The sequence below is a fragment of the Pseudomonas sp. LJDD11 genome, assembly GCF_024584215.1.
Classification (GTDB): Bacteria; Pseudomonadota; Gammaproteobacteria; order Pseudomonadales; family Pseudomonadaceae; genus Aquipseudomonas.
Genome location: NZ_JANJFL010000015.1, coordinates 1 through 56680, shown reverse-complemented (window position 1 = coordinate 56680; position 56680 = coordinate 1). Strand labels below are relative to the sequence as shown.

Genomic DNA, 56680 nt, shown 5'->3' with positions numbered 1-56680 from the left:
GGCTTCTGGGCACCCAGCGGATGGGCGTGGGTCAGTTGATGAACCTTGCCCCATTGCCACTGCTGCGAGTCATTGCCGTACAGGCTGCGCAGGTGATCGAGGCTGGCGCGCCAAGCGGCCTGGACGATCTCGCTGCGGCTTTCGCGGGCCAGCGTCTGACGGTCGTCCCACCACGGCGAATCGGCGTCGGCGGCCAGGCGCGGCATGGCCGAGTCGAACACCCGGGTTGAGAGCAGGGTGTCGAACAGGGCATCGCCCAGCTCGTCCTTGAAGGCTTTGTCTGCCAGGTTGAACAGCAACTGATTGAACAGCGTGGCAGCCACTGAGTTCAGCGGGTAGTCGCCTTGCCAGGTTGCAAGCTGGCCGAGCAGCGCCCGTTCGGTCGGGTCTTGAGTGGCTCGCAACAGCTCTGGCAACAGGGGCTTGAGGATGCTCGGCGCATAGTCAGTGGTGGTGCCCAGTTGCAGGGCCTTGCTCGACTTCAGGTCCCATTTCACTGAGGCATCACGCAGTTGCCGATCAAGCTGTTGGCCGCGTTGCGGTGGGTTGTAGTAGCCGGGAATCTCGAGGCCGGCCGGCGATAGCGGCTGGAAATTGGCCGAGATGATGTAGCCGCGGGCCGGGTTTTCTTCCTGGGGGTTGGCGCTGAACGGGTGAAAACCCGGTTTTTCGGCCTGGCCGCTGCTGCCGTCGAGAATGAAGGCCGGGTTGACGCCCTGTGGGCGGATTGGCAGTTGCCCGGCAGCCCACCAGCCAATGTCGCCGCTGGCGTTGGCCCAGACGATGTTCAGCCCCGGCGCCTGAATCTTCGCTGCGGCGCTGCGCATCTTGTCCAGCGTATCGGCGCGGTTGGCCTGATAGAAACCGTCGAGCACCGGGTTATCGGCCTCCAGAAACGACCACCACATGGCAATCGGTGTGCTGCCGGCCTGTTTGCCCAGCGCGTCGTTGATGATCGGCCCATGCGGCGAGCGGCGCAGGGTCAGGGTCACCGGTGGCTGGCCCTTGACCGCGATCTGCTGTTCGCTGCGGGTCATCTCCACCCAGCGGCCCTGATACCAGACCTGCTCGGGGTTGTCTGGGTTGATTTTCTCGGCGATCAGGTCCAGGTCATCGTTCTGGAACATGGTCAGGCTCCAGCCGAAATCCATGTTGTGACCGAGAAAGGCGAAGGGGTTAAGCGCCTGGTAGTGACCGTACAGCTCGAAATCCGGGGACGACAACTGCGCCTCGTACCACACCGCCGGCACCGAGAAGCGGATATGCGGGTCTCCGGCCAGCAGCGGCTTGCCACTGCGGGTGCGGCTACCGGCGATGGCCCAGGCATTGCTGCCTTCGAACTGTGGCAGGCCGGCGTCCTGCAAGGCCTGTTGGCTCATTTGCGCCAAGGCACCGAGGTCTTGCCAGTCGTTGTGGCTCAGCCCCGGCTGGCCAGCCAGCATGCCGTCGGGATGCCATTGCAGATCGAATACTTTCAGGTAATTGGCGCCCAACTCGTCACGCACGTAGGTCAGCAACGGTTCGGTACGAAACGCCGCAGCGAAGCTATAGGCCAGGTAACCGCCGATGCTCAGGGTGTCTTCGGCGCTGAACGGCCGTTTCGCAATGCCCAGCAGGTCGAACTCCAGCGGCCTGGCGCGGCTGTCCTGGTACTGGTTGATGCCGTCCAGATAGGCCTCCAGTGCCTGCCAGGCCGGGGTTGTACGGTCCTGACGGGCGACATAGGCGTCGGCGTGTTCGCGGATGCGCAAGGTGCGGAACAGCCGGTCTGTGTCGATCAGTTTGGGGCCCAGTACCTCTGCCAGTTCACCGCGCGCCAGACGGCGCAGCATTTCCATCTGGAACAGCCGGTCCTGGGCTTGCACATAGCCCAGCGCCCGGTACATGTCGGCCTGGTTTTCGGCGCGGATATGCGGCACACCACGTTCGTCATAACGCACGCTGACCGGCGCGCGCAGACCGTTGAGGGCCAGTTCGCCGGCACGCACGGGTTGTTTGCTGTGGACGTACCAGGTCGCACCTGCGACAAGCAGGCCAAGGGCGATGGCGAGGACGGTAAGGCTGCGTTTCATCCGGTGTCTCTGCAAGTGGCTGGCTGACTGAAGCTGAGCCGCACCCTACAGTCTGTGACGCCGCCTGGGTAGTGTCAGCTTGTGGCTTGCCAGCCAGCGACAGACAGATGAAGATCAGTGCAACACCTTGCCCAGCGCCTGTGGATTTGCCATGACCGACACCTTCGACCCCGATCAGTTACGTGCCAGCCTGCAGCCGCTGAGCGCCGATGATGTTCTGTCGCCAGCCGGGCAGGCTTACCAGCGTTTCTACAGCCTGGGTGCATTGGGCGGTGAAAAGGTCATTCGCAGCTGGCTGGGCCGTCTGGATGTGGATCAGTACCAAATCGTCGGCCAGGTCTGGTTGCCGGAGCGACCGCTGGCGACACTGATTCTGATGCACGGTTTCTACGATCATATGGGTTTGTATCGGCATGTGATCGAGTGGGCGCTGGCGCAGAACTTTGCGGTGCTGTCTTGCGACCTGCCGGGGCATGGACTGTCCAGCGGCAGCCGGGCGAGCATTGGTGACTTCGCCGAGTACCAGACCGTGCTGCAGCGTCTGCTGGCCGAGGCGCAAGCCTTGCAGTTGCCGCAGCCCTGGCACTTGTGCGGGCAGAGCACCGGCGGCGCCATCGTGGTCGACCATGTACTGCATCGCGGCAGCGACAGCCCGGCCCAAGGCCAGGTGATTCTGTTATCTCCGCTGGTACGGCCAAGGGCGTGGGGCTGGTCCAAGGCCAGTTACTACTTGCTGCGACCGTTTGTCAGCGGCATTGCCCGGCGCTTTACCGAAAACTCCAATGCCCCGGCGTTTCTGCCGTTTCTGATGGCCGACCCCTTGCAGCCGCGGCGCCTGCCCACTGCCTGGGTCGGGGCGCTGGCACGCTGGATCGTGCATATCGAGAAGGCGCCACGCAGCGAACGGCAGCCGTGGATCGTGCAGGGCGAGTCGGACATGACCGTGGACTGGAGCTACAACCTGAGTGTGCTCAACGAAAAATTCAGCGACCCGCAGATTCTGATGCTGCGTGAGGCCAGGCACCACCTGGCCAATGAGATTCCCGAATTGCGCGCTCAGTATTTCGAGTTTCTCAATGGGCGCTTTCGGAGCTGAACCCACTTACAGGTTTGAGTTGCTCTGCCCGACTGCCAGGCCTGCCTTGATCGCCGCCAGCGCCGCCTGATAATAGGCCCGACCTTCGGGTGATTCGGCAAAGCTTGAGAACTGCTCCAGTTCCGGGTCCGAAAGGTCGCGGTAGACGTACAGCAGGGTGTTGTTGAGGTCTGCGGCAATCTGCGCCATCAGGCGTTCGCGCTGGCCTTCGAGCATGCCTTGGGCCTGACCACCGCCCAGCAGCCCCGGAATCATCTGGCTGAGGCTGTCGGCGGCGACGCCGGCCAGCGCCAGGCTGACCTCGGCACCGGCCTGCTTGGCCGGCAGCGCCTGGGCCAGATGGCCGATCAGCAATTGGCGGGTCGAGTCGGCCTGGATCACCGGCAGGCCCTGGGCGTGTTTGGCCAGTTGATCGGCGCGGGTGGCGGTCAGCTCGGCATTAACGATTTTGCGCCCCAGCGGCGACTGAAAAAAACGCAAGGCCGGAGCCGGATCCTTGAGGGTTTCGCGCAGCCGCTGCGCTGCGCGCTGGTCGACGGCCTGCGCCGCAAAACGCTGGTTGCTGTTGTTGACCAGGGCCTGGAACACCGCCGGTGGCAGGTTGGCCTGATAGCGCTGCTGCGCAGCCTTGAGCGCGTCATTGAAATGCGCCCGTTGTTGCGGCCAGCCAGCGGCCTTGTACAACTGATCGAAGTTGTCTGCCCAGGCAGGCAGTGCGCACAACAGCAACAACACAACACACAAACGACGCATTCGGGACTCCTGTCGGCAGGCCACTATTCTCGGTGCGTTAGCGGGGGTTTGTCGAGGCATGCCTGCGCCGGATCAATTAAAACTGCAACAGCCCGGTAACCCACTATTGGATAGCCGGGGTTACGGCTACTATAGGCAGCCTCTGAAAACGTTTGCGAGGCACTCGCAGTCAGTTTCTGAGGTGCTCCATGCACGCCACGCCCATCCCCACCGATCACCCCTTGTTACAGCGCATCGTTGACGACCTGGCCACCCGCGGCTGGTCGCAGCAGGACGTGTTCCTGCCTGATGAACTGACCCGCGAACTGGCCGCCGAGTGCCGTCGGCGTGCCGCTGCCGGTGACCTGGAGCCGGCCGGGGTTGGTCGTGGGCTGGCGCAGGAGGTGCGCGAGGGGATTCGCGGCGATCATATCCAGTGGCTGGAGCCGGGGCAGTCAGGTGTCTGTGACCAGTACCTGCAGGTCATGGACAGCTTGCGGACGGCCTTGAACCGCGATTTGTTCATGGGCCTGGAAGATTTCGAGAGCCACTTCGCCTTCTACCCGCCGGGGGCGTTCTACAAGCGGCATCTGGATCGCTTTCGCGATGACGACCGGCGCATGGTCTCGGCGGTGTTGTACCTCAATCCTGACTGGCAGCCCCAAGAGGGCGGTCAGTTGCGGATGTACCTGGAAAACGACGCGCCGCATGACGTGCAGCCGATCAGCGGTTGCCTGGCCATCTTTCTGTCTGGTGAGGTGGCGCATGAGGTATTGCCGGCCAGCCGCGACCGGCTGTCGCTGACTGGCTGGTTCAGGCGCCGGGGCAACGACGTCCTGGCCTGAGCCGGTTTCTCAACCTGTGACAGGCTTACGCTTGCGTACCGGCCCCACCCGTTTCTCGATCGCCTGCTGCAAGTCCTTGCGCATCCCCAGCAGGAAGGCCAGTTCTGCCACCACGAACAACGGGCCGATGATCAGCCCGGTCACGTCGTCAATGAACGCCGGTTTGCGGCCTTCGTAATAGTGGCCGATGAACTGGATGATCCAGCCAGTCACGAACAGGCCCACGCCCCATGCCAGCCATACGCTGGTGGATTGCTGTGCCAGGCTGGCACCGCTCCATAGGCATAACAGCAGCAACACCGACATCAATACGCCCAGTGGCCGGTCCAGACGCAGATAGAAACGCACCGACGCCACGGCGACCAGCAAGGCCGGTGACAGCCATAGGCCGTAGGCAAGTACCCCAGGGCGTGACAGAAGAATCGTCACGGCCAGTACGATCAGTGGAATACCCAGGAAGTGGGTCACGATATTGCGCCAATCACGGTGATAAGCCGCATATTGGCTGAGATGATCGACCAGGTTTTTCATTATTATTCCTGTCCGCAGCGTTGATGGGTTGGCTACACAGTAGCTGCTCCAGCAAACACCTGCCTACGAAAAAAGGGAGCAGAAATGACAAATGGAACGCTGTGGCGGTCGCGCTTGATGAGCGACTACTGGTTTGGGCAATTGCCGGCCGCCTTGCAAGACGCTTTATTGGGCGCTGCGCGACAACGGCGTATTACCCCAGGCAAGCTGCTGTTTGCTCAGGGTGACCCGCCCTGTGGCCTGTACGTGCTGCTTGAGGGCGCGGTGCGCATGGGCAGTGCCGGGCAACAGCGTCTGACGCCACGGCTTGAAGAGCTGGTGGCGCCGTTCTGGTTTGGCGAGGTGTCGCTGTTCGATGGCCAGCCACGCACGCTGGATGCCTATTCTCTGGTGCAGAGCATCTTTTTGCAGGTGCCCCAGCCGTTTATTGATCAATGGCTGCTTGAGCACCCTGAAGATTTACGCTTTTTTGCCCAGTTGCTCAGTAACAAGCTCGGCCTGCCATTGCTGCGCCCGGAAAAACTGCACAGCCTGCCGGATCGCGCCCGCGTCGCCTGGCGGTTGTTACTGCTCTGCGAAGGCTACGGGCAACTGAGCCATGCCCGGCGGCTGGTCGGTTTCGAGGCGATTGAAGCCTGCCCTACCGTAGCGTTGTCGCGCGCCGCCTTGCTGGAAGTCCTGCAAGACTTGCAGCAGCGCAGGATCATCCGGCTGGGCCAGGAGCAACTGGAAGTCTTCGATATCGATAAGCTGCGCAAGGCAGCCAATGTGCTGCGCGCCCGCGCACCCTGCTAACGTGCCAGCCCCTGGCGATACTGCGTCGGGGTCAGGCCGGTCCAACGCTTGAAGGCGCGGCTGAAACTGTCGACATCGGCAAACCCCAGCAGCGACGCAATCTCGCTGAGTGAGGCGTCCGGGTCGTTGATGTGCAGCAACGCAAGGTTTTCCCGGCACTGGTTGACCAGCAGATCATAGCGGCAGCCTTCGTCGGCCAAGTGCCGTTGCAGGCTGCGCAGGCTCAAGCCTAAAACCTGGGCAACGGTCTCGGCGCTCGGTTCGCCTTCGGGTAACTGCGCTTCGATCACGCTGCGCACCCGTGGCTCCCAGATCAGCGCCTGGGCCTGTGCTGCCGGCTCGCCCGGCTGGGTGGCGCCGTCATCCAGGTGGCTGTCGAAGTCGCGGCTGGCGAACACCAACAGGTTGTGCGCCGCGCCGAAAAACAACGGCGCGCGAAACAGCTCCTGCCACGGCAGCGGGTTTTCCGGCTGGGGGCGTTGCAGGTGCACCTCCAGCGGTGCATAGCTACGCCCCAGGCGGTTACGGCAGGTGCGGACGTAGATGGCAGCAAAGGCATCGAGCATCTCGGGCACGGGAGCCGCGCAGTCTGGCGGTGGGCTGAAGCTGAATTCGTAGCGCTCGCCGGTTTTCTGGAAGCTCAGTTGCAGGGCGTCGCGAGTGGGGGAGTGATAGCGCACGATCCGCTCGAACACCTCGCGCAACGATTCGCTGGCCACCAGGGTGTAGCCCAGCGCATGAAAACTGGTCGGGCTGACAAAGCGTGACACCCGCAGGCCCAAGGCCGGGTCGGCGCTGGCCTGCACTGCCAGTTGCCACAAGCGTAGCGTCGCCCCCGGCGCCTCGCGCGTGTGCGGGTCAAACCCGGCTGCCAGGCACAGCCCGGCGCTGTCCAGGCCCAGGACGTCGAGTTGCTTGCGCAGAGCGCGGGTCCAACTGGCGAGGCTGCTTGGCTCGGGCATGCGCGATACACCCTGTGTTGGCTAGGGGAGAAGAAATGCTGTTATTTCTTTATGGAATTAATAAATATCTTCTTATTCCTTAACGAATATATATTGCCTCCCTATACTCGCTGCATGGATACAGGCCTTCAGGAGGCGACCCCATGCATAACGAATCCATCCGTTATCTGATCGTGCCAGGTTGGCAAGGGTCGCCGGACGATCACTGGCAGACTCATTGGCAGAATAGCTTGCCCAACAGCGCCCGTGTACAACAGGCTGACTGGGACAAACCACGTCGTGAAGATTGGGTGGGTGAGTTGCAGCGTTCGATTGCCGCGCACAGCTCGCCGGTGATCCTGATCGCCCATAGTCTGGGCTGCATCACGGTGGCGCACTGGGCGCAACTGGCGCCGGTCGAGTCGCTGCGTCAAGTGCATGGGGCATTGCTGGTTGCGCCTGCCGACGTCGAGCGGCCCAATTGCCCGCCGGCGCTGCGAAATTTTGCGCCGATTCCCGATCACCTGCTGCCGTTCCCGACCCAGATTGTCAGTTCTGACAACGATCCGGCGGTCAGCACCCAGCGCGCCATGGAAATGGCCCGCCACTGGGGCGCCGAGGTAGGCTTTCTGAGCCAGGCCGGGCACATCAACGTCAAGTCCGGTCACCAACGCTGGGAGCAGGGCTTCGCCTACCTTTACCGCCTGCAAAGCCGCCTGGAGCAACAGTCGCGTCGGCGCGCTTGAGTCTGCGTTTTATTTATCAGCTCCGATCCGGGGCCATTTTTTGTAACGCCGGGGCCAGGATGGCGCTGGCGGGAGTTATTCATGAGTGTTCAAGAGATTCCTGGTCAGTCGTTTCTGACCTTCCCCGATGCTGACAAGAGCCCGTTGAGCATCCGTGCCAAGGCGCTGGTGTTCATCGACCCCCGCTCGCGGCAGTTGCGTACCGAAATGGAGCAACTGGCGGCGGGGCCGTTGCCGATCCTGATTCGCGGCGAACCGGGCACCGGTAAAGAGCTGCTGGCCCGCCACATTCATCGTGGCAGTGATCGCGGTGGCCTGTTCGTTTCGGTCAATTGCGGGGCGCTGAGTCCGACCTATGCCGAAGCCGAGCTGTTCGGCCACGCGCCTGGCGCCCACAACGGCTCACCGAGCAGCCGCGCCGGCTGGTTCGGTTCGGCCAACGGCGGCACGCTGTATCTGGATGAAATCGGCGACCTGCCGCTGCCGATTCAGAGCAAGCTGTTGGCCGCGCTGGAAAATCATGAAGTCACCCGGGTCGGCTCACAGCAGCCCAGCCCGGTGGATGTGCGCCTGGTCGCGGCGACCAGTATCGACCTGGCCAAGGCCGTGGCGGCGGGCAAGTTTCACGAGCGCTTGTACCATTACCTCAGCGAAGGCCGTCTCGACCTGCCTGCCTTGCGCGAGCAGCCGGGAAATATCCTGCCGTTGGCCGAATACTTCGTCGGTATCTACAGCCAGCGCCTGAACCTGCCGGTGCAGTTGATCAGCGATGCCGCCCATGAGGTGTTGCAGGCCCACGACTGGCCGGGCAATACCCGCGAGCTGGAAAACGTCATCCACTTCGCCTTGCTGGTCAGCAGCGGTGAAGAAATTCTGCCAGAACACCTCAACCTGCCGGGCAGCAACGATCCGCTGGCTGAAATTGAACGCCAGACGCGTCGTTTGCTGGGCAATGCCGAGCCTGCGCAACTGGCGCAGCTGAAAAGCCTGTTGCAAACACTGACCGGGCGCCTTGAGCAACTGCCGGGCTGAGCCCTTTGAGTCACTGATTTCAACGCCGTAGTCCGTGATGGGCTGCGGCGTTTTTTTGCCAACTGGTCAGGAAATAGCGCACCAGAGGCTTATCTGTAAAAGTAATAAGAAGATTGATAAAAAGTATTTTGTGGTAATAAAAAAGCCCGCTAATGTCTGCTCCACGTCCCAATGGCCACCATCGGGACCCTCAAATACTCATAAGCAACACAGATCCTCCAAGGGGCAACGCATGAAAAAGACATTCCTGATGGCCGCACTGGCAGTGGCGTTCTCGACAGGCCTGGCACATGCCGGCGAGAAACTGGTGGTTGGCGCGACCCCGGTTCCGCATGCCGAAATCCTTGAGCTGATCAAGCCGACCCTGGCCAAGGAAGGGGTGGACCTGGAAATCAAGGTTTTCACCGACTACGTGCAGCCCAATGTACAGCTCAACGAGAAGCGTCTGGACGCCAACTACTTCCAGACCAAGCCTTACCTGGACGGGTTCAATAAAGGTAAAGGCGCGACCCTGACCACCGGTGTGGGTGTACACGTCGAACCCTTTGGTGGTTACTCGTCGAAATACAAGAGCCTGAACGAGCTGCCTGAGGGCGCCACCGTGGCGATCCCCAACGAGGGCAGCAATGCCGGCCGCGCCCTGTTGCTGTTGCAAAAAGGCGGCCTGATCACCCTGAAAGACCCGACCAACGCCCTGTCTACCCCGAAAGACATCGCAACCAACCCCAAAAAGCTGAAATTCCGTGAGCTGGAATCGGCGGTACTGCCGCGTACCCTGAGCCAGGTCGATCTGGCGCTGATCAACACCAACTACGCGCTGGAAGCCAAGCTCAACCCGAAAAAGGATGCACTGATCATTGAAGGCGCCGATTCGCCGTACGTGAACTATCTGGTAACCCGTGCCGACAACGCCAACACCGACGCGATCCAGAAGCTGTCCAAGGCGCTGACCAGCCCTGAAGTCAAAGCTTTCATCGAGAAGAAATACGACGGCGGGGTATTGCCGGCGTCCAAAGCAGTAACAGTTCCATTAGCAGCATTTTCGGGGCTGAAGCCGCTCCTGCAGGCGTACGCCCGTAGGAGCGGCTTCAGCCGCGAAGCATTTGAAACCAGTCATATGCATATTCAATAACGGTATTTAAATTTAATTTCTTATATCGATACAGTTACTCCATTCAGTTTCTGGTCCTTTGAATCGGAGTACTCATGCCAGCAGCCTCCCTCGCTTCTTCAGCCGCACAATCGACCAGCCAATCCTTCGAAGTACGCCCTTTGTCCGGCAATGTCGGTGCAGAGATTGTCGGCCTGGATTTGTCTCGCAGCCTCAACGACAGCGACTTTGCCCGGGTCCATAAAGCCCATCTGGACCACCATTTGGTGGTGTTCCGTGACCAGCGGATCACCCCGCAGCAGCAGATCGATTTCAGCCGCCGTTTCGGTGTATTGCAGATCCACGTGCTCAAGCAGTTCCTGTTGGCCAACCACCCGGAAATCCTCATCGTTTCCAATATCGTTGAAGACGGCCAGCCCATCGGCCTTGGCGATGCCGGCAAGTTCTGGCATTCGGACCTGTCCTACAAAGAGCTGCCAAGCCTGGGTTCGATGCTCTATGCCCAGGAACTGCCCAGCGAAGGCGGCGACACATTGTTCGCCGACATGCACAAGGCCTGGGAAACCTTGCCTGAGCATCTGCGCAATGCCGTGGAAGGCCGCAAAGCAGTGCACAGCTATACCGCGCGCTACCGTGACGGTCACAACGCCGAAAACTGGCGGCCGACCCTGACCCCCGAGCAACTGGCTCAGGTGGTTGAAGTGGCGCATCCGGTGGTGCGTACCCACCCGGAGAATGGCCGTAAGGCGCTATTTGTCAGTGAAAACTTCACCACCCATATCGTCGGTGTGCCTGAAGACGAAAGCCGCCAGATTCTCGCCGAGGTGTATGCCCACAGCACCCGCCCCGAGAACGTCTACCGCCACCAATGGCAGGACAACGACATGGTGTTCTGGGACAACCGTTCATTGATCCACCTGGCGACCGGCTGCCCGGCCCATCTGCGCCGCCGCTTGCACCGCACGACCATTCAGGGCACTGCGCCTTACTGATCAGCCGTACCGATTTAGAGGAGCGCCGACATGAATGCTGTCGTGCAAAGCCATACGGCTAGCCATAACAATCCCGCGCAACAGGCCAATCAGCCCGCCGCTGAGGCCTTGTTGCAAGTACAGAATGTGAGCCTGGAATACCGTACCCCGGAGCGGGTTGTGCGGGCGACCCATCAGGTCAGTTTCGAGGTCGATCCGTCTGACCGCTTCGTCCTGCTCGGCCCCTCGGGCTGCGGCAAGTCCACCCTGCTCAAGGCCGTGGCCGGTTTCATCAGGCCCAGCGAGGGGCAGATTCGTCTGGCCGGTCATCAGGTCAGCGAACCGGGACCGGACCGCATCGTGGTGTTCCAGGAGTTCGACCAGTTACCGCCCTGGAAGACGGTGATCGAGAACGTCATGTTCCCGCTGCTGGCCTCGCGCACCCTCAAGCGTCCCGAGGCGCTGGAGCGTGCCAAATACTATCTGGACAAGGTCGGCCTGAGCGCTTTCGCCCAGGCGTACCCGCACACTTTGTCTGGCGGCATGAAAGCGAGGGTAGCGATTGCCCGCGCGCTGGCCATGCAGCCGAAGATCCTGCTGATGGATGAGCCTTTCGCCGCGCTCGACGCGCTGACCCGGCGCAAGATGCAGGAAGAGTTGCTGGAGCTATGGGACGAGGTGCGTTTCACCCTGTTGTTCGTCACCCACTCCATTGAAGAGGCGTTGGTGGTCGGCAACCGCATTCTGCTGCTGTCGCCGCATCCGGGCCGGGTTCGCGCCGAGATCAACAGCCACCAGTACGACTTGCAGAGCCTGGGCGGGGTGGGGTTTCAGCAGACCGCGCAGCGCATCCACCGCTTGCTGTTCGACGAGCAGCCCGGTGGCAGCCAGACCGAGCGTGAACTGGGCTTTCAGGACATACGCATCGCGTATTGAGCATTCACCGGCAGGCCTGGCCTGCCCGCAGAGATTCAAACCATGAGTATTTCCACCAATCCGTCTTCGCCGCGCCGCGAAGAATATGAAGTCGCGCTTGAACCATTCGTTCAGAGTGAGCTGGCCCGTGACATTCCCCTGCTGCAGCGCATCTGGCAACTGGGCTGGGTGCGCAAGACCCTGATCATGATCGTCCTGGCCGTGCTCTGGGAAGTGGTCGCCCGCATCCAGGCCAACGACCTGCTGCTGCCGAGCTTCTTGCAGACTGCCAAAGCGTTTTACGAAGGCCTGCTCAGCGGCGAACTGCTGGGCAAGGTATGGATCTCGCTTACGGTGTTGATTCAGGGGTATCTGATCGGCATCGTCCTGGCCTTTGGTCTGACCACCCTGGCGGTGTCGACCCAACTGGGCCGTGACCTGCTCAGTACCCTGACCGCCATGTTCAACCCGCTGCCGGCCATCGCCCTGTTGCCGCTGGCGTTGCTGTGGTTTGGTCTGGGCCAGAACAGCCTGATCTTCGTCCTGGTGCACTCGGTGCTCTGGGCACTGGCGTTGAACACCTATGCCGGTTTTCTGGGGGTGTCCGAGACGCAGCGCATGGCCGGTCGCAACTATGGCCTCAAGGGTCTGCGCTTTGTCTGGCACATCCTGATTCCGGCGGCGCTGCCGTCGATCCTGGCTGGCCTGAAGATTGGCTGGGCCTTCGCCTGGCGCACCCTGATCGCCGCCGAACTGGTGTTCGGCGCCTCGTCGGGCAAGGGCGGCCTGGGCTGGTACATCTTCCAGAACCGCAACGAGCTGTACACCGATAAGGTGTTTGCCGGCCTGGCTGCGGTGATCCTTATCGGCCTGCTGGTCGAGAACCTGTTGTTCGCCAACATTGAACGTCTGACCGTGAAACGCTGGGGCATGCAGCGTTAAGCATCACAAAATTCCAAGAGAGTCTTTCCATGAGCACTATTTTCAAACGTTCGGCCTTGGGCGGCCTGGCTGCGACCTTGGCTTTGAGCGGGCTGTTCAGCAGTACGGCCCAGGCCGAAGGCAAGATCAGCATCGCCCAACAGTTCGGTATCGGTTACCTGATTCTGGACGTGGTGCGCGACCAGAAACTGATCGAGAAACACGGCAAGCAACAAGGTCTGGATATCGAGGTGAACTGGAACAGCGTTTCCGGCGCCACGGCGATGAACGAAGGCCTGCTGGCCGGCGCACTGGATGTGGTGTCGGCCGGCGTACCGCCGATGCTGACGGTCTGGGACCGGACAAAGGGCAAGCAGAACGTCAAGGCCATTGCCTCGTTGGGTTCGATGCCCAACTACCTGCTGACCAACAATCCGAACGTGAAGACCCTCAAGGACTTCTCGGAAAAGGACCGTATCGCCGTACCGGCAGCGGGAGTGGGTTTCCAGTCGCGGACCTTGCAGATCGAAACTGCCAAGCAGTTCGGTAACGACAACTACAAGAAATTCGACAATATCTCGGTGAGCCTGGCCCATCCGGATGCCACGGCTGCGCTGCTTGCCGGTGGCTCGGAGATCAATTCGCACTTCTCCAGCCCGCCGTTCCAGTACCAGGCGCTGGAAAACCCTAACGTACATAAAGTGCTCAGCTCGTATGATGTGCTCGGTGGCCAGGCTACGTTCAACGTCCTGTACACCACCCAGAAGTTCCACGACGAGAACCCCAAGACCTACAAGGCGTTCTACGACGCACTGGCCGAAGCCGAGAAGATCATCAAAGCCGACAAACCGGCGGCTGCGCAGACCTACATCCGTGTCGAACAGTCCAAACTGCCATTGGCGCTGGTCGAGAAGATCGTCGCCGATCCGGAAATCGACTTCACCATCACCCCGCAGCGCACCTTCATCTATGCCGAGAAGCTGCATGAACTGGGCGTGTTGAAAAACAAGGCAGCGAGCTGGAAGGACTACTTCTTCGAAGAAGCCCACAGTACGCCGGGGAGCTGAGTAACCAGTGCCGGCCATATAGCGCAATAAACACCGAAGCTTGCAGGAGCAGCTTTAGCTGCGAAGCCTTCACACAGCGTCTTCGCGGCTAAAGCCAATACTGTTCAGATAAGCACTGCGGACCCGGTGGGAAGAGCCGGCCGGCGCCCCGGTCTGCTCGCGAAGAGCCGGTAAAGTCACAGCATCTGCTGCGAATGTGCTGCCGCCTTCGTTGTGGTTCGGCACTCCGACAACCGGAGCGCCGGCCGGCCACTCCTACCGAGATGTGTGTACTTAAGCGAACAGCATCGCGGCTAATGCTGAGGTACATCCACAGCCGGTGTGCTGGTTTCTCTGGCCCTTTCGCGAGCAAGCTCGCTCTTACTTCTGCCAGTACCCGACTCCTTTGCGACAGAGCATTGTTGACGCCTCTCTCGATACTTTGAGCAGGCCGTTATGGCGATGCGTATCTACCGCTACGATCCGCTGGACCGTCTGGCCAGGACCAGAAGCCTGGCCGCTGACGAACACTCGTCGCCCGGCTTCAATGGCGAGTTGCCCGACCCGCTGACCGGGCACTACCTGCTGGGCCATGGCTACCGGGCGGATAACCCGGTGCTGATGCGTTTCAACAGCCCCGACAGCCTGAGCCCGTTTGCCGAAGGCGGGATCAATGCCTATGCCTACTGCCGAGGCGATCCGGTCAACCGCTGCGATCCCACGGGGCACGCTGATTTTTTTGGGGATTTCTGGCGTGATGTGATGCCGATCCTTGGCATGGTGGTACCGCTGATCACCTCGGGAGTGCTGTACAAATTCACCAAACCCAGGATTGCCAAGCTGCGCGCGGGCAACGCGACCACCGGTGACAAACTGGTGGTGGCAGGTTCCGCTGCGGTGGCGGCCTCGGCCATCGTGGGGATTGCCGGTACGGTGGTCAGGTACGTGGTGCCCGAATCGAATGCAGGGCATGCGCTTGGGGCTCTGGCTCTGCTGGGCACAGGCGCTTTCAGCGGGATGCGTTATGCCGGTCTCAAGCTGGGTAAGGTTGCTGCGCCTGCGTCGTCCCCCATAGCGCTTGCAGGGATTGGTTCGTTACCGGTGCGCAGAAGCATCATTGAACGGTCCGTTGCCGGAGTGACGCAGAGGCCGGCGTAACTTCGGAGCAGAAACAGCTTTTGAGTCGTCGTGACAGGAACCCTTGCTTGTCCCCCGCAGTCGCATATTCACATCACTCAATGACTCTCCATTTCAGATCTGCATCCACCAAGGAGCCTGCATGCCTGTTGTCCCTGCAAGACTGCTTTGGGTGCCTCTGGCTGCGGCCTTGCTGTTGGCCGGTTGCGGCGAAAAGCCGCCCGAGCAGCCCAAGCTGCCGCGGGTCTATGTTCAGCAAGTGCAGGCCGAGAATTTCGCCGCCAGCGTGGCGCTGACCGGCGATATTCAGGCACGCATTCAGACACCGCTGTCGTTCCGGGTAGGCGGCAAGATCATCGAACGTTACGTCGATGTGGGCGCGCGGGTCAGCGCCCGTCAGGTGTTGGCCCGTCTCGACCCCAAGGATTTGCAGGTCAATGTCGATTCAGCCCAGGCTGCGGTGGTGGCCGAGCAGGCGCGGGTGACCCAGGCCAAGGCTGCGTTCTGGCGTCAGCAGCAGTTGCTGCCCAAAGGCTACACCAGCCAGAGCGAGTTCGATGCTGCCCAGGCGCAATTGCGTGGCAGTGAAAGCGCACTCAAGGCCGCTCAGGCGCAACTGGCCAACGCTCGTGAGCAACTGAGCTACACGGCATTGGTGGCTGATGCGCCAGGGGTGATCACTGCGCGGCAGGCCGAAGTGGGCCAGGTGGTGTCGGCCACCCAGCCAATTTTTGAGCTGGCCGGCGATGGTGGGCGCGACGCGGTGTTCAACGTTTATGAGTCGCTGTTCGTCGAGCCACCGGGCGATCAGCCGGTGCAGGTCAGCCTGCTCGATAACCCGCAGCTCAACGTCATGGGCAAGGTGCGCGAGGTGACGCCAGCGGTCTCGGCGCAGACTGGCACGTTGCAGGTGAAAATCGCGCTGCAGCCGCTGCCTGAGGGCATGAGCCTCGGTTCGGTAGTCAGTGTCGCGCTCAGCCCGCCGGCCCGGCCGCGGGTCGAGTTGCCCTGGGCGGCATTGACCAAGAATATCGGCCAGGACATTGGCCAGCCGGCGGTGTGGGTGGTCGATGAGCAGGGCAAGGCGCACCTGCGCACGGTCAAGGTGGCGCGTTACCTGACCGGCAAGGTCATGATCGATGACGGTTTGCAGCCCGGTGAAAAGGTCGTGACCGCCGGTGGGCAATTGCTGCACCCGGATATCGAGGTGGAAATCGCCGAGCACAAAACCTCAGCCGCCGGAGCACAGCCATGAAGCGCAGTGTCTTGATCCTGACCAGCGCCGTGCTGCTGGCCGCCTGTGGCAACGATGACCCGCCGCCAGAGCCGGTGCGGCCGGTGGTTTGGGTAAAGGCCCAGGCCGAGTCGCAACAGGACTTCGGGCGCTTTGCCGGCAACATTCAAGCGCGTTATCAGAGTGTGCTGGGCTTCCGGGTGCCGGGGCGCATCGCCCAGCGCGCGGTGGATGTCGGCGCCGAGGTCCGCAAGGGCCAGTTGCTGGCACGCCTGGACCCCACCGATCAACAGAACACTTTGCGTAACCGCGAGAGCGATCAGGCCAGGGTCGAGGCGCAGTTCATCAATGCCCAGGCCAATGCCCGCCGTCAGCAGACGCTGTTTGATCGTGGGGTCGGCGCCCAGGCGCAACTGGATATCGCCCTGACTGACCTCAAGACCAGCCGCTCGTCGCTGGACCAGGCCCGTGCGGCGGCGCAGCAGGCCCGCGATCAATTGAGCTACAGCGAACTGCGCAGTGATCATGAGGCGGTGGTGACTGAGTGGAAAGTCGAAGCCGGGCAGGTGGTCAGCGCCGGCCAGGAGGTGGTCACCCTGGCCCGGCCGGATATCAAGGAAGCGGTGATCGACCTGCCGGCCGAACTGCTCGATCAGTTGCCAGCGGACGTGCAGTTCAATGTCGCCAGCCAGCTTGATCCGAGTGTCAGCACCACGGCCAGCCTGCGTGAAGTCGAACCACAGCCGGACGCCTCGACCCGCACCCGCCGGGCACGCCTGACCCTGGCCGAACAGCCGGCGGCGTTGCGCCTGGGCACGGCGATCAGCGTCACCCTGAGCTCGGCAGTGGTCCCGCGCGTACGCCTGCCGCTCAATGCCTTGCAAGAACAGGCGGGCCAGAGCCGGGTATGGGTGGTCGATGCCGCCAGCCAGACCGTCAACCCCAGGCCGGTCACCGTCATCAGCCGCACCGCTGAGAGCTTTTTGCTGAGCGAGGGCGTCAAGCCCGGCGAACAGGTGGTAACCGCAGGTATCAACAGCCTCAAGCCGGGGCAGAACGTCAAAATCGATAAGGACAGCCCGCGATGAAAGGCGGTTTCAATCTCTCCGAGTGGGCCATCAAGCATCAGTCGTTCGTCTGGTACCTGATGTTCGTCGGCCTGCTGATGGGCGTGTTCTCCTACATGAACCTGGGCCGCGAAGAAGACCCGTCGTTCACCATCAAGACCATGGTCATCCAGACCCGCTGGCCCGGCGCTACGGTGGATGAAACGCTCAATCAGGTGACCGATCGGATCGAGAAAAAGCTCGAAGAGCTGGACTCGCTGGATTATGTGAAGAGCTACACCCGGCCGGGTGAGTCCACGATCATGGTGTTTCTGCGTGACACCACCAGTGCCGCGGCGATTCCAGAGATCTGGTATCAGGTGCGCAAAAAAGTCGATGACATTCGCGGCGAGTTTCCGCAGGGCTTGCAAGGGCCGGTGTTCAATGACGAGTTCGGTGATGTCTACGGCTCGATCTACGCCTTTACTGCCGACGGGTTCAGCATGCGTCAGCTGCGCGATTACGTGGAGCAAGTGCGCGCCGAGATTCGTGAGGTCGACGGGCTGGGCAAGGTCGAGATGATCGGCCAGCAGGACGAAGTGATTTATCTGAATTTCTCGACCCGCAAGCTGGCCGCGCTGGGGCTGGATCAGCGCCAGGTGATACAGAGCCTGCAGTCACAGAACGCGGTCACCCCGGCCGGGGTAATCGAAGCCGGTCCCGAGCGGATCTCGGTGCGCACCTCCGGCCAGTTTGCCTCGGAGAAAGACCTGGCGGCGGTCAATCTGCGCCTTAACGATCGTTTCTACCGGCTCAGCGATATTGCTGATATCGAGCGCGGGTTTACCGACCCGCCTGCGCCGCTGTTTCGTTACAACGGCCAGCCGGCCATCGGCCTGGCGATTGCGATGAAAGATGGCGGCAATATCCAGCAATTTGGTCAGGCCCTGCATGCGCGGATGGATCAGGCCACCGCCAACCTGCCGGTGGGGGTCGGGGTGCATAAGGTCTCCGATCAGGCCGAGGTGGTGGACAAGGCGGTGGGCGGCTTTACCAGTGCGCTGTTCGAGGCGGTGATCATCGTCATGGTAGTCAGCTTCGTCAGCCTCGGCATTCGTGCAGGTCTGGTGGTGGCCTGCTCGATCCCGCTGGTGCTGGCCATGGTCTTCGTGTTCATGGAGTACAGCGGCATCACCATGCAGCGCATTTCGCTCGGTGCCCTGATCATCGCCCTGGGCCTGTTGGTGGACGATGCGATGATCACCGTGGAGATGATGGTCACCCGTCTGGAGCAAGGCAAAAGCAAGGAGGAGGCGGCGACCTATGCCTATACCTCGACAGCCTTTCCAATGCTCACCGGCACGCTGGTCACTGTGGCCGGATTCGTGCCGATTGGCCTGAACAACAGTTCCGCCGGCGAGTACACCTTTACCCTGTTTGCAGTCATCGCCGTAGCCATGCTGGTGTCCTGGATCGTCGCGGTGCTGTTCGCGCCGGTGATCGGTGTGCACATTCTCAGCAGCAAGGTGAAAAAGGGCAGTGAAGAGCCTGGGCGGATCGGCCGGGCGTTGAACGCCAGCATGCTGTGGTCGATGCGCCATCGCTGGCTGGCGATCGGCTTTACCATCCTGCTGTTTGCCCTGGCGCTGTTTTCCATGCGCTTTGTCCAGAACCAGTTCTTCCCGGCCTCGGACCGGCCGGAAATCCTCGTTGATCTGAACCTGCCGCAAAGTGCCTCGATCAATGAGACGCGCCAGGTGGTTGATCGCCTGGAAGCAACCCTCAAAGACGACCCGGACATCACCCGCTGGAGCACTTACATCGGCCAGGGCGCGCTGCGCTTCTATCTGCCGCTGGACCAGCAATTGCAAAACCCTTTCTATGCCCAGTTGGTGATTGTCAGCAAGGATCTGGAGGCTCGTGGTGCATTGACCGAGCGCCTGCGTCAGCGCTTGCGTGAAGACTTCGTCGGCATCGGCTCGTTCGTCCAGCCGCTGGAAATGGGCCCGCCGGTGGGGCGGCCGTTGCAGTACCGGATCAGCGGCCCGGATATCGACAAGGTACGCCAGCATGCCATCGAGCTGGCGGCGTTGCTGGATAACAACAGTCATGTGGGTGAGGTGGTGTTCGACTGGAACGAACCGGGCAAGGTGCTGCGCATTGATATCAACCAGGACAAGGCGCGGCAACTGGGCTTGTCGTCCGAGGACGTGGCGTCGGTGATGAACAGCGTGGTCAGCGGTTCGACCATCACGCAGGTGCGGGACGATATTTATCTGCTCAATGTGGTGGGGCGCGCCGAAGATGCCGAGCGCGGTAGCCCTGAAACTTTGCAGAACCTGCAGATCGTCACCCCGCAGGGCACCTCGATCCCGCTACTGGCCTTCGCCACGGTGGGCTATGAACTGGAGCAACCCTTGGTGTGGCGCCGCGACCGCAAACCGACCATCACGGTCAAAGGTGCCGTGCGTGACGAAATCCAGCCCACCGACCTGGTGGCCCAGTTGAAGCCCGCGATAGACAAATTCACCCAAGGCTTGCCCAGCGGCTATAAGGTCGCCACCGGCGGCACGGTTGAAGAGAGCAGCAAGGCGCAAGGGCCGATTGCTCAGGTGTTGCCGCTGATGCTGTTCCTGATGGCGACCTTCCTGATGATCCAGTTGCATAGCGTGCAGAAGATGTTTCTGGTCGCCAGCGTGGCGCCGCTGGGGCTGATTGGCGTGGTACTGGCGCTGGTCCCCACCGGCACGCCGTTGGGCTTTGTCGCGATCCTCGGGGTGCTGGCGCTAGTGGGTATCATCATCCGCAACTCGGTGATTCTGGTGACCCAGATCGATGCTTACGAACGCGCCGGCTACCTGCCGTGGGATGCCGTGGTCGAAGCGACCGAGCACCGCCGTCGTCCAATTCTACTGACGGCGGCGGCGGCCAGCCTGGGCATGATCCCGATTGCCCGTGAGGTGTTCTGGGGCCCGATGGCCTACGCCATGATCGGCGGGATCGTGGTGGCGACCTTGCTGACCCTGCTGTTTCTGCCGGCACTGTATGTCGCGTGGTACCGGATCAAGGAGCCGACTGAGGAGCAACGGCATCAGGCACCGGTGAGGGCGACTTGAGCGATGCCGTCGGCTCAGGCCGCCATGGCCGTTACACAGGCTCGATCCACAGTTCAATCGCCGTAAGGTTCAGGGCCCTGCCGGGATTGAGGACTTCGTTGGAAAAGGTGATGGTCAGGTCGCCGTCCGCAGGTGAAAAACGCAGGGTGGAATCATGCTGCAGCGGGAACAGGACTTCGTTGTTGATGACGATGTCGACTTCTTCTTTGGTGCGGGCGTTTTCCACTTTCACCCTGAGGTAGGTACTGGGGGTTGGGTGGCTGGCCGAGGCCCAGAGTGCATAGTGGATGGTGAAGGGTTGGGCGGTGCCGATGACAACTGTCTGGCTGAGTGCTTCGCGGTTGTACAGTGGCAGAGAGTATTTACCGCCCTGCCAGTAAACCGGCAGCGATTGCGCATTGGTTTGCCAATACTCGGTTGAGGCCAGCCCGTCGTCGTCGGCGAAGTGGCTGTTTTTGATCAGGTTTACTTTATCGTTGGCGCACGGCGTCACCGCCTGGATGGTGGATACGGTCATTGTTTTTATCCTTGAATGATTCGGTGATGTGGCGAGTCGTAGCGGGCTTGGCTCAAGCGCTCAGGTACGTCGCCCAGAGTTTGAAGCCGGTGATATGTACCGCCGTCCTTTTGCCTTGGTCAGGCAGCGGGATCAGGTCGGAGAAAGTGATGCCCAGGTAACCGTCGTTCGAAACGATCGGCTGGACATCTTCATGACTGTACGTTTGCCACTCGGTATTGCGAACCATGGTGATATGGCTCGGGTGGTCAGACGCCGCATAGAAACCGGTGGTGATCGCCGCGCCGTCGTTACCTGAGTCGGCAATGAGTTTTGCAGTGAACTCCCACGTTACGGTGAAGGGCGCGTCTCGTCTTACCGGGATATTCTGTTGCAAGTGGTCGCCGGTTTTCAGCAGTACGCTATACAGGCGGCCTTTGTAATTTGGCAGTTCAGGTGTTTGCGGGTAATAGGTGCTAAACCAGTGTTCGAAGTTCTGGTCGATAAAATAGCCATTCTGGATAAGGTCGTTCACGATCGCTCCCTTGATCGAAGTGTGCATGGATAAAGAGAGGGTCCTTCCTCTCTTGGTGTGCCTTGTCTTCAGGCATGAATGGACGTAATAGAACTTGAGCGCTTTTGTCAAAAGGTTTGACGATCAATTACCCACGTTACATGAATCAACCACGCCGCCACACACTGGCCAGCCAGGGCTGTTGGTCCCTGGGCAGCCCGGCTGGGCGGTAGTAGTGTTCGAGTTCGATAAAACCTGCGTCAATCAGCAGTGCCTGCCAGGCCGACAAGTCGTGATAAGACCCGTAGCGCGGACCGTTCCAGCCTTCCTGGTTCTGGCCACGGGGGTTGGAACTGAACAGCACGCCACCGGGCTTGAGTGTGGCGTGCAGTTGGCGCAGTACGCGGGGCAGTTCCTGACGTGGCACGTGGAAGAGCGAGGCGTTGGCGAAGATGCCGTCGAACCGGTTGGCGGGCAGGTCCAGCGCCAGGAAGTCCTGATGCCATACCTCGCAGCCTGTATCGGTGCGGGCCATTTCAGCAAAGCGCTGGCTGCCATCGAGCCCGGTCGGATGATGACCCAGAGCGCTAAACACCTTCAGGTCCCTGCCCGGGCCGCAACCGAAGTCGAGAATCTGCAAGGGCGCTGATGCATCGAGGTGGCGCAGCAGGGCCTCGATGTTCTGGCTGACGTCATGGTCACGGGTGCCCTCGCGAAAGCTCTCGGCTGATTGGTCATAGTGAGCCAGCGTGTTGCGGGTGATCTGTTGCAGGGTGCCGGAGTCGAGCTTCATCGATGGTATCCAGTGCGGGTATTCAAATTAATACGCTGGCGAGCCGTCACTCAAGCGTCCGGCCAGCATAGGGCACCCAGATTTCCCGTACGGGTGCCCACGACGAATTGTTGCCTACCCGGTCGATGATGCAATAAGTCGCTGGAAGTGTCTGCCCGCCACCGGCCTCGGAAATCAGCGCCGACGGCACCACGAACTCTACGGCGTCGCCGACTTCGTCAGGCTGCAACGGCGGCAGGTCCATGCGCAGGTCACCCCAGCTCAAGGTGATCTCGTCGTGTGGTGCCATGTTCGGATAAGGCTCGATGATCAACGGCAGGCCGTCGTGCAGGTGGCGGCTGTTGAGGCCGCGGCGCTCCACCGAGGCCGGCAGTGCCAGTGGCGCCAGCCCCTGGTTTTCCTCCTGGTCGATGTCCATCAGCGTGCCGCCCGGTGCGTCGAGCTTGACCCACACTTTGCGGCATACCGATGACATGGGTGAACCGCCGACTTTCATGACCCGATAACTGGCCCTGGCCTTGCCGTTGTGCAGGAAGCTTTCCGGTACACGCAGCGCCACAGGCTGGTCGAGATCCTGGCAGGTGAGAATCTTCGACGCGACGTAGCAGTCATTCCAGTACAGCTCGATCAGATCACCGGTGTCCATGTCTGGATAAACCGGCACCTCGATCATCAGACTCGAGGCCTGGCGAATGCCAATGCCATGGCGGCAGGTATGGGGAATGTCCGGAGCGGGGAGTTTAGGCGCAGCCTTCGTGCAGTAGGTATGGCTCATATCCAGATACTCGTGTGTTCAAGTCATAAAGCCAGACAGTGGGTAATGAACGGCAAAGGCGAAGTGCGTTATTCGCCCGCGCTGGCTAATCGATATTCATTGGTTAAGTTGTCTTGAATAAAGGATGAATCCCGGCCGTTGATAATTGGCAGCTGGGTGAAAATTAGTGATTTCAGCTAATTGGCTTTATGGCTTGCTGTCAACAGTGGCTAACTTGCTAAATGCTGTTTTTTAAAGAATCAGAAAGATCCTACAGGAGGCGCGCAGGATTATTACTGGCAGGTTAAGTGGGGTCTGACCTGTTCAGGTAATACTAGGAAGCTGGCACTTTAGTCTGTAGGAGCCGCTTTAGCGGCGAAATCTTCGCGGCTAAAACCATTGCTGCTCGATCAAGCACTTCATTTCTTGTGGGAGCTACCAAGGTAGCTCCCACCGGGGACATGAAGCACTTAACTGAATAGTGTGGCGGTTAAAACGCAGGTGGGGGCAGGATCAAAAACGGCTGCGTTCAAGAAACTGCCGTGTCCGCTCCTGCTGCGGGTTGGCAAACAGTGCCTTGGCTTCGCCCTGTTCGACGATCACGCCCTTGTCGATGAAGATCACCCGGTTGGCAACATCCCGGGCAAAGCTCATCTCGTGGGTGACGATGACCATGGTGCGGTTTTCTTCGGCCAGAGCGCGAATGGTGCTGAGCACCTCGCCGACCAGCTCCGGATCCAGCGCCGAGGTCGGTTCATCGAACAGGATCACCTGCGGCTCCATGGCCAACGCCCGGGCAATCGCTACCCGTTGCTGCTGACCGCCGGACAGCCGCTTGGGGTAGGCGTCTTCCTTGCCGCTCAGGCCAACCTTGGCCAGCAACTGACGGGCCAGGGCAATGGCTTTTTCTTTCGCCACTTTCTTGACCACCACCGGCCCTTCAATGATGTTCTCCAGCGCCGTGCGGTGCGGGAACAGGTTGAAGTTCTGGAACACGAAACCGACCTGTTGCCGCAACTGGCGGATCAGGCCTTGCTGCTGGCTCAACGGCCGGTTGCCATCGATACGGATATCGCCGATCTGCAAGGAGCCGCCCGAAGGTTCTTCGAGCAGATTCAGGCAGCGCAGCAAGGTGGTTTTGCCCGAGCCGCTGGGGCCGATGATCGCCACCACCTCACCGGCCTTGATACGCAGATCAATGCCTTTGAGTACCTCATTGCCCTTGAACTGCTTGGTGAGCCCTTTTATTTCAATCATGGCTCAAGACTCCAGATCATGGCGGTTGACCCGGGCTTCCAGGCGGTTCTGCAGGTGTGAAAGCACAGTGGCCAGCACCCAGTAGATCAGCGCGGCGGCCAGGTACATGGTGAAGATCTCAAAGGTGCGGGCGGTAATCAGTTGCGCCTGGCGGAACAGCTCCGGCACCTGGATGGTGGCGGCCAGCGCGGTGTCCTTGACCAGTGAGATGAAACTGTTGCCCAGGGGCGGCAGAGCGGTACGCGCAGCCTGGGGCAGGATCGCCCGGCGCATGGTCTGCCAGCGGGTCATGCCGATACTGGCTGCCGCTTCCCATTGCCCGCGGTCCACGGCGCCGATCGCCGCACGCAGAATCTCACAGGCGTAGGCCGCCATGTTCAGCGAGAAACCGATCAGCGCGGCCGGCAACGGGTCCAGTTCCACACCCAGTTGCGGCAGGCCGTAATAGATCATGAACAGCTGCACCAGCAGCGGCGTGCCGCGAAAGAACGACACGTAGATGCGGGCGATCCAGCTCACCGGCTTGATGCGCGACAGACGCATCAAGGCCAATGCAAAGCCCAGTATCAGTCCGAAGAACATACCACCCAGGCTGAGTACGATCGTGTAATACGCGCCTTTGAGCAGAAAAGGCGCGGATTCGAGCGCGAGATTCAGGCTCTCTTCAATCATTTAGTCACGTCAGCCCCGAAGTACTTCTCGGACAGCTTGGCCAGGGTGCCGTCAGCGCGCAGTTTATCCAGCGCCTTGTCGATGGCTTCATGCAACTCGGGCTCGCCTTTGCGCAGCGCGACACCGGCTTCCTGACGCGAGAAAGGCTCACCGGCGACTGCCAGGGTGTCTTTGGTCTTGGCGATCAGCTCCAGGGCTGCCAGGCGGTCGACCAGAATGGCGTCGATGCGGCCGACACGCAGGTCCTGGTATTTGGTCGGGTCATCGTCGTAGGTCTTGACCACGGCGCCCGGTACATTGCTCTTGAGCCATTGCTCGTAGTTGGTACCCAGGCCGACGCCGATTTTCTTGCCGACCAGATCCTGGGCGGTCTTGATGCTGCCTTCGTCCTTCTTCTGGGTCAGCGCCTGGATACCGGATACGGTGTAGGGCTTGGAGAAATCGTATTTTTTCTTGCGCTCTTCCGAGATGGTCACCTGATTGACGACTACGTCCAGACGCTTGGATTCCAGTGCGGCGAGGATGCCATCCCACTTGGTTGGCTGGATCTTGGCCTTGACGCCCAACTCTTTGGCCAGCGCCTCGGAGAGCTCGACCTCGAAGCCGCTGAGCTTGCCGTTGTTATCCACAAAACTGAACGGTGGATAAGTGCCTTCCAGGCCCACGTTCAGGGTGCCGCTGTCCTTGATTTTCTGCAGTTGTTCGCCGGCCATGGCCTGGCTGGCCAGACCTGTGCCAAGCGCCAGGCTCAGGGCCGAGAGGAGGAGGGTACGGCGGATAGCGGAAATGTTCATGCAAGCCCCTTGTTTGAATGCGATACAAGACAGGAATCAGACGCTGCCCTGGCTGCCGAAGTGCCGGAAAACACCAGGGTTTTACGGCAGCTTGGCAGTGGAGCATGTCTGTTGGAGCGCGACTATAAGAGGTGTGCCTTATAGTTAAAAATAATTAATTATTGGCTTTATATTCTTTTTTGTTTTTTCACTGCCTGTGCCGCTCTGGCACACGGCATTCAGCTTGCGAACTGGTCAGCATAGGCAAACAGTGCCGGTGCGCCACCGGTATGCAGGAAGATGATCGGGCCATCGTCGAAGCGCTGACGACCGATACCGTCAAGCAGGCCGGCCATAGCCTTGCCAGTGTAAACCGGATCCAGCAGCAGGCCTTCCTGGCTGGCGACCAGTTTGATCGCTGCCAGCGTGCCGGCATTGGGTTCGCCGTAACGAGGAGCGTAGTACTCATCCCACAAGTTGACCTTGAAACGCTCCGGCAAGGCCACGCCAAGCAGTTCGGCGGTGCGTTCAGCCAGCCCCTGAACCTTGGGTAATTGCGCCTCTTCGCTGCGTGACACCGTGACGCCAATCACCGGCAGGTCAGGATGGCTGTCAGCCAAAGCCAGGGCCAGGCCGCTGTGGGTGCCGGCACTGCCAGAGGCGGTGACGACCGCAGCGAAGGTCTCGCCGGTCTGTTCGATTTGCTCGGCCAATTCGAACCCGGCGCGCACATAACCCAGTGCACCGACCGGGCTGGAGCCACCGATAGGCACCAGATAGGGCTTTTTGCCGCTGGCATGCAGGCGCACCGCTAACGCTTGCAGCAGCTCATCGGCGTTGTCGAGGCTCTCTACCAGTTCGACCTTGGCATCGAACAGCTCCAGCAGCAGGCGATTGCCGTTCTTCAGGTAATTGGGGTCTTCGCTGCCGATAGGGTTTTCCAGCAGTGCGACGCAGCCCAGGCCCAGGCGGGCGGCGAGGGCAGCGGTCTGGCGGACATGGTTGGACTGGATGGCGCCGGCGGTGATCAGCGTGTCAGCACCCTTGGCCAGTGCATCGGCGGCCAGGTACTCAAGCTTGCGCACCTTGTTGCCGCCCAGAGCAAGGGTGGTGGTGTCGTCGCGCTTGATATAAAGGTCGCGGCCGACCCAGGCTGACAGGCGTTCGAGCTTTTCCAGAGGTGTCGGGGCGCCGATCAGGTCCAGGCGCTTGAAACGGTCGAGCTGTTTTTTGAGCATGGGGCTATGGGTATCCCTTTGGACATTCTTGAGGGCGTTCATGGCCCGGCGGTATGGCAAGATCAGTGACTATATGCAGACGATTCCTGCACGGCAACAGGCGTGCTCTTATGCCTTGGACGCTTATTTCCTACAGAAATTGATATTTTTTCAACTCTGGCATTTGCCGTAGAGTGGAAGGCGAGGCCGCCACCCAAGGGTGGCTGTCACCCGTGATCAGCAGGAGAGTTCAGCGTGAGCGAGATTCCAAAAGGGACTGCCGAGGGCCGCGTCAGTCACTGGCAGTTGCAGCACATCGTCGGTCAGTTGCGTGAGGCACGGGATGACTGGCGCACCCGTAACCGGCGGGTCAGCGGTGAACATGGCGGTCGTGAACTGCCGTCGCGGGCGGCCATGGGTGAAATCCTCGAAGCCTTGGCCGGTGCACTGTTCCCGATGCGCCTGGGCCCGGTGGACCTGCGTGAAGAGAGCGAAGACTTCTACGTCGGTCATACCCTGGATGTGGCGTTGAATGCCTTGCTGGCGCAAACCCGCCTTGAACTGCGTTATGTGGCCCATCAGCAGGGGCGGAGCGTCGAGGGCATCGACCAGCAGGCACTGCAACTGATTCAGGACTTGGCCCTGGCCCTGCCGGGCATTCGTCGCCTGCTGGACACCGATGTGCTGGCGGCCTATCAGGGTGACCCGGCAGCGCGCAGCGTCGATGAAGTCTTGCTCTGCTATCCGGGTATTCTGGCGATTATCCACCATCGTCTGGCGCACCATCTGTACCGCGCCGGCTTGCCGTTGCTGGCGCGTATCAGTGCTGAAATTGCCCACTCGGCCACCGGCATTGATATCCACCCTGGTGCGCAGATTGGCCCGAGTTTCTTCATCGACCACGGCACCGGTGTGGTGATCGGTGAAACCGCGATTATCGGTGAGCGAGTGCGTATTTATCAGGCAGTGACCCTCGGCGCCAAGCGCTTCCCGGCCGACGAGAACGGTAACCTGCACAAAGGCGAATGCCGCCACCCGATTGTCGAGGACGACGTGGTGATCTACGCCGGCGCGACCATTCTGGGGCGCATCACCATCGGCAAGGGCTCGACCATCGGCGGTAACGTCTGGCTGACCCGCAGCGTCCCGGCCGGCAGCAACCTGACCCAGGCCAACCTGCTGCACAACGACGACGGCACCCAAAAGTAACGGTTTTATGGGGGCACGTAGGAGCTGCCGGGCGGCGATCCGCTTTAGCAGCGAAAAGCTTCGCGGATAAATCCGCTCCTACAAGATTGTTTGTTCTGCCCCGTCGTTACGGAACGATTGGTTTATTTCTCACGTCCTACCCCTGATCCGAGCGAAGTCCTGCGGCAGCGATTGGTCATTTACTGGCCAATCGTGTTTAAATTGAACGTTCAGTCAATTTAGAACGGTGGTTCGCTGCCCGCTCACATCAGGAGGCCAACCCTTGCATTACCCTCGTCTTGTCCCTGTTTTACGGGCTCTGGAGGCGCATCCAGTATGAATGTCTCCCACCCCGCCGCCAGCAGCCAGGTGCGCATGAATGCGCCGGTTTTCTATTTCGCGGCAAGCTTCATTCTGGTGTTCGGCATTGTCGTCATCAGCTTTCCCGAAGCCGCCGGCCAATGGCTGCTTGCAGCGCAGAACTGGGCGGCCAATACGGTCGGCTGGTACTACATGCTGGTCATGACGCTGTATCTGGTCTTCGTGGTGGTCACCGCCTTATCCGGCTACGGCCGGATCAAACTCGGTGCCGACCACGACGAACCCGAATTCAGCTACCTGTCCTGGGCCGGCATGCTGTTCGCCGCCGGGATCAGCATCACGCTGTTTTTCTTTTGCGTTTCCGAACCGCTTACCCACATGTTGCAGCCGCCGCAAGGCGAAGCCGGTACCGCTGACGCGGCGCGCCAGGGCATGCAGTTGCTATTTTTGCACTGGGGCTTGCATGGCTGGGGCGTGTTCGCCTTTGTCGGCATGGCACTGGCTTACTTCGCTTATCGGCACAACCTGCCGCTGGCCTTGCGCTCGGCGTTGTATCCGCTGATCGGCAAGCGCATCAACGGCCCGATCGGCTACGCCGTCGACGGCTTCGGCATCATCGCCACCATCTTCGGTCTGGGCGCCGACATGGGCTTTGGCGTGCTGCATCTGAACTCCGGTCTGGATTATCTGTTTGGCGTGGCCCATACCCATTGGGTTCAGGTCATGTTGATTAGCGCAATGATGGGCGCGGCCATTCTGGTCGCGGTATCCGGGGTAGAGAAGGGCGTGCGGGTCATGTCCGACATCAACATGCTGCTGGCCTGCGCGCTGTTGCTGTTCGTGCTGTTCGCAGGTCCCACCCAGCACTTGCTCAATACCCTGGTGCAGAACGTCGGTGATTATCTGGGCGCCTTGCCGGTCAAGAGTTTCGACGTCTATGCCTACCAGCAGGCTGATGGCTGGCTGGGTGGCTGGACCGTGTTCTACTGGGCCTGGTGGATTGCCTGGGCGCCGTTCGTGGGTCTGTTCATTGCACGGATTTCCCGCGGCCGCACCATTCGTGAATTCGTCTTCGGCGTACTGTTCATCCCGTTGGGTTTCACCCTGGCGTGGATGTCGATCTTCGGTAACAGCGCCATCCATCAGGTGCTGGAATACGGCATGACTGCGCTCGGCCAGTCGGCCATCGACGACCCGTCGATGACCCTGTACCTGCTGCTGGAAACTTACCCCTGGAGCAAAACGGTGATCGCCGTGACGGTGTTCATCAGCTTCGTGTTCTTTGTCACCTCGGCAGACTCCGGCACTGTGGTGCTCTCTACCCTGTCGGCCAAAGGCGGCAGCGCCGACGAAGACGGCCCGAAGTGGCTGCGGGTGTTCTGGGGGGCGGCTACTGCGCTGATCACCAGCGGCCTGCTGTTTTCCGGCAGCATCGATGCGCTGAAATCGGCGGTGGTGCTCACCTCGTTGCCGTTCTCGCTGATTCTGTTGCTGATGATGTGGGGGCTGCATAAGGCCTTCTACCTGGAGTCGCAGCGTCAGTTGGCCCAGCTCTACTCGCTGGCACCGGCTTCGGGCGCGCGCCGTGGCGGCTGGCGCCAGCGCTTGAGCCAAGCGGTGCATTACCCGTCACGCGATGAGGTATACCGTTTTCTCGATCAGGTGGTACGACCGGCGATTGACGAGGTTACCGCTGTTTTCGTCGAAAAAGGCCTGAGCGTGACTCAGGTGCCCGACCCGGCCAATGACCTGGTGACGCTGGAAATCGGCCATGGTGAAGAGCGGCCGTTTATCTATCAGGTACAGATGAAGGGTTTCTTCACGCCATCGTTCGCCCGTGGCGGGATGGGCTCCAAGCAACTCAATAACCGCCGCTACTACCGCGCCGAGGTGCATCTGAGCGAGGGCAGTCAGGATTACGATCTGGTGGGCTACACCAAAGAGCAGGTCATCAATGACGTGCTCGACCAGTACGAGCGGCATATGCAGTTCCTGCATCTGGTGCGCTAGCTCTTGAGCGTCTGGCCATGCCTTTGCCCTGGGGCATGGCCAGACTCAGCCCTATGGACCTGATTGCTGGCGCCAGCAAAATATTGCTTGTGAGTTTTGTCCGCTGGTGGCAAATTCCCATCGCCAAAACCTTGGCGTCATCAAGGTGGCGCTTGTGCCGTTGCCTGGTAACGGCTACCAGCCGCTTTGCAGGCAGTCAGGCTGCCGATCCGACGAGCCGCAGGAACCGGATGGACAGAACCCGGTCCTATTTACCCTGCAAATGAAAGTTTCATCTTCGATTTGTGGAAGAGGGCCGATTTGCGGGCCTCAACGCTGGCATGCGCAGGGACTTTTCTTTATCGTGTGCGCCCCGTAAAACTTGTTCGAGTATTCAGAATGTTGGAAGCGTCTCTCAGTCAGTTGGAACAACTTGTCAGTGATCTGGTTCAGCAGAACCAGCAACTGCAAGACACCAATACCCAACTGCGTACCGAACTGGCGCAGGCCAGGGAAGAAAACGACAGCCTGCAACTGAGCCTGCTGGAGCATGAGGAGAAGCAGGGCAGCACCGCTGCGCGCATCCAGGCTCTGGTTGACCGCGCTACCAGCGCCAGTGCCGTGAACGCATGAGCCAAGACAACGGCGTGACCGTGCTCTCGATCCTGGGCAATGACTACTCGGTCAAGGCCCCGGCGGGAGAGGAGCAGACTCTGCTGCAGGCCGCCGCGATGCTCAATACCTCGCTGGCCGAGACCAAGCGTTCCTATCCGACGCTGATCGGCGACCGCTTGCTGGTATTGGCAGCCCTTAACCTGTGTTCCCGGCACATCCAGCTCGAAAAGCAGCACAAGGCCGAGCTTGCGCGCTATCAGGAACAGGTCGAGGCCACTGTGCACACGATTTCCCGGACGCTCGCGCAGAGCTGATCCGGGAGCGTGGCAGCAGGCTCAAGCAGCCTGCATCACCCGGCGGATGTCCGCCGCCAGTTGGCGAACGCGATCCTGCTCGGTGTCCCACGAGCACATGAAGCGTGCGCCGCCTTTGCCGATGAAGGTATAGAAGCGCCAGCCCAGACCGGTCAGTGCGGCAATCGCCGGCTCAGAGAGCTGCAGGAATACGCCGTTGGCCTGCACCGGGAACATCAGTTCGACCCCAGGTACATCCTTGACCAGTTCCGCCAGTAACTGCGCGCACTGGTTCGCGTGCGCGGCGTGGCGCAACCAGGCGTCGTTTTCCAGCAGCCCGACCCACGGCGCCGAAAGATAGCGCATTTTCGACGCCAGTTGCCCCGCCTGCTTGCAACGGTAGTCAAAGTCTTCTGCCAGCTCGCGGTTGAAAAACAGAATCGCCTCACCGACCGCCATGCCGTTTTTGGTGCCGCCAAAACACAGCACATCCACGCCTGCTTTCCAGGTCAGCTCCGCCGGCGTGCAGCCCAGATGCGCGCAGGCGTTGGAGAAGCGTGCGCCATCCATATGCAGGTGCAGGTTGAGTTCTTTGCAGGTGGCGCTGATCGCCTTGAGCTCTTCGGGTTGATAGACCGTGCCGATTTCCGTGGCCTGGGTAATGGTCACCACGCGTGGCTTGGGGTAGTGGATATCCTGGCGCTTGAGGGCGATCTCGCGGATGGCCTCAGGGGTCAGCTTGCCCGCGGTAGTCGGGGCGACCAGCAATTTCGAGCCATTGGAGAAAAACTCCGGTGCGCCGCATTCGTCTGTCTCAACGTGGGCGGTTTCCGAACAAATCACGCTGTGGTAACTCTGGCACAGTGCCGAGAGCGCCAGGGAGTTGGCTGCGGTGCCGTTGAAGGCGAAGAACACTTCGCAGTCGGTTTCGAACAGACGGCGGAAACCATCGGCGGCGCGTGCCGTCCATTGATCGTCGCCATAAGCGCGTTGATGTCCCTGGTTCGCCTGTTCCATGGCTGCCCAGGCTTCAGGGCAGATACCGGAATAGTTGTCACTGGCGAACTGTTGGCTCTGGTCGGTCATGGCGGTTCCTTATTATGCGAAGGTGCTGTGTTGGCCTGCCTTTTGAGCGGGCCGGGCACCTGTTTTCATGGATGGTCATACATTAGAGAGACTCATGGATCTTTCCAACCCGCCATTTCTGCCCAAACGAGACCGCGCGCTGGATTTGCTCAAATGGCTGGCGATGTTGAGCATGTTGCTCGACCATTTGCGCTACGTGGGGCTGGCGCTGGATGTGCTTTACGTACCGGGGCGGCTGGCGTTTGCCTGGTTCTGCCTGGCCATTGCGGCCAATCTGGCGCGGCGCAGCGCCGCCGAAATCGGTCCGCGGGTGCGCTGGCGTTATTTGGGCTGGATGGTTGCCTTCAGCGCACTGTCCGAACTGCCGTACCGGCTGTTCATGCCCGACGCCCAGACCCTTAACGTCATGCCGACCCTGTTGCTGGGGCTGTTGGTTGCCCAGGGCTGGCGCCAGCGTATGGTTGCGACCCGCTCGATGGCTTTCGCTGCTGTACTGCTGGGGGCGTTGTTGCAGCAACACCTGATGTTCGGCTTCGCCGGGGTGATGCTGCCGCTGGTGATGCTGATGGTCTTGCAGCGGCCCAAATGGCTGGCGCTGTTTCCGGCCGTACTGTGCGTGATCGCCAACGCCTGGCAAGACATGCTTGCCGGGATCGGCTGGGGTGATCCGGTATCGATCGGTGCCTTGCTGGTATGCCTGTTGGCGCCATTGGCGGGGCTGGCCGTGCTGGGCAGCAAGCCCGGCTTCAAGGTCTGGCCGATGCGTCGTTGGGCTTATGCCATCTACCCGGCGCACTTTGTGCTGTTGTGGGGGATACGCCAGATACTTGAGTAAGGATCACGGTTAAAGACAATACTGTTCGGATAACCGCCGCATGCCTTTGTAGGAGCGACCTTGGTCGCGAAGAGGCCGGTAAAGTCACAGCAGATGTAGTGTTTTCACTGGCCTCTTCGCGAGCAGAGCTCGCTCCCACCGGGGCACACAGTACCTAAGTGAACAGTATTGCGGTTAAAGACAATACTGTTCAGATAAGCACTGCATGCCTTTGTAGGAGCGACCTTGGTCGCGAAGAGGCCGGTAAAGTCAAAGCATCTGCTGCGAATGTACCGCCGTCTTCGCGAGCAACCGGAACGCCGGCCGGCTGCTCCTACCGGGGCATACAGTACCTAAGTGGGCAGTATTACTTTAAAGAGTCTCCGGGCTGCCATCGCTCAGCAGAAAATTCCCCGGCCCGCTGTTATCCAGCGTCGGGACTTGGGCTTCGTCTTTGAGGTCCACCCCCGACAACTGCCGCCGGCACGCCTCGCGCATCAGGTACATCAGGCGGAAGGCGGCCATGCCGTAGCTCAGGCCTTCGAGCCGGACATTGGAGATGCAGTTGCGGTAAGCGTCGTTCAGGCCGACCTTCGGCCCCCAGGTGAAGTACAGCCCCAGGCTGTCCGGTGAGCTGAGCCCCGGTCGTTCGCCGATCAGAATCACGCTCATCTTCGCGCCCAGGCGTTGGCCCACTTCGTCGGCCACTGCGACCCGGCCCTGTTGCACCAGCGTGATGGGCGCCAGCGACCAGCCTTCCTCCCGCACTGTCTCCAACAGGCGTTCAAGAAATGGCAGGCTATGGCGTTGCACAGCCAGGGACGACAAACCATCGGCGATCACGATCGCCAGGTCATAGCCTGTGCCTTGTTGCGCGGCATATTCGTCCAGCACGGCAGCCGACTCTTCGTTCAGGCGCCGCCCCAGGTCCGGGCGCTGCAGGTAGGTGTGGCGGTCGGCGGCGGCGCTGTGCACCAGCAGAGTTTCGAGCTGGCGTTGTTGCAGTTCGGCGCTCAGCCCGGCGTGATCGAAAGGCAGATGCACCGCGTCACGGGCCTGGGCGTGGGCGAACTGGAAGTCCAGTTGCGCGGCAGTGGGCAGGCTGGTGCCGGCCCGGCCCAGGGCAATGCGCGCCGGGGTCAACTGGCGCAGTTGCTGCCAGGGATTGGCAGTGGCGGGGGATTTATCAGACATGGCGACCTCTCAAGCCAGTTGTGCCAGGGCCTGGCGAAACGCTGGCGGCAGTTCGTCGCCCATGCGCAATTGTCCGCCCTGTTGCTGGAAGATACCCATGCGCGCCAGCCACGCCTCGAACTCCGGCGCGGCGTGCAGGCCCAGCACTTTGCGTGCATACAACGCATCGTGGAACGAGGTGGTCTGGTAGTTGAGCATCACGTCATCAGAGCCTGGAATCCCCATGATGAAGTTGATGCCCGCTGCGCCCAGCAGGGTCAGCAGCACGTCCATATCGTCCTGATCGGCCTCGGCATGGTTGGTGTAGCAGATGTCACAGCCCATGGGCACGCCCAGCAGCTTGCCGCAGAAGTGGTCTTCCAGCCCGGCGCGGATGATCTGCTTGCCGTTGTACAGGTACTCCGGGCCGATGAAGCCGACCACGGTGTTGACCAGAAACGGATTGAAATGCCGCGCCACACCATAGGCGCGGGTCTCGCAGGTCTGCTGGTCGACGCCGTGGTGGGCGTTGGCCGACAACGCACTGCCCTGGCCGGTTTCGAAGTACATCAGGTTGTTGCCCAGAGTGCCGCGCTTGAGGCTCAAGCCGGCCTCGTAGCCTTCCTGGAGAATCTTCAGGCTGACCCCGAAGCTGGCGTTGGCCGCCTCGGTGCCGGCGATGGACTGGAACACCAGGTCCAGCGGCGCGCCGCGCTCGATGGCGGCGATCGAGCTGGTGACGTGGGTCAGCACGCAAGACTGGGTGGGAATCTGGTAGCGCTGGATGATTGCGTCGAGCATCTCCAGCAAGGTGCAGATCGAGCTCATGCTGTCGGTGGCCGGGTTGATGCCAATCATGGCGTCGCCGTTGCCGTACAGCAGGCCGTCGACGATGCTCGCGGCAATGCCGGCCGGATCGTCGGTGGGGTGGTTGGGCTGCAGGCGGGTAGACATCCGGCCGCGCAGGCCCTGGGTGTTGCGAAAGCGGGTTTCGACACGGGTTTTTTGCGCGACCAGCACCAGGTCCTGGATGCGCATGATCTTCGACACCGCAGCGGCCATTTCCGGAGTCAGGCCCGGCGCCAGGGCTTTGAGGCTGGTTTCGTTAGCCTGTTCGCTGAGCAGCCAGTCGCGCAGCCCGCCAACGGTCAGATGGCTGACCGGGGCAAAGGCCAACGCGTCGTGGCTGTCGATGATCAGCCGGGTCACTTCGTCGCGCTCGTAAGGGATCACCACTTCCTGCAAGAAGTGCTTGAGTGGCACATCGGCCAGGGCCATCTGCGCTGCGGCGCGTTCGGCGTCATTCTGCGCCGCGACTTCAGCCAGATAGTCTCCGGAACGGGCCGGGCTGGCCTTGGCCAGCAGCTCGCGCAGGCTGTCGAAGTGCCAGGTCATGTGGGCGATGGTGTGGGTAAATCCGGCCATGAATCATTTCTCCTGTGGCGGCCGCTTTTCAGCGGCCGCTGCAAGGGGTTAACGCAGTGACTGTTCGGCCGCCTGAATCGCCGCGAACTCTTCTTCCGGGGTGCCTGACACCAGATGGTGGCGGCTGTACAGGGCGAAGTAGGCAATCAACAGAGCGTAGATGACGGCCGCGCCGATCACGACCCGTGGATCAACCAGGAAGCCCGCCACCAGCGCCACTGCTGCCAGCACCAGAGCCACGCCCGAAGTCAGTATGCCGCCAGGGGTACGGTACGGCCGCGGCATGTCAGGACGGCGAACGCGCAAGGTGATGTGGGCGGCCATCATCAGTACATACGACAGCGTGGCGCCGAAAACCGCGACCAGAATCAGCAGGTCGCCCTGGCCGCTCAGCGACAGGCCAAAACCGATGATGCCCGGTACGATCAGGGCCATGACCGGCGCTTTGTTGCGGTTGGTCAGCGACAGCCCGCGTGGCAGGTAGCCTGCACGAGACAAGGCAAAGATCTGCCGCGAGTAGGCATAGATGATCGAGAAGAAGCTGGCGATCAGACCGGCCAGGCCGACCAGGTTGACGAACTGGCTCATCCAGGTCGAGCCGCCATAGACCTTGACCAGCGATTCGACCAGCGGGTTGCCGGAGGCCACCAGCGCCTGGGCGCCGGCTGCGCCAGGGCCGACCAGCAGGATCAACCCGGCGAAGGCCAGCAGCACCAGCATGGCGCCGATCAGTCCGCGCGGCAGATCACGCTTGGGATCCTTGGTTTCTTCGGCGGCCAGTGGCACCCCTTCTACCGCCAGGAAGAACCAGATGGCATAGGGCAGGGCGGCCCAGATACCGATATAGCCGAACGGCAGGAAGCTGCTCGCGCCCTTGGCCTCGGTGGCCGGAATGTCGAACAGGTTGGCGAGCTGGAAGTGCGGGACCATTGCGATGATGTACACCGCCAGGGCGATGGCCGCCACGGCGGTGATGGCGAACATCAGCTTCAGGGCTTCACCGGCACCGAGAATGTGAATGCCGATGAACACCACATAGAACACCAGGTAGATCACCCAGCCGCCGATGCCGAACAGCGACTCGCAATAAGCGCCGATAAAGCAGGCAATGGCGGCCGGGGCGATGGCGTACTCGATGAGGATTGCAGTGCCGGTCAGAAACCCGCCCCAAGGGCCGAATGCCGTGCGGGTAAAACCGTAGCCGCCACCGGCGGTGGGGATCATCGAGGACAACTCGGCCAGCGAGAAGCACATGCACAGGTACATGGTCGCCATCAGCAAGGTGGCGATGAACATACCGCCCCAGCCCCCCTGGGCCAGGCCGAAGTTCCAGCCGGCATAGTCGCCGGAAATCACATAGGCAACGCCCAGGCCGATCAGCAGCACCCAGCCGGCCGCACCTTGCTTGAGCTGGCGGTTGGCGAAATAGTCGGCACTGACGGCTTCGGTTTCCACACCGCCGTGCGAGGGCGGTGTGGAGAGGGTTTCTTTGGACATGTCAGAACTCCTTCACGCACCCGCCGCCCGGCGGCGGGGCGTTGTCGTGTTGGGCTTGTGGCAGATCAAAAGAACCCCAGCGGGTTGATGTCGTAGCTGATCAGCAGGTTTTTGGTCTGCTGGTAGTGGTCGAGCATCATCTTGTGGGTTTCACGCCCGACCCCGGACTTTTTATAGCCGCCAAATGCAGCATGCGCCGGGTACAGGTGATAGCAGTTGGTCCACACGCGGCCGGCCTTGATGCCCCGGCCCATGCGGTAGGCGCGATTGATATCGCGGGTCCAGACCCCGGCGCCGAGACCGAACTCGGTGTCGTTGGCAAGCGCCAGGGCTTCGGCTTCGTCCTTGAAGGTGGTCACGCCGACCACCGGGCCGAAAATCTCTTCCTGGAACACGCGCATGCTGTTGCTGCCCTTGAGCAGGGTCGGCTGGATGTAATAACCGCTGGCCAGGTCACCCTCCAGCTTCTCGACCGCGCCGCCTGCGAGCAGCTCGGCACCTTCCTGTTGGGCGATGTCCAGATAGCCAAGGATCTTGTCGTACTGTTGCTGCGAGGCCTGGGCGCCGACCATGGTGTCGGTGTCCAGCGGGTTGCCGCGCTTGATGGCTTTGATCTTCTTCAGCACCTGTTCCATGAACGGTTCGAAGATCGACTCCTGCACCAGGGCGCGGGAAGGGCAGGTACAGACTTCGCCCTGATTGAAGAACGCCAGCACCAGGCCTTCGGCGGCTTTTTCGATGAACGCAGGCTCTGCATTCATGATGTCTTCGAAGAAGATGTTCGGCGACTTGCCGCCCAGCTCCACGGTGCTCGGGATGATATTGGTGGCCGCGCATTTCATGATGTGCGAGCCCACCGGAGTCGAACCGGTGAAGGCGATCTTGGCGATGCGGGTGCTGGTGGCCAGGGCTTCGCCGGCTTCCCGGCCATAGCCCTGAACGATATTCAGCACACCCGGCGGCAGCAGGTCACCGACCAGTTCGGCGAACACGGTGATCGACAACGGGGTTTGTTCGGCCGGTTTGAGCACCACGCAATTGCCTGCGGCCAACGCCGGGGCGAGTTTCCAGGCGGCCATCAGCAGCGGGAAGTTCCACGGGATGATCTGGCCGACCACGCCCAGCGGTTCATGGAAATGGTAGGCGGCGGTGTGCTCGTTGATTTCGGCGCTGCTGCCTTCCTGGGCGCGGATGCAGCCGGCGAAGTAGCGAAAGTGGTCAGCGGCCAGCGGCACATCGGCATTGAGGGTTTCGCGCACCGCCTTGCCGTTGTCCCAGGTCTCGGCCACGGCCAGTTGTTCAAGGTTGGCCTCGATGCGGTCGGCGATCTTGAGCAGGATCAGCGAGCGGTCCTGTACCGAGGTCTTGCCCCAGGCTTGGGCTGCGGCGTGGGCGGCATCCAGCGCCTTGTTGATATCGGCGCTGTCGGAGCGTGGAAACTCACCAATCAGCGAGCCGTCTACCGGGCTGGTGTTGCTGAAGTACTGGCCGCCCAATGGCGCGGTGAATTCACCACCAATGTAATTGGCATAGCGCGGCTTGAGCGTGATAACGGCGCCTGGTGTACCGGGTTTGGCGTAGATCATGCGAATTCTCCGATGCGGCTTTTTGTTGTTGTACGAACGGGCAGTTCAGACAGGTCTGGGCCAATCATGAGTCGCTTTCATGTTCTCGACTTGACCTTGAGCTTGGCTGGCTGTCGTCCAGGGTCAAGTTTTCAGGGTATGCGTCGGCGGTGTCGTGCAGAGTCAAATCGGCTGCGCGGTTCGGGTGCGGTTGTTTCCTGATGACCCGTTTTGGGGCGTTCGTTTCTGCAAGTAACCCGAGCAAATGTTGAAAACGCCGTTTTAGAGCGGTTTTAGCCGCGAACAGATGGCGGCGTGGTTCTTGCTTTCTGAAATGAATTGTCACGAAGGAGGCGATGATGGGATCTATCCTCAGCCAGCCCGATCATCCGGCAGCAATGACATTGCTCAGCGGCGGGCAGGGCAACGCTGGCGTGCTGGCTGCGGCCGCCAGCGGCTTGTGCAGCTTTATCGAAAAGCACGGCGGTGACCCGGATCGGATCCTCGGTATGTCGGGTATCGACCCTGAAGCACTGAGCCATCCAACCCTGAGCCTGGCGCTGCCCAATTATTGCCAGGTGCTGGAAGAGGCATCACGCCAGTCTGGCTGCGATAACTTCGGCCTGTACTACGGCCAGCAATTCAAACCCCAGGCGCTTGGGCTGCTGGGGTATATCGGGCTGTGCTCGGCTACGGTCGAGCAGGCGCTGATCAACTTTGCCCGGGCCTTTCCGCTGCACCAGCGCAACAGCCTGATTCGTCTGGTGGACGAGGGCGAGTGCTACCGCTTCGATTATCAAGTGCGCCACGGCGCGATTCTGTGCCGCCGCCAGGACGCCGAATTGACCTTGGGCATGGCGCTGAATCTGGTTCGCCATGTAATGGGCAATCAGTGGGCGCCGCGTGCCGTGCATTTCGAGCACCCGCGCCCTGAGCACTGGCACGAGCACTGTAAGGTGTTCGATGCGCCGGTGTACTTCGAGCAGCCTTGCAACTCGCTGGTAATCCCCAAGCGCGGCCTGCAGCGGGCCATGCCTCAGGGTGATCCGGTGTTGCTGCTGGTCATGCAGGACTCGCTTAACCAGCTCAGCCGCCTGAGCCTGCGCGGCGAGCTGGAGGTTGCCGACGACGTACGCGAGCGCGTTCGCCAGCAGTTGCTGATTGGTGAGCCGGTGCTCGATGATGTCGCCGAGCAGATGGGCATGACCAGTTGGTCGCTGCAAAGGCGGCTGCGCGAACAGAATCTGAGTTTCTCGAGCGTGGTCGACACACTGCGCCGTGAACTGGCCACCCATTACCTGAGCCAGCATCAGTTGCCGATCTCCGACCTGGCGCCGCTGCTCGGTTATTCAGAAACCAGCGCTTTCTCCCGCGCTTTCCGTCGCTGGTTCGGCGTCAGCCCGCGCCAATGGCGCCGCGATGGCCTGTAGGAGCGGCTTTAGCCGCGAAGGCTTCCCGGCTAAAGCGGATCGCCGCCCGGCCGCTCCTGCGGGCAATAACATCAGTCATTCCGACTTGCGCTGAACCGATCCATCGGCCAGATAGCCATCGCCTACCGTTCATCGCCAGCAGATGGCCAGTTGTCATTGCTTAATATCGTCCTAATCTCTTATCGCTGATGCTCTGTTGTGCCCGGTTTGCAGGCCCTCTGCGAACCGGCGGGTTATCCCATGGTCTGAATCGCACGGTGAAAAGACCGGTGGATTGATCGTGTTTATCGATTCATCAGAGCAATTTTTTGCGCTTTTTTTCGATAGATAAATCGCTAGTCTGATCACACGTCTTACAGGGTATTAGGCAATGCAGCTACGTAATTCATCTTCTCGATACGGTCTGGTCAGCCGGGTGCTGCACTGGGGTGTGGCGCTGACGGTGTTCGGCCTGTTTGGCCTGGGGCTGTGGATGATGGGGCTGGATTACTACGACAGCTGGCGCAAGGCCGGGCCTGACCTGCACAAGAGCATCGGTCTGGTCCTGTTCGCCGCCATGCTGGTTCGGGTGATCTGGCGTTTTGTCAGCCCGCCGCCGCCACCACTGACCAGCTACAGTAGGTTGACCCGCATTGGCGCGGCGTTCGGCCATCTGTTTTTGTATGTCGCGTTGTTTGCGGTAATGACCGCCGGCTACCTGATCTCCACCGCCGACGGTGTGGGCATTCCGGTATTCGGCCTGTTTGAAGTACCAGCACTGATCAGCGGACTGCCGCAGCAGGCTGAAACGGCAGGACAGATCCACTTTTACCTGGCCTGGGCCATCGAGATCTTCGCGGTGCTTCATGGCCTGGCTGCTTTGAAACACCACTTCATTGATCGTGATGTGACCCTCAAGCGTATGCTGGGTCGTAATTGATAGTTCAACCAAAAAGGGAATACAGCATGTTGAAGAAGTCTCTCGCCGCTCTGGCCCTGGGTACCGCACTGTTCACCGCTGGCCAGGCCATGGCCGCTGATTACAAGATCGACAAGGAAGGCCAGCACGCCTTCGTCAACTTCAAGATCAGCCACCTGGGCTACAGCTACATCTACGGTACGTTCAAGGACTTCGATGGCGAGTTCAGTTTTGATGCTGCCAAGCCGGAAGCGAGCAAGATCTCGGTCGATCTGAAAACCGCCAGCCTGTTCACCAACCATGCCGAGCGTGACAAGCACATCCTCAGCAAGGATTTCCTGGATGCCGGCAAATACCCGGAAGCCAAGTTCGTTTCGACCAGCGTTAAATCCACTGGCGAGAAGACTGCTGACGTGACGGGCGACCTGACTCTGCACGGCGTCACCAAGCCGATCGTGATCAAGGCAACCTTCAACGGCGAAGGCAAGGATCCATGGGGCGGCTACCGCGCAGGCTTCAACGGCACCTCGACGCTGAACCTGAACGACTTCGGCATCAAAGGCCCAGGCCCGAGCTCTCAGACTCTGGATCTGGACATCACTGTTGAAGGTGTACAGAAGAAGTAATTCGCCGCGCCCCCAACACCATGGGTCCACCCGCAAGCCAGGGAGAGCAGACAAAAACACGCCGACCCTGGGGTCGTCGTTTTTGCATCCGGCGCTCAGTCTTCGCGGTTGCGAGTCAGCAGCGCGGGTTTTTCACCGCGTGGGCGGCTTGGCAACTGATCGAGCATTTCTGGCGTCGGGAAGCGATCAATCTTCGACTCCTTGTGCATGATCTTGGGTTGCGGGGGCTGACGCTCCTGGGGACGCACGGCAGGCTCTTCGCGCAGTGGGCGACGATCACGGGACTGGCCGCGTGGCGCACCACTGCGTGCTGCACCGCCGCCAGTGCGCTTGCCCTGGCCTGAACCGCCATTGGCGTTGCGTGCCCCGCCATTACTGCGCGGCTGAGCCGGGCCTTGACCATGCGGGCGAGCAGCACCGTTGCTGGCACCCTGACCGGCCGGGCGACGGCCACGACCCTGGCCAGGCTTACCCTGGTAAGGGCTGACGTAGTCGGCGCGGTTGCCAAAGTTGTCTACATCGTCATCGAGAAACTCTTCCGGATCACGGTTGGCCGGCGGACGTGGCGGTGTGCTGGCGCGTTGTGGCTGTTGCTCACGGCCACCACCGTCACGGCCAGTGCCTTCGCGAGGCTTTTTCTCGCGTGGCTTGCGGGCCGGACGCTCACCGGCCGGCGCCGCTGCGCTGTCTTTGGCCTTGTCTTTCTCGCGGCCTTTGTCCTTGCCTTTGTCACGACGGCCGCCGCTGCCCTTCTCGGACTTCTCGCCGCCTTCGCCGCGAGCATTGCGCGGGTTACGTGGCTGGCGCGGCTCGCGCACTTCCGGCTTCTCGGCCTCTACGGCGTTGATGTCGAAACCTTGCAGGTCACCGTCAGGGATCTTCTGCCGGGTCATGCGCTCGATGCTCTTGAGCAGCTTCTCTTCGTCTGGCGCCACCAGCGAGATCGCCTCACCGGTGCGGCCCGCACGGCCGGTGCGGCCGATACGGTGCACGTAGTCTTCGTCGACGTTGGGCAGTTCGAAGTTGACCACATGTGGCAACTGGTCGATGTCCAGGCCGCGGGCGGCGATATCGGTGGCAACCATGATCCGTACTTCGCCGGCCTTGAAGTCGGCCAGGGCTTTGGTACGGGCGTTCTGGCTCTTGTTGCCGTGAATTGGCACAGCGCTCAGACCGTGTTTGGTCAGGTACTCGGCCAGACGGTTGGCGCCGTGCTTGGTGCGGGTGAACACCAGCACCTGCTCCCAGGCACCCTGAGTGATCAGGTGGGCCAGCAGCGCACGCTTGTGGCTCGATGGCAGGCGGAAGACGCGCTGCTCGATGCGCTCGACCGTGGTGTTCGGCGGAGTGACTTCGATGCGCTCCGGGTCGTGCAGCAACTTGCCGGCCAGCGACACGATGTCATTGGAGAAGGTCGCCGAGAACAGCAGGTTCTGGCGCTTGGCCGGCAGACGGGCCAAGACCTTCTTGACGTCATGGACGAAGCCCATGTCGAGCATGCGGTCGGCTTCGTCGAGGACCAGGATTTCAACGTGGGACAGGTCGACGCTGCCTTGGCCGGCCAGGTCGAGCAGGCGGCCCGGGCAGGCGACCAGCACGTCAACGCCCTTGGCCAGGGCCTGGACCTGCGGGTTCATGCCTACGCCGCCGAAAATGCAGGCGCTGACGAACTTCAGGTCGCGGGCATACAGCTTGAAGCTGTCATGCACCTGGGCGGCCAGTTCGCGGGTCGGGGTCAGGACCAGTACGCGCGGCTGGCGCGGGCCATGACGCTGGGATTTGTCCGGATGACCGTTGGGGAACAGCCGCTCCAGGATCGGGAGGGCGAAACCACCGGTCTTACCAGTACCTGTCTGGGCGGCGACCATCAGATCGCGGCCTTGCAACACGGCGGGAATCGCCCGCTGTTGCACGGGAGTAGGCTGGGTGTAGCCCGCCGCTTCGACAGCGCGGACTAGAGCCTCGGAGAGACCGAGGGAAGCAAAGGACATGAGAAATCCTGTTCTGGTTTGGAGCTTGTGCTCTGGAATGATCATGCCTGGCGGAATGGCGTTCAGGCTGCCTGAACCTGCAGCGTATGTGTGCTGTAGATTTTCAGGAGCTTGTCGGGACGCGATCCCGTCCGGTGCTGCGGGGTCAGAAATCCATCTCGTGACTGCATCGGCGCGATCGAGATGCCTATTGCAAGACCCAGCGTCCGGGCGTAAGCCTGGCGGGAAGGCCGGAGTATATCAGAATCGGTGTTCTGCACGGCTGTCCGGCTGTATGACGGTTTTTATCAGGAGAACGGCCCCGAAGCAATGCCTCAGGGCCATCAAAGGCTGTCGACGTTCCGAACGGTCGTCGCGCAGCGCTTTCAGCGAGGCAGCTTCAGATTGTTCCAAATCGCCAGACTCGGTTCTGCCTGATTCAGCGTGTAGAAGTGCAACCCAGGTGCGCCGCCCTGCAGCAGGCGTTCGCTCATCTCGGTCACGACCTGCTCGCCAAACGCCTGGATGCTCGCCGTATCGTCACTGTAGGCTTCCAGTTGCTTGCGGACCCAGCGCGGGATTTCCGCACCGCAGGCGTCCGAGAAGCGCGCCAGCTTGCTGTAGTTGGTGATCGGCATGATGCCGGGTACTACGGGAATATCCACACCCAGCTTCCGCACGCGCTCCATGAAGTAGAAGTAGCAGTCGGCACTGAAGAAATACTGAGTGATCGCGCTGTCGGCACCGGCCTTGACCTTGGTCACGAAGTGCGCGATGTCGTCGTCGAAGTTACGCGCTTGCGGGTGCATCTCCGGGTAGGCGGCGACTTCGATATGGAAGTGGTCGCCGGTTTCTTCACGAATGAAGCTCACCAGGTCGCTGGCGTAGCGCAGCTCACCGCTGGCCATACCCATGCCCGAAGGCAGGTCACCGCGCAGGGCAACGATGCGTTTGACGCCGGCGTTCTTGTACTGCGTCAACAGCTCACGCAGTTCGGTCTTGGTGTCCCCGACCCACGACAGGTGCGGTGCGGCAGGAACTTTGACTTCGTTTTCGAGCTGCAGCACGGTATTGAGCGGGCGGTCACGGGCCGACCCGCCTGCACCGTAGGTGCAGGAGAAAAAGTCGGGATTGTAGGCTGCCAGTTGGTGGGCAACATTCAGCAGCTTTTCATGGCCAGCATCGGTCTTGGTCGGAAAGAACTCGAAGCTGTAGCGGCGTTCTTGGCTCATCTGGCCGGTCTCATATTGATGCGGACATATCCGCGATAACGCGCAGAAACTTGATCGCTGCCCCGGTAGGAGCGACCTTGGTCGCGAAGAGGCCATGCCAGGCACAACATATGTTGCGCCTGGTCGATTGCTTTCGCGAGCAAGCTCGCTCCTACAGGATTTTCACCACAGGGCAGACGTTGATCAGTAGCGGTAAGTGTCTGGCTTGAACGGGCCTTCGACGGTCACGCCGATGTAGTCGGCCTGGGTCTTGGTCAGTTTGGTCACTACGCCGCCGAAGCCACGGACCATTTCCAGGGCCACTTCTTCGTCGAGTTTTTTCGGCAGTACTTCAACGGTCAGACGCTGGGCTTTCTGCTCGGCCGACAGGTCGGCGTACTTCTGTTCGAACAGGAAGATCTGCGCCAGCACCTGGTTGGCGAACGAACCGTCCATGATGCGGCTCGGGTGACCGGTGGCGTTGCCCAGGTTCACCAGACGGCCTTCGGCCAGCAGGATCAGGTAGTCGTCGTTATGCGGGTCAAAGCTGCCCGGGCCGGTACGGTGGATCTTGTGTACCTGTGGCTTGACCTCTTCCCACGCCCAGTTCTTGCGGGTGAAAGCCGTGTCGATTTCGTTGTCGAAGTGACCGATGTTGCACACCACAGCACGCTTTTTCAGGGCCTTGAGCATGCCGGCGTCGCAGACGTTGACGTTGCCGGTGGTGGTCACGATCAGGTCGATCTTGCCCAGCAGGGCTTTGTCGACGCTGGCTTCGGTGCCGTCGTTTTCACCGTTGATGTACGGCGAAACCACTTCGAAACCGTCCATGCATGCCTGCATGGCGCAGATCGGGTCAACTTCGGTGACCTTGACGATCATGCCTTCCTGACGCAGCGACTGGGCCGAGCCCTTGCCCACGTCACCGTAGCCGATGACCAGCGCTTGCTTGCCCGACAGCAGGTGGTCGGTGCCGCGCTTGATGGCGTCGTTGAGGCTGTGACGGCAACCGTACTTGTTGTCGTTCTTGCTCTTGGTCACCGAGTCGTTGACGTTGATGGCCGGGATCTTCAGCTCGCCTTTGGCCAGCATCTCTTGCAGACGGTGAACGCCGGTGGTGGTTTCTTCGGTAACGCCGTGGATGCGTTCGAGCATCTGCGGGTACTTCTTGTGCAGGATTTCGGTCAGGTCGCCGCCGTCGTCCAGAATCATGTTGGCGTCCCAAGGCTGACCGTCCTTGAGGATGGTCTGCTCGATGCACCACTCGTACTCTTCTTCGGTCTCGCCTTTCCAGGCGAACACAGGAATACCGGCAGCAGCGATGGCGGCAGCGGCCTGGTCCTGGGTCGAGAAGATGTTGCACGACGACCAGCGTACTTCGGCACCCAGGGCAACCAGGGTTTCGATCAGCACGGCAGTCTGAATGGTCATGTGGATGCAGCCGATGATTTTCGCGCCCTTGAGCGGTTGCTCACCGGCGTATTTGCGGCGCAGGCCCATCAGGGCAGGCATTTCCGATTCGGCAATGATGGTTTCGCGACGGCCCCAGGCGGCCAGGGAGAAGTCGGCAACCTTGTAGTCGTTGAAATCTGCGGGCGTGTTTGCAGCGCTCATTGAAGAGACTCCATTCCATAAAGTATGAATGGGCGCCGTTGTGCGTTCAGGTTTACACCTATAAAGCCCGCAGCCGGAGGCTGGCGAGCAACGCCCCATCCGAGCCTGACAGGGTAAACCTGCTGCAGCGCCCCTCGGACAGGTGGCGGGAACGGTATCAAGTGTTGATGACCGTTTGAAAACGGGTGGCAGTATAGCCGTGCTTGCGATGGTTCCCAAGGTTTTATATGCCATGATGGGGCCATCCATCGGCAGTCACTCAGGAGAGACCATGAACTTCCATACCCGCAAGTGGGTGAAACCCGAAGACCTCAACCCTAACGGCACGCTGTTTGGCGGCAGCCTGCTGCGCTGGATCGACGAAGAGGCCGCGATCTACGCCATCGTGCAACTGGGTAACCAGCGGGTGGTGACCAAGTACATCTCGGAGATCAACTTCGTCAGCGCCTCGCGCCAGGGCGACATCATCGAACTGGGGATTACCGCTACCGAGTTTGGCCGCACCTCGATCACCCTGCGTTGCCAGGTGCGTAACAAGATTACCCGCAAGAGCATCCTGACCGTCGAGAAGATGGTCTTCGTCAACCTCGGCGAAGACGGTCAGCCCGCGCCGCATGGCCGGACTGAAATCCGCTACATCAAGGACCAGTTCGACCAGCCGGAAGACGAATAAACCAGACCATGCATCGGTTATGCAGCCAATCCAGTCGGCATAGTCATTTGGTCGATCATCGGTGGGAGCGACCTTGGTCGCGAAGGCTACCTGCCAGGCGCTGGATATGTTGCGCCTGGACAGGCTCTTTCGCGAGCGGGCTCGCTCCTACAGGCGGCGCAGCCACTCCAGGCCTTCGCTGGTATCGCCTTTGGGGCGGTACTCGCAGCCGATCCAGCCGGTGTAGCCCAACTGGTCGATCACCTCGAACAGGTGCGCGTAGTTCAGCTCGCCCAGATTCGGTTCGTGACGGTCCGGCACGCCGGCGATCTGGATGTGGCCGATCCCGGCAAAGTCGCGGCGCAGTTTGGCGGTCAGGTCGCCTTCGACGATCTGGCAGTGGTAGCAATCGAACTGCACCTTGAGATTGCCTGCACCGACCTGCTGCACGATGGCTTGCGCCTGGTCCTGACGATTGAGGAAGAAACCCGGCATGTCACGGGTGTTGATCGGTTCAATCAGCACCGTAATACCCAAGGGCTTTGCCTGGGCAGCCGCATAGGCCAGATTCTCCAGGTACACCGCCTGATGCCTGGCGCGCAGCTCTTCGCTGGGCAGCAGACCGGCCATCACGTGGATGCGGTCATTGCCCAGCACTTGTGCATATTCCAGCGCCTTGGCGATACCGCCCCGGAATTCTTGCTCACGGCCCGGCAGGCTGGCGATGCCACGCTCGCCCGCCGCCCAGTCGCCCGGTGGGGCGTTGAACAGCGCCTGTACCAGAGCGTTGTCATCAAGACGCTGCTTCAACTCCTGAGGGCTGTAGTCATACGGGAACAGATACTCGACCGCCGCAAAGCCGTCGGCGGCAGCGGCAGCGAAGCGGTCCAGGAAGTCATGCTGCGGGTACAGCATGCTGAGGTTGGCGGCGAAACGAGGCATATTAACTCCGGTCTTCAAAGCGTCAGACAAAAGGCCACAGCAGCAGGGTGAATACAAACCCCAAGGTGCCCAGCAGGGTGACCAGCACAGTCCAGGTACGCAAGCCGTCGGCCACGTTCAGGCCGGCCAGTTTGGTGAACATCCAGTACCCGGCGTCGTTGATGTGCGACATCGCCAGGCCGCCACCGCCCATGGCCAGGCACAGCAGCGCGAGCTGGTTGGCCGACAGGTCCAGGGTGGCAATCAGCGGGCTGAGAATACCGGCGGTGGTGACCAGCGCCACGGTGGTCGAGCCCTGTACTGCACGCAGCAGCATGGTCAGGATAAAGCCCAGCGCCAGAACCGGCAGGCCGGTGTGACGCAGCGCTTCGGAAACGACCGCACCGATACCGGTGTCGACCAGCACCTTGCCGAACACGCCGCCAGCACCGGCGATCAGGATCACCATGGCCACGCCCGGCAGCGCCGAGCCGATCACATCAGAAACCTGCGAGCGGCTCCAGCCACGGCGCGAGCCGAGCAGCCAGGCACACAGCAGGGTGTCGATCAGCAGCGCCACCAGCGGCGCGCCGAGTACGGTCAGGATGTCGCGCAGGGTCGAACCGACCGGCAGCATGGTGGTGGCCAGGGTGCCGAGCAGAATCAGCACGATCGGCAGCAGGATCAGCGCGATGATCATCCCGAAACCCGGTGCCGGTGCGGCTGGCAGGCTCTTGGCCAGGCTACTGGCGCTGGCTTCGGCGCCGAACTCTTTGTCCTGCACCACTTCACGTACCGTGGAGTAGTCGTTGCGCGCCCAGGCTTGCAGATCGGCGTTGGTCACGTGCGGGCCGTAGACCTCGGCCCGGATGTCATCGGTCATCGGGTAGGTCTTGCGGGTCATGCGCCCGGCAATGAAGTAACCCACCGCGCAAACCACCGCCACCAGCGGAATACCCAGCAGCAATACCCGACCCAGATCGGCGCCCAGTTGGCTGGCAGCGGCAACAGCACCCGGATGCGGCGGCAGGAAGGCGTGCACCGCGAGCAATGCTGCGCACATCGGCAGGGCGAAGATCAGCAGCGGTTTGCGTGCGGTACGCGCCACGCCATAGGCCAGCGGCATGAGGATGATCACCCCGACCTCAAAGAACACCGGAATGCCGACGATGAAGCCCGCGACGGTCAGGGCCAGCGGTGTGCGCCGGTTGCCGAAGCGTTCGATCAGCGTTTTGGCCAGCGCCTCGGCACCGCCTGACAACTCAATGATGCGCCCGATCATTGCGCCCAGGGCGATGATGATCGCGATATGCCCCAGGGTCTTGCCCATGCCGCCCTCAATGGTGGCAACCAGATCGGCGGGCTTAACCCCGGCTACCAGCGCGACGATGATGCTGACCAGCATCAGGGCCACGAAGGGCTGGAGTTTGTACTTGAGGACCAGAAACAGCAGCAGTGCGATACCGGCACCGGCGATTAGCATCAGCATTAATGGAGTCATGCTTTCATCCTGTTTTTATTGTTGTCCGGCAGTGCCGGGGCTGGCAGGGCGCCGCAAGGCGGCGCCGGGATGTGGAACGGGGGTTACCACTTGGCGCCGAAGACCTGATGCAGCTCTTCGAGCGCCTGCTCCGGCAGTGGAGCGGGTTTGGGATTGCTCATCAGCCACAAACGGGCGGTCTCTTCGAGTTCTTCCAGGGCGTAGCAGGCCTTGGCTACCGAGCTTTCCCAGATCACCGGGCCGAGCCGTTCGAGCATCACGCCGCGCACGCTGTTGGCCAGTTGCGCGACGCGCTCGGCGACGATCGGCGAGCCGGGGCGCTGGTAGCCGATCAGCGGAATATGGCCGACCTTCATCACCTGGTAGGGCGTCAGCGGCGGCAGAATGTCGTCTTCGTGCCACACCCCGGCCAGGGTCAACGCCACCAGATGGGTGGAGTGGGTATGCACCACGCCGCCGACCTCGGGATTGCGGTCATACACCTGGCGGTGCAGGGCCAGGGTCTTGGAAGGCTTGCTGCCGGAGACCCATTCACCGGCCAGGTTGACCTTGGCGATGTCGCCGGGCTGCATGCGGCCCAGGCAGGCATCGGTCGGGGTAATCAGCCAGCCGTCGTCGAGCCGGGCGCTGATATTGCCGGCGCTGCCGACGGTGTAGCCACGGCCATACAGCAGGCGGCCCACGTCGCAGATTTCTTCGCGCAGGGCTTTTTCATTGCTCATCAGACGGCTCCTGCCAATTGCTTGAGGGCTTTGGCGAAGAAGTCGCGGGCGCCGAAGTTGCCCGACTTGAGGGCCAGGGCCAGCGGTTGTTCACCGGCGCTGACCGTCGCCGGGACACCGGGGTCGATCTGGGCGCCGATTTTCAGCAGTTGCACGCCCAGCGCCTGAACCACCGAGCCGGAGGTCTCGCCGCCAGCGACCACAAAGCGTCGCACGCCCGCGTCGAACAGACCCTTGGCGATCTGCCCCAGCGCCTCCTCGACCATGGCACCGGCACGCTCGGCACCGAGTTTTTCCTGCACCGCTTTGACTTCGTCCGGGGTGCTGGTGGCGTAGATCAGTACGGTCTGGCCGGCGTCACGGGCAAAGGCCAGCGCCTGCCCGACCACCGGTTGACCGGCGGCCAGCGCCAGCGGGTCGATGCGCAGCGCCGGGCGACCGGCTTCCAGCCAGGCCAGCACCTGACCATTGGTGGCCAGCGAAGCGCTGCCGGCCAGTACCACTTCACCGCCTTCGATGGCGATGCTCTGGGCCGCGTCGATGTCGCGCAGCTTGCCGGCCTTGCGGAAGTTGCCCGGCAGGCCCAGCGCCAGGCCGGAGCCGCCGGTCAGCAGCGGCAGGTCGGCACAGGCTGCACCCAGGGTGTAGAGGTCGGCATCGGACACGGCATCGGCAATCGCCATGCTCACGCCCTCGGCGCGCAGCTCGGCAATGCGTGCACGCACCGCGTCGCTGCCCTTGGCCACGGTGTCATAGCGCAGCAGACCGACCTTGCCCTTGGTTTGTGCTTGCAGCACGCGCAGCAGGTTGGCGTCGCCCATCGGCGTCAGCGGGTGATTCTGCATGCCCGACTCACTGAGCAACTGGTCCTGGACAAACAGGTGACCACGGAAAATGGTCCGGCCGTTTTCCGGAAACGCCGGGCAGGCAATGCTGAAGTCACCGCCCAGTCTGGCCAGCAGTGCTTCGCTGACCTGGCCGATGTTACCGGCGGCAGTGGAGTCGAAGGTCGAGCAGTATTTGAAGAAGATCTGCTCGCAGCCACGCTCGCGCAGCCACTCCAGCGCGGCGAGGGATTCATCCACCGCCTCGGCGGCCGGGGTGGTGCGCGACTTCAGCGCGATGACAATGGCGTCGGCATCAAGGCCGGCAGCCACTTCGGCGCTGGGGATGCCGATGCTCTGTACGGTGCGCATGCCGCCGCGTACCAGCATGTTGGCAAGGTCCGTGGCACCGGTGAAGTCATCAGCGATGCAACCGAGCAGCGGGCGGGAAGGGCTCGTCATGATCATTGCTCCCCTTTGGCTTTTGGCAGTTCGATGCCCGGGAAAATCTTGATCACTGCCGAGTCGTCTTCACGGCCAAAGCCGGCACTGGAGGCCTGCATGAACATCTGGTGTGCGGTGGCCGACAGCGGCAGCGGGAATTTGCTGGTGCGGGCGGTATCCAGCACCAGGCCCAGGTCCTTGACGAAAATGTCCACCGCCGACAGCGGCGTGTAGTCAGCGTTGAGGATGTGCGGCACGCGGTTTTCGAACATCCACGAGTTGCCGGCGCTGTTGGTGATCACTTCGTACAGGGCATCGGCATCCACGCCTTCGCGCAGGCCCAGGGCCATGGCTTCGGCGCTGGCGGCGATATGCACACCGGCCAGCAACTGGTTGATGATCTTGACCTTCGAGCCCAGACCATGGACGTCACCGAGGCGGTAAACCTTGCCAGCCATGCCGGCCAGCACGGCTTCGGCCTTGGCGTAGGCGTCGGCCGGGGCGGAGGTCATCATGGTCATTTGCCCGGCAGCGGCCTTGGCGGCGCCACCGGAGATGGGCGCGTCGAGGTACAGCAGGCCCTGATCGGCCAGGCGCTGGCCCAGCTCGACGGCGAAGGTCGGGGCGACAGTGGCGCAACCGATCACCAGACTGCCAGGGCGCAGAGCAGCTACGGCACCGTTGTCACCGAACAGCACGGTTTCGGTCTGCTCGGCGTTGACCACCACGGTGATGATGATGTCGCAGGCGCCAGCCAGTGCAGCAGGCGAGGCGGCAGCGACACCACCTTCGTTGGCAAAAGCCTGAACCACTTCACTGCGCACGTCACAGGCATGCACCTTGAAGCCATTGCGCAGCAGCGAGCGGGCAATGCCCAGACCCATGGCGCCCAAGCCGATCACACCGACATTCGATTGAGTCATTGCTGTCATCCTCGGTCGTCGCCGCTGCACATCACGGGCCCCTCTAAAAACGACCTGCGTTGCCATCGCTGCGTTGAAAACCGGCTCAAAATGCTCATTTACAATCCGTAAACTGCGCTTTTTCGCCGGTTTTCGCCTTGCGCTGGCTGCCTCGCCTACGTTTTCAGAGATGTCCGAATGCCAACAGACGGCTTAATTGTTCTGAAATGTGAATCTGATAGTGGATCAGTGAGCTGATAATGTGAAGTATTTTTTCTATTTAACAAATGTTCACATTGTTGATCTGCGTCACACAGACAGCAAAAAGCCCCTGGGCAGGGGCTTTGGCATGTGAATGGCAGGAGCTGCTTTAGCAGCGAAACCCAAACCTGATTCGCTGCTAAAGCAGCTCCTACGGCGGGTAGGGTTACGCCGGGGTAGAGGCCAGCAGCAGCTCGATGCGCTGGTTGCGGATGCTTTCAGCGGCAGCCGGGGTCAGGGCGTCGTCAGTTATCACGCTGTCGAACTGTTCCAGCGCCGCGACTTTGTACATGCCGAAGGTGCCGTACTTGGAGCTGCTGGCGATCAGCACACTGCGCGAGGCCGACTGCATAGCGGCCTGTTTGACCTCGACCTTGAGCGCCGAAGGCGTGGTACTGCCACGCTGCAAATCCCAGGAACTGGTGGACATGAACGCGATGTCGGTCGCCAGCTGGCGCAGGGTCGCGGCGGCCAGGCCGCCGACGCTGGAGCGGTTGGGGTGGTCGAGCAGGCCGCCGGTGTGAATCACATCCACATGGTTGGCATCGGCCAGCGCATTGACGATGCCAAAGTCGTTGGTGACCACCGTCATTCCCGACAGCGCGGCAATGTGCGGGACGATTTCCAGCGTCGTGGTGCCGGCATCCAGATAAACCGTCATGTCCGGGTGCAGCAGCGCGGCGGCCAGACGCGCCATCGCTTGCTTGTTCGGCAGTTCCACCACGGCCTTGGACTGGTGGCTGGGCTCGCTGTGCAACTGGCTGGCGATCCGCACGCCACCGGTGACCGAGTAGGCGCGGCCTTCCTGCTCCAGCAGGGCGATGTCACGGCGGATGGTCATGTGCGAGCAGTCGAACATGTCCATCAGTTGGTGCACGCTCAGCACCTGATGCTTGCGCAACTGACGCAGCATCTGCTCGCGGCGTTGATCGGGAATCATCGGTGCGCCGCCGGTCATGGCGGGTTTCTCTGGGGTGGACATCTCTGCTCCTGCAAGGCGACTTCCAGACATGCCGTCAAGTTTACGTGCAGCGCCGGGATGGGCAGAAAATTTTTTAACACAATCTGCTCATCCCGGACGCCGCCCGATCAATGGCCGGGGTGCGGCGCTGCGGCGTTTGAGTCAGCTACCTGCGGCTGGCCGGTCACCGAGCGCACCAGCCTGCCAATGGTCAGGCCCTGCAACAGGATCGACAGCAGCACCACGATGTAGGTGATGCTCAGCACGATGTCGCGTTCCGGCCCGAGCGGTAGCGCCAATGCCAAGGCCACCGACACACCGCCACGCAGCCCGCCCCAGGTCAGGATGCGGATCGTGCCTTGCGGCACCTTGCGCCAGCGGCGCAGCAGCAAAATCGCCGGCGCCACGGTGATAAAGCGCGACAGCACAATAGCCACGGCCAACAGGCCGGCGGCCGCCAGGTGCAGCCAGGAGAACGGCAACAACAGCAGCTCCATGCCGATCAGCGCGAACAGCAGGGCATTGAGCATGTCGTCGAGCAACTCCCAGAAACCGTCCATATAGCGGCGGGTCATGTCGTTCATCGCCAGATTACGGCCCAGATTGCCGATGATCAGGCCGGCCACCACCATGGCAATCGGCGCCGATACGTGCAGTTCCGAAGCCAGCGCCGAACCGCCGATGACCAGTGCCAGGGTCAACATCACCTCGATCTGGTACTGCTCGATGCTCTTGATCATCAGATACACCGCATAGCCAATCAGGCCGCCGTACAGCACTCCACCGATGGCCTCGTGGGCAAACAGGATGGCGGTCTCGGTCACGCTCGGGGTCTCGCCCAGTTGCGCGATGCCCAACAGCACGGTGAACACCACCACGGCGGTGCCGTCGTTGAACAGGCTTTCACCGACGATGGTGGTTTTCAGGGGTTTGGAGGCATTGGCGGTCCGTAGCACGCCGAGCACCGCGATCGGGTCGGTGGGCGAGATCAGCGCGCCGAACAACAGGCAATACAGGAAACTGACGTGCCAGCCGAACATCGCGAAAATCCACCAGGCCAGGCTGCCAATCACAAAGGTGGCGATCAGCACGCCGAAGGTCGCCAGCAGACCGATGGGCCAGCGATAACTCTTCAGGTCTGCGAGGTTGACGTGCAAGGCGCCGGCGAACAGCAGAAACGACAGCATCCAGTTCATCAGTAGATCGCCAAAGTCGATCTGGCCGATCAACTGTTCCACGCGCTCTTCAAGGCCGGGAAAGCCCAACAGGCTCAGGCCTTGTAGCAGCAGGGAAAAGATCAGTGCCGTGACCATCACACCAATGGTGGGTGGCAGGCCGATGAAGCGGTAATTCACGTAAGTGAGCAGGGTGGTCAGGCAGATAAACGCAGCAGCAAGTTCAAGCATCCGTAGTTCCGTATTGGCAGATCCATATTCATTTCGTATCGAGGGTATAGCGGCCCCGGCAAGTGTCGGCGCGGAGGCGATTGACCACCGGGAAGGGGTAATAGTGCACGGTTTGAGAAATTTTTTGCCACATTAGCTGCCTTGACTGTTGGCCTGTCTGTCATGCTGGGGGCTCTCTGAGTAAGGAGTAAAGCGCGTGTTGGCGACAGCTCTGGTACTGGTGGCGGCCGTGCTGCACGCGGTGTGGAACACCCTCGTCAAGTTCAGTGCCGAGCGCTTGCTGGTGATCGCCAGCATGGACGGCGTGGCACTGCTGTGTGCATTACTGGCGGTCAGCTTCGTCAGCCCGCCGCCGGTGCAGGTCTGGCCCTGGCTGGTGGCTTCGGCGCTGTTCGAACTGCTGTATCGCGCGTTGCTGATCAAGGCTTACCGGGTGGGTGACCTGGGACTGGTGTATCCGCTGATGCGCGGACTCTCACCGCTGGTGGTGCTGGCCCTGACGCTGATCTCTGGTGGTGAGCAACTGAGTGTCCAGCAGATCATTGGCATTTTGCTGATTCCGTGCGGGATGGTCTGCCTGCTCTGGCAAGGTGGCGGCGGGGAGCGCTTGCCCTGGAGCCTGCTGCCGGTGGTCGGGCTGATTGGCCTGTGCATCGGCAGCTACACCTGGATCGACGGCCAGGCCCTCAAGCTGGGCGTGCCGGCGCTGGATTATCTGGTGTGGCTGACGCTGGTCAGTGCCTGGCCGTTTCCGGTGCTGGCAGCCTGTTACAAATATCAGGGGCTAATGACGTTCTGGCGCGAACAGTGGACACTCGGGCTGAGTGTCGGGCTTTGCGTGCTGCTGAGCTACGCCCTGGTGTTGTGGGCCATGCAACTGGGGTCGGTGGCGGAGGCGGCGGCCTTGCGCGAGGTCAGCGTATTGCTGGTGGTGTTGATGGGCATGCGTTACCTGAAAGAACCTTTTGGCCGGCCCCGGCTCTTAGCATGTGGTCTGGTGTTGCTCGGCATGCTGGTAATGAAGTTCAAATAAGGAATCAACTTATGACAGTCGCTTTTTGGTGTGTGTTGATCGCGATTCTCCTGCCGCTGATCTGCTCGGTTATTGCCAAGGCCAGCAGCGGCAAGTTTCGATCGGGTCATAACCGTGACCCCAGGGATTTTCTGGATCGGCTGGAAGGCTTGCCACGGCGTGCCCATGCCGCGCAATTGAACGGCTTCGAAGTGCTGCCGGGCTTTGCCGCCGCAGTGATCATTGCCCACATCGCCGGCAATGCACAGCTGGTGACCATCGATGTGCTGGCGGTGCTGTTCATCACCAGCCGCTTGCTGTTCATCATTTTCTATCTGGCCGACCTGGCGGTGCTGCGCTCGATCTCTTTCCTGGTTGGCCTGGGGCTGATCATCGGCCTGTTCGTCGCCTCGGCGGTGCCAGCGGCCTGACCGGCGGAGGCGGTGATCTGGCCCCTCTCGCGAAGAGGCCAGTAAGCTCACAGCATCTGCTGCGACTGTGCCTCCGTCCTCGTCGGCAAGCCAACTCTCATCAAACAAATTACAAATCGCTGATTTACAAGGCCCTCCCGTAGGAGCAGCTTTAGCTGCGAAGCC

General features: G+C 61.2%; 51 protein-coding genes, 1 pseudogene and 1 riboswitch (1 of these 53 cut by a window edge). Of the genes and pseudogenes, 25 read left to right on the top strand and 27 right to left on the bottom strand.

The genetic code is table 11. The annotated features are described in order from the left end of the window. A protein-coding gene (locus NRB16_RS17720) for a penicillin acylase family protein (protein ID WP_257106580.1) crosses the window boundary here: on the bottom strand, positions 1-2072 show its 5' portion. It extends 313 nt beyond the left edge of the window; 2072 of the gene's 2385 nt are visible here — the first part of the coding sequence; the start codon lies at positions 2070-2072; the stop codon falls past the left edge of the window. A 151-nt stretch (positions 2073-2223) separates the two neighbouring features. On the opposite strand from NRB16_RS17720, the gene NRB16_RS17715 reads away from it, so the two are divergent. Next, the gene (locus NRB16_RS17715) at positions 2224-3168 is read left to right on the top strand and encodes an alpha/beta hydrolase (RefSeq protein WP_253112015.1); all 945 of its coding nucleotides are present in this window, start codon (positions 2224-2226) and stop codon (positions 3166-3168) included. 6 nt (positions 3169-3174) lie between these two features. Here NRB16_RS17715 and NRB16_RS17710 read toward each other — a convergent pair whose 3' ends face one another. Further along, a complete protein-coding gene (locus NRB16_RS17710) occupies positions 3175-3921 on the bottom strand; it encodes a DUF2059 domain-containing protein (protein WP_045486100.1) in 747 nt (248 codons plus the stop codon). Between the two features lie 188 nt (positions 3922-4109). On the opposite strand from NRB16_RS17710, the gene NRB16_RS17705 reads away from it, so the two are divergent. Further along, entirely contained in the window at positions 4110-4745 is a 636-nt protein-coding gene (locus NRB16_RS17705) for a 2OG-Fe(II) oxygenase (protein WP_045486103.1), read from the top strand. Between the two features lie 9 nt (positions 4746-4754). Here the strand turns inward: NRB16_RS17705 and NRB16_RS17700 are convergent, their stop codons facing one another. Further along, a complete protein-coding gene (locus NRB16_RS17700) occupies positions 4755-5276 on the bottom strand; it encodes a DUF962 domain-containing protein (RefSeq protein WP_253112017.1) in 522 nt (173 codons plus the stop codon). 84 nt (positions 5277-5360) lie between these two features. Here NRB16_RS17700 and NRB16_RS17695 point away from each other — a divergent pair, with 84 nt between their 5' ends. Further along, on the top strand, positions 5361-6071 hold the full coding sequence (locus tag NRB16_RS17695; RefSeq protein ID WP_045486109.1) for a Crp/Fnr family transcriptional regulator: 711 nt from the start codon (positions 5361-5363) through the stop codon (positions 6069-6071). Here NRB16_RS17695 and NRB16_RS17690 read toward each other — a convergent pair. Continuing rightward, a complete protein-coding gene (locus tag NRB16_RS17690) occupies positions 6068-7033 on the bottom strand; it encodes an AraC family transcriptional regulator (protein WP_257106579.1) in 966 nt (321 codons plus the stop codon). The genes NRB16_RS17695 and NRB16_RS17690 overlap by 4 nt on opposite strands. Before the next feature lie 143 nt (positions 7034-7176). Here NRB16_RS17690 and NRB16_RS17685 point away from each other — a divergent pair, with 143 nt between their 5' ends. The 11 genes and pseudogenes from NRB16_RS17685 (at position 7177) to NRB16_RS17635 (ending at position 20287) form a co-directional block, all read left to right on the top strand. Then, positions 7177-7758 carry an alpha/beta hydrolase gene (locus NRB16_RS17685; protein ID WP_045486115.1) on the top strand — a complete coding sequence of 194 codons (582 nt, stop codon included), beginning with the start codon at positions 7177-7179 and terminating at the stop codon, positions 7756-7758. Positions 7759-7839: 81 nt separating this feature from the next. Then, positions 7840-8790 carry a sigma 54-interacting transcriptional regulator gene (locus NRB16_RS17680; RefSeq protein WP_045486118.1) on the top strand — a complete coding sequence of 317 codons (951 nt, stop codon included), beginning with the start codon at positions 7840-7842 and terminating at the stop codon, positions 8788-8790. 232 nt (positions 8791-9022) lie between these two features. After that, positions 9023-9799 (top strand): annotated as a pseudogene (locus NRB16_RS17675) (MetQ/NlpA family ABC transporter substrate-binding protein); the annotation flags it as partial. Positions 9800-9996: 197 nt separating this feature from the next. Then, entirely contained in the window at positions 9997-10893 is an 897-nt protein-coding gene (locus NRB16_RS17670) for a TauD/TfdA family dioxygenase (RefSeq protein WP_257106578.1), read from the top strand. Positions 10894-10923: 30 nt separating this feature from the next. Then, complete coding sequence (locus NRB16_RS17665) at positions 10924-11808, top strand: ABC transporter ATP-binding protein (protein WP_045486126.1); 885 nt, start codon at positions 10924-10926, stop codon at positions 11806-11808. Positions 11809-11850: 42 nt separating this feature from the next. Further along, positions 11851-12729, top strand: coding sequence for an ABC transporter permease (locus NRB16_RS17660; protein ID WP_253112021.1), 879 nt, complete (start codon positions 11851-11853; stop codon positions 12727-12729). A gap of 29 nt (positions 12730-12758) precedes the next feature. Continuing rightward, on the top strand, positions 12759-13775 hold the full coding sequence (locus NRB16_RS17655) for an ABC transporter substrate-binding protein (protein WP_253140770.1): 1017 nt from the start codon (positions 12759-12761) through the stop codon (positions 13773-13775). 435 nt (positions 13776-14210) lie between these two features. Continuing rightward, on the top strand, positions 14211-14912 hold the full coding sequence (locus tag NRB16_RS17650; protein WP_257106577.1) for an RHS repeat-associated core domain-containing protein: 702 nt from the start codon (positions 14211-14213) through the stop codon (positions 14910-14912). A gap of 121 nt (positions 14913-15033) precedes the next feature. After that, a complete protein-coding gene (locus tag NRB16_RS17645) occupies positions 15034-16146 on the top strand; it encodes an efflux RND transporter periplasmic adaptor subunit (protein ID WP_257106576.1) in 1113 nt (370 codons plus the stop codon). Then, entirely contained in the window at positions 16143-17213 is a 1071-nt protein-coding gene (locus NRB16_RS17640; protein WP_257106575.1) for an efflux RND transporter periplasmic adaptor subunit, read from the top strand. The genes NRB16_RS17645 and NRB16_RS17640 overlap by 4 nt, the downstream gene beginning before the upstream one ends. Continuing rightward, positions 17210-20287, top strand: a complete 3078-nt coding sequence (locus tag NRB16_RS17635) for an efflux RND transporter permease subunit (RefSeq protein ID WP_257106574.1) — start codon at positions 17210-17212, stop codon at positions 20285-20287. The genes NRB16_RS17640 and NRB16_RS17635 overlap by 4 nt, the downstream gene beginning before the upstream one ends. Positions 20288-20318: 31 nt before the next feature. Here NRB16_RS17635 and NRB16_RS17630 read toward each other — a convergent pair whose 3' ends face one another. The 8 genes from NRB16_RS17630 to NRB16_RS17595 all read right to left on the bottom strand — a co-directional run bounded on the left by NRB16_RS17630 (position 20319) and on the right by NRB16_RS17595 (position 26784). Next, the gene (locus NRB16_RS17630) at positions 20319-20804 is read right to left on the bottom strand and encodes a hypothetical protein (RefSeq protein WP_253112035.1); all 486 of its coding nucleotides are present in this window, start codon (positions 20802-20804) and stop codon (positions 20319-20321) included. Between the two features lie 52 nt (positions 20805-20856). Then, the gene (locus NRB16_RS17625; protein ID WP_257106573.1) at positions 20857-21318 is read right to left on the bottom strand and encodes a hypothetical protein; all 462 of its coding nucleotides are present in this window, start codon (positions 21316-21318) and stop codon (positions 20857-20859) included. A gap of 145 nt (positions 21319-21463) precedes the next feature. Further along, positions 21464-22090, bottom strand: coding sequence for a bifunctional 2-polyprenyl-6-hydroxyphenol methylase/3-demethylubiquinol 3-O-methyltransferase UbiG (locus tag NRB16_RS17620; RefSeq protein WP_253112039.1), 627 nt, complete (start codon positions 22088-22090; stop codon positions 21464-21466). A 46-nt stretch (positions 22091-22136) separates the two neighbouring features. Beyond that, on the bottom strand, positions 22137-22865 hold the full coding sequence (locus tag NRB16_RS17615) for a hypothetical protein (RefSeq protein ID WP_045486149.1): 729 nt from the start codon (positions 22863-22865) through the stop codon (positions 22137-22139). 492 nt (positions 22866-23357) lie between these two features. Next, on the bottom strand, positions 23358-24101 hold the full coding sequence (gene tcyN / locus NRB16_RS17610) for an L-cystine ABC transporter ATP-binding protein TcyN (protein WP_257106572.1): 744 nt from the start codon (positions 24099-24101) through the stop codon (positions 23358-23360). Between the two features lie 3 nt (positions 24102-24104). Continuing rightward, positions 24105-24773, bottom strand: coding sequence for a cystine ABC transporter permease (tcyL, locus tag NRB16_RS17605; protein WP_045486154.1), 669 nt, complete (start codon positions 24771-24773; stop codon positions 24105-24107). After that, positions 24770-25567, bottom strand: coding sequence for a cystine ABC transporter substrate-binding protein (gene tcyJ / locus NRB16_RS17600; RefSeq protein WP_045486157.1), 798 nt, complete (start codon positions 25565-25567; stop codon positions 24770-24772). Before tcyJ ends, tcyL begins: the two co-directional genes overlap by 4 nt. Positions 25568-25785: 218 nt before the next feature. Next, complete coding sequence (locus tag NRB16_RS17595) at positions 25786-26784, bottom strand: D-cysteine desulfhydrase (protein WP_045486160.1); 999 nt, start codon at positions 26782-26784, stop codon at positions 25786-25788. A 234-nt stretch (positions 26785-27018) separates the two neighbouring features. Between NRB16_RS17595 and epsC the strand changes: the two genes are divergently transcribed. From epsC to NRB16_RS17575, 4 genes are all read left to right on the top strand, one after another. Continuing rightward, positions 27019-27972 carry a serine O-acetyltransferase EpsC gene (gene epsC / locus NRB16_RS17590; RefSeq protein WP_253140777.1) on the top strand — a complete coding sequence of 318 codons (954 nt, stop codon included), beginning with the start codon at positions 27019-27021 and terminating at the stop codon, positions 27970-27972. Positions 27973-28287: 315 nt separating this feature from the next. After that, entirely contained in the window at positions 28288-30282 is a 1995-nt protein-coding gene (gene betT / locus NRB16_RS17585) for a choline transporter BetT (RefSeq protein WP_045486166.1), read from the top strand. Positions 30283-30660: 378 nt separating this feature from the next. Beyond that, entirely contained in the window at positions 30661-30894 is a 234-nt protein-coding gene (locus tag NRB16_RS17580) for a hypothetical protein (RefSeq protein WP_045486169.1), read from the top strand. Further along, on the top strand, positions 30891-31190 hold the full coding sequence (locus tag NRB16_RS17575; protein WP_045486171.1) for a cell division protein ZapA: 300 nt from the start codon (positions 30891-30893) through the stop codon (positions 31188-31190). The genes NRB16_RS17580 and NRB16_RS17575 overlap by 4 nt, the downstream gene beginning before the upstream one ends. Positions 31191-31211: 21 nt before the next feature. Here the strand turns inward: NRB16_RS17575 and NRB16_RS17570 are convergent, their stop codons facing one another. Beyond that, positions 31212-32255 (bottom strand): low specificity L-threonine aldolase, encoded by a 1044-nt coding sequence (locus NRB16_RS17570; RefSeq protein WP_045486173.1) that lies wholly within the window; start codon positions 32253-32255, stop codon positions 31212-31214. A 94-nt stretch (positions 32256-32349) separates the two neighbouring features. On the opposite strand from NRB16_RS17570, the gene NRB16_RS17565 reads away from it, so the two are divergent. Next, positions 32350-33090 (top strand): TraX family protein, encoded by a 741-nt coding sequence (locus tag NRB16_RS17565; RefSeq protein WP_253112052.1) that lies wholly within the window; start codon positions 32350-32352, stop codon positions 33088-33090. Between the two features lie 351 nt (positions 33091-33441). Here NRB16_RS17565 and eutC read toward each other — a convergent pair whose 3' ends face one another. From eutC to NRB16_RS17545, 4 genes are all read right to left on the bottom strand, one after another. Then, entirely contained in the window at positions 33442-34263 is an 822-nt protein-coding gene (gene eutC, locus NRB16_RS17560; protein WP_257106571.1) for an ethanolamine ammonia-lyase subunit EutC, read from the bottom strand. Between the two features lie 9 nt (positions 34264-34272). Beyond that, entirely contained in the window at positions 34273-35667 is a 1395-nt protein-coding gene (locus tag NRB16_RS17555) for an ethanolamine ammonia-lyase subunit EutB (protein WP_045486179.1), read from the bottom strand. Between the two features lie 48 nt (positions 35668-35715). Further along, a complete protein-coding gene (eat, locus tag NRB16_RS17550) occupies positions 35716-37164 on the bottom strand; it encodes an ethanolamine permease (RefSeq protein WP_045486181.1) in 1449 nt (482 codons plus the stop codon). Between the two features lie 65 nt (positions 37165-37229). Continuing rightward, complete coding sequence (locus tag NRB16_RS17545) at positions 37230-38750, bottom strand: aldehyde dehydrogenase family protein (RefSeq protein WP_257106570.1); 1521 nt, start codon at positions 38748-38750, stop codon at positions 37230-37232. A 338-nt stretch (positions 38751-39088) separates the two neighbouring features. On the opposite strand from NRB16_RS17545, the gene NRB16_RS17540 reads away from it, so the two are divergent. From NRB16_RS17540 to NRB16_RS17530, 3 genes are all read left to right on the top strand, one after another. After that, a complete protein-coding gene (locus tag NRB16_RS17540; RefSeq protein ID WP_045486185.1) occupies positions 39089-40159 on the top strand; it encodes an AraC family transcriptional regulator in 1071 nt (356 codons plus the stop codon). 370 nt (positions 40160-40529) lie between these two features. Beyond that, on the top strand, positions 40530-41078 hold the full coding sequence (locus tag NRB16_RS17535) for a cytochrome b (RefSeq protein WP_257106569.1): 549 nt from the start codon (positions 40530-40532) through the stop codon (positions 41076-41078). A gap of 26 nt (positions 41079-41104) precedes the next feature. Then, positions 41105-41683: a YceI family protein gene (locus NRB16_RS17530; protein WP_045486189.1), complete on the top strand. Its 579-nt coding sequence runs from the start codon at positions 41105-41107 to the stop codon at positions 41681-41683. Positions 41684-41778: 95 nt separating this feature from the next. Here the strand turns inward: NRB16_RS17530 and NRB16_RS17525 are convergent, their stop codons facing one another. The 3 genes from NRB16_RS17525 to ahcY form a co-directional block, all read right to left on the bottom strand. Beyond that, positions 41779-43674 carry a DEAD/DEAH box helicase gene (locus NRB16_RS17525; RefSeq protein ID WP_045486191.1) on the bottom strand — a complete coding sequence of 632 codons (1896 nt, stop codon included), beginning with the start codon at positions 43672-43674 and terminating at the stop codon, positions 41779-41781. Between the two features lie 365 nt (positions 43675-44039). Further along, the gene (metF, locus tag NRB16_RS17520; RefSeq protein ID WP_257106568.1) at positions 44040-44885 is read right to left on the bottom strand and encodes a methylenetetrahydrofolate reductase [NAD(P)H]; all 846 of its coding nucleotides are present in this window, start codon (positions 44883-44885) and stop codon (positions 44040-44042) included. Between the two features lie 183 nt (positions 44886-45068). Then, positions 45069-46478 carry an adenosylhomocysteinase gene (gene ahcY, locus NRB16_RS17515; protein WP_045486196.1) on the bottom strand — a complete coding sequence of 470 codons (1410 nt, stop codon included), beginning with the start codon at positions 46476-46478 and terminating at the stop codon, positions 45069-45071. 23 nt (positions 46479-46501) lie between these two features. Continuing rightward, a riboswitch (S-adenosyl-L-homocysteine riboswitch) is annotated at positions 46502-46620 on the bottom strand. A gap of 129 nt (positions 46621-46749) precedes the next feature. On the opposite strand from ahcY, the gene NRB16_RS17510 reads away from it, so the two are divergent. Then, complete coding sequence (locus NRB16_RS17510) at positions 46750-47151, top strand: acyl-CoA thioesterase (RefSeq protein WP_045486199.1); 402 nt, start codon at positions 46750-46752, stop codon at positions 47149-47151. Positions 47152-47298: 147 nt separating this feature from the next. Here the strand turns inward: NRB16_RS17510 and otnI are convergent, their stop codons facing one another. The 7 genes from otnI to NRB16_RS17475 form a co-directional block, all read right to left on the bottom strand. Then, entirely contained in the window at positions 47299-48072 is a 774-nt protein-coding gene (gene otnI, locus NRB16_RS17505) for a 2-oxo-tetronate isomerase (protein WP_257106567.1), read from the bottom strand. Between the two features lie 22 nt (positions 48073-48094). Then, the gene (locus tag NRB16_RS17500) at positions 48095-49552 is read right to left on the bottom strand and encodes an SLC13 family permease (protein ID WP_045486204.1); all 1458 of its coding nucleotides are present in this window, start codon (positions 49550-49552) and stop codon (positions 48095-48097) included. Positions 49553-49635: 83 nt separating this feature from the next. Next, complete coding sequence (locus tag NRB16_RS17495; protein WP_253142922.1) at positions 49636-50274, bottom strand: aldolase; 639 nt, start codon at positions 50272-50274, stop codon at positions 49636-49638. Continuing rightward, positions 50274-51560, bottom strand: a complete 1287-nt coding sequence (otnK, locus tag NRB16_RS17490) for a 3-oxo-tetronate kinase (RefSeq protein ID WP_373568475.1) — start codon at positions 51558-51560, stop codon at positions 50274-50276. Before otnK ends, NRB16_RS17495 begins: the two co-directional genes overlap by 1 nt. 2 nt (positions 51561-51562) lie before the next feature. Continuing rightward, on the bottom strand, positions 51563-52531 hold the full coding sequence (gene ltnD / locus NRB16_RS17485; RefSeq protein ID WP_269451204.1) for an L-threonate dehydrogenase: 969 nt from the start codon (positions 52529-52531) through the stop codon (positions 51563-51565). Between the two features lie 340 nt (positions 52532-52871). Beyond that, positions 52872-53687 carry a DeoR/GlpR family DNA-binding transcription regulator gene (locus NRB16_RS17480; RefSeq protein WP_045486211.1) on the bottom strand — a complete coding sequence of 272 codons (816 nt, stop codon included), beginning with the start codon at positions 53685-53687 and terminating at the stop codon, positions 52872-52874. Between the two features lie 107 nt (positions 53688-53794). After that, a complete protein-coding gene (locus NRB16_RS17475; protein ID WP_045486215.1) occupies positions 53795-55072 on the bottom strand; it encodes a sodium:proton antiporter in 1278 nt (425 codons plus the stop codon). Between the two features lie 196 nt (positions 55073-55268). Between NRB16_RS17475 and NRB16_RS17470 the strand changes: the two genes are divergently transcribed. Together NRB16_RS17470 and NRB16_RS17465 are read left to right on the top strand one after the other, a co-directional pair. After that, the gene (locus tag NRB16_RS17470) at positions 55269-56105 is read left to right on the top strand and encodes a DMT family transporter (protein WP_045486218.1); all 837 of its coding nucleotides are present in this window, start codon (positions 55269-55271) and stop codon (positions 56103-56105) included. A gap of 11 nt (positions 56106-56116) precedes the next feature. Then, positions 56117-56515: an MAPEG family protein gene (locus NRB16_RS17465; RefSeq protein ID WP_045486221.1), complete on the top strand. Its 399-nt coding sequence runs from the start codon at positions 56117-56119 to the stop codon at positions 56513-56515. The last annotated feature ends 165 nt before the right edge of the window (positions 56516-56680 follow it).

Excerpts from the sequence above, each read along its gene's own strand:
- NRB16_RS17705 (WP_045486103.1), top strand. The coding sequence starts at position 4,110 with ATGCACGCCACGCCCATCCCCACCGATCACCCCTTGTTACAGCGCATC.
- metF (WP_257106568.1), bottom strand. The coding sequence starts at position 44,885 with ATGAGCCAAGAACGCCGCTACAGCTTCGAGTTCTTTCCGACCAAGACC.
- NRB16_RS17685 (WP_045486115.1), top strand. The coding sequence starts at position 7,177 with ATGCATAACGAATCCATCCGTTATCTGATCGTGCCAGGTTGGCAAGGG.
- NRB16_RS17495 (WP_253142922.1), bottom strand. The coding sequence starts at position 50,274 with ATGAGCAATGAAAAAGCCCTGCGCGAAGAAATCTGCGACGTGGGCCGC.
- ahcY (WP_045486196.1), bottom strand. The coding sequence starts at position 46,478 with ATGAGCGCTGCAAACACGCCCGCAGATTTCAACGACTACAAGGTTGCC.
- NRB16_RS17635 (WP_257106574.1), top strand. The coding sequence starts at position 17,210 with ATGAAAGGCGGTTTCAATCTCTCCGAGTGGGCCATCAAGCATCAGTCG.
- betT (WP_045486166.1), top strand. The coding sequence starts at position 28,288 with ATGAATGTCTCCCACCCCGCCGCCAGCAGCCAGGTGCGCATGAATGCG.
- tcyL (WP_045486154.1), bottom strand. The coding sequence starts at position 24,773 with ATGATTGAAGAGAGCCTGAATCTCGCGCTCGAATCCGCGCCTTTTCTG.
- ltnD (WP_269451204.1), bottom strand. The coding sequence starts at position 52,531 with ATGGCAACGCAGGTCGTTTTTAGAGGGGCCCGTGATGTGCAGCGGCGA.
- NRB16_RS17710 (WP_045486100.1), bottom strand. The coding sequence starts at position 3,921 with ATGCGTCGTTTGTGTGTTGTGTTGTTGCTGTTGTGCGCACTGCCTGCC.
- NRB16_RS17565 (WP_253112052.1), top strand. The coding sequence starts at position 32,350 with ATGGATCTTTCCAACCCGCCATTTCTGCCCAAACGAGACCGCGCGCTG.
- NRB16_RS17570 (WP_045486173.1), bottom strand. The coding sequence starts at position 32,255 with ATGACCGACCAGAGCCAACAGTTCGCCAGTGACAACTATTCCGGTATC.
- NRB16_RS17700 (WP_253112017.1), bottom strand. The coding sequence starts at position 5,276 with ATGAAAAACCTGGTCGATCATCTCAGCCAATATGCGGCTTATCACCGT.
- NRB16_RS17545 (WP_257106570.1), bottom strand. The coding sequence starts at position 38,750 with ATGATCTACGCCAAACCCGGTACACCAGGCGCCGTTATCACGCTCAAG.
- NRB16_RS17645 (WP_257106576.1), top strand. The coding sequence starts at position 15,034 with ATGCCTGTTGTCCCTGCAAGACTGCTTTGGGTGCCTCTGGCTGCGGCC.
- NRB16_RS17670 (WP_257106578.1), top strand. The coding sequence starts at position 9,997 with ATGCCAGCAGCCTCCCTCGCTTCTTCAGCCGCACAATCGACCAGCCAA.
- NRB16_RS17530 (WP_045486189.1), top strand. The coding sequence starts at position 41,105 with ATGTTGAAGAAGTCTCTCGCCGCTCTGGCCCTGGGTACCGCACTGTTC.
- NRB16_RS17540 (WP_045486185.1), top strand. The coding sequence starts at position 39,089 with ATGGGATCTATCCTCAGCCAGCCCGATCATCCGGCAGCAATGACATTG.
- NRB16_RS17510 (WP_045486199.1), top strand. The coding sequence starts at position 46,750 with ATGAACTTCCATACCCGCAAGTGGGTGAAACCCGAAGACCTCAACCCT.
- eat (WP_045486181.1), bottom strand. The coding sequence starts at position 37,164 with ATGTCCAAAGAAACCCTCTCCACACCGCCCTCGCACGGCGGTGTGGAA.
- NRB16_RS17640 (WP_257106575.1), top strand. The coding sequence starts at position 16,143 with ATGAAGCGCAGTGTCTTGATCCTGACCAGCGCCGTGCTGCTGGCCGCC.
- NRB16_RS17580 (WP_045486169.1), top strand. The coding sequence starts at position 30,661 with ATGTTGGAAGCGTCTCTCAGTCAGTTGGAACAACTTGTCAGTGATCTG.
- NRB16_RS17690 (WP_257106579.1), bottom strand. The coding sequence starts at position 7,033 with ATGCCCGAGCCAAGCAGCCTCGCCAGTTGGACCCGCGCTCTGCGCAAG.
- otnK (WP_373568475.1), bottom strand. The coding sequence starts at position 51,560 with ATGACGAGCCCTTCCCGCCCGCTGCTCGGTTGCATCGCTGATGACTTC.
- otnI (WP_257106567.1), bottom strand. The coding sequence starts at position 48,072 with ATGCCTCGTTTCGCCGCCAACCTCAGCATGCTGTACCCGCAGCATGAC.
- NRB16_RS17695 (WP_045486109.1), top strand. The coding sequence starts at position 5,361 with ATGACAAATGGAACGCTGTGGCGGTCGCGCTTGATGAGCGACTACTGG.
- NRB16_RS17665 (WP_045486126.1), top strand. The coding sequence starts at position 10,924 with ATGAATGCTGTCGTGCAAAGCCATACGGCTAGCCATAACAATCCCGCG.
- NRB16_RS17680 (WP_045486118.1), top strand. The coding sequence starts at position 7,840 with ATGAGTGTTCAAGAGATTCCTGGTCAGTCGTTTCTGACCTTCCCCGAT.
- NRB16_RS17525 (WP_045486191.1), bottom strand. The coding sequence starts at position 43,674 with ATGTCCTTTGCTTCCCTCGGTCTCTCCGAGGCTCTAGTCCGCGCTGTC.
- NRB16_RS17575 (WP_045486171.1), top strand. The coding sequence starts at position 30,891 with ATGAGCCAAGACAACGGCGTGACCGTGCTCTCGATCCTGGGCAATGAC.
- NRB16_RS17595 (WP_045486160.1), bottom strand. The coding sequence starts at position 26,784 with ATGCTCAAAAAACAGCTCGACCGTTTCAAGCGCCTGGACCTGATCGGC.
- NRB16_RS17660 (WP_253112021.1), top strand. The coding sequence starts at position 11,851 with ATGAGTATTTCCACCAATCCGTCTTCGCCGCGCCGCGAAGAATATGAA.
- NRB16_RS17650 (WP_257106577.1), top strand. The coding sequence starts at position 14,211 with ATGGCGATGCGTATCTACCGCTACGATCCGCTGGACCGTCTGGCCAGG.
- tcyN (WP_257106572.1), bottom strand. The coding sequence starts at position 24,101 with ATGATTGAAATAAAAGGGCTCACCAAGCAGTTCAAGGGCAATGAGGTA.
- NRB16_RS17630 (WP_253112035.1), bottom strand. The coding sequence starts at position 20,804 with ATGACCGTATCCACCATCCAGGCGGTGACGCCGTGCGCCAACGATAAA.
- eutC (WP_257106571.1), bottom strand. The coding sequence starts at position 34,263 with ATGTCTGATAAATCCCCCGCCACTGCCAATCCCTGGCAGCAACTGCGC.
- NRB16_RS17500 (WP_045486204.1), bottom strand. The coding sequence starts at position 49,552 with ATGACTCCATTAATGCTGATGCTAATCGCCGGTGCCGGTATCGCACTG.
- tcyJ (WP_045486157.1), bottom strand. The coding sequence starts at position 25,567 with ATGAACATTTCCGCTATCCGCCGTACCCTCCTCCTCTCGGCCCTGAGC.
- NRB16_RS17715 (WP_253112015.1), top strand. The coding sequence starts at position 2,224 with ATGACCGACACCTTCGACCCCGATCAGTTACGTGCCAGCCTGCAGCCG.
- NRB16_RS17480 (WP_045486211.1), bottom strand. The coding sequence starts at position 53,687 with ATGTCCACCCCAGAGAAACCCGCCATGACCGGCGGCGCACCGATGATT.
- NRB16_RS17615 (WP_045486149.1), bottom strand. The coding sequence starts at position 22,865 with ATGAGCCATACCTACTGCACGAAGGCTGCGCCTAAACTCCCCGCTCCG.
- NRB16_RS17655 (WP_253140770.1), top strand. The coding sequence starts at position 12,759 with ATGAGCACTATTTTCAAACGTTCGGCCTTGGGCGGCCTGGCTGCGACC.
- NRB16_RS17535 (WP_257106569.1), top strand. The coding sequence starts at position 40,530 with ATGCAGCTACGTAATTCATCTTCTCGATACGGTCTGGTCAGCCGGGTG.
- NRB16_RS17465 (WP_045486221.1), top strand. The coding sequence starts at position 56,117 with ATGACAGTCGCTTTTTGGTGTGTGTTGATCGCGATTCTCCTGCCGCTG.
- NRB16_RS17475 (WP_045486215.1), bottom strand. The coding sequence starts at position 55,072 with ATGCTTGAACTTGCTGCTGCGTTTATCTGCCTGACCACCCTGCTCACT.
- NRB16_RS17620 (WP_253112039.1), bottom strand. The coding sequence starts at position 22,090 with ATGAAGCTCGACTCCGGCACCCTGCAACAGATCACCCGCAACACGCTG.
- NRB16_RS17555 (WP_045486179.1), bottom strand. The coding sequence starts at position 35,667 with ATGGCCGGATTTACCCACACCATCGCCCACATGACCTGGCACTTCGAC.